We start from the raw sequence: 57,671 nt of genomic DNA, 5'->3' as shown, positions 1-57,671 counted from the left end.
CCTGATCGAATTGCTGACTGCACGGCTGGGTCCGGAGCATGTCTTGCAGGCAGCGCCGCTGGCCGATCATCGGCCGGAAGTGAGCAATCGCTGGCAAAGCGTGACGGATCTCAGCAGCACCCGCGCCGCCGCGCTGCCTTCGGCGCCGTCGGCCTTGCCGCCGCGTCCGCTGTGGCTGCTGGAACAACCTATCCCTCTGCGTCTGCGCCAGCACAAACCTTTTTACGGCACGCCCCTGCACATGGTCTCGACGGCCGAACGCATCGAAGCCGGCTGGTGGCAGGAGCAGCAAACCACGCGCGACTATTACGTGGCCTGCGACGAGCGCCATGTGCATTACTGGATCTTCAAGGAATGGCGGCGCGACGCGCATCAGGAACATGCGCACACTGAGCCGCACTGGTTCCTGCACGGCTTGTTCGCTTAAGGCATCCGGGACTCAGCATGCAGCGATCATCCGACTCTCCATGGCAATCGTCCTTGCCGTTCTTTGGCGCCGGCGCCGACGGCATGGCGCCAGGCTCGCCGTATGCCCTGCCCGACTATGCCGAGCTGTATTGCCGCACCAATTTCAGCTTCCTGCAAGGCGCTTCGCACGCAAAAGAACTGGTCCGGCAAGCCATCGTTCTCGGCTACAAGGCGCTGGCGATCACCGATGAATGCACGCTGGCCGGCGTGGTGCGCGCCTATGCCGAACTCAAGCAGATCAAAGACCAGGCCATCAAAGACGAACGGCCGCCGCCTGATTTTGCGCTGATCATCGGCAGTTGCTTTCGCCTGAGCTGCGGCACGCCTGACATCACACCGGATCAGCGGGAAGAAACAGCCGCTCACCCTCTGGCCGCCATGACCCTGGTCGCGCTGGCAAAAAACCGTGAAGGTTACGGCAATCTGTCGGAACTGATCACGCGTGGCCGCACGCAGGCGCCCAAGGGCAGCTACCTGCTGCGGCCGGAAGATTTCAGCGATCCGCCGCCTTCCTTGTCGCATCTGCGCGGCTTGCCCGATTGCCAGTTGATTCTGGTGCCGGACTACCCGGCCGATGCCGCCATGCTGGATGCGCAGCTGCGCTGGTTCAAGGCACTGTTCGGCGCACGCGGCTGGCTCGGGCTGACCCGCCTCAAGCGCCCCTTCGACGAGCTGCATCGCGGTTTGCTCGAAGAAGCCGCTGTGCGTCATGGTTTGCCGCTCACGGCGGTAGGCGACGTCCAGATGCATGTGCGCACGCGCAAGCATCTGCAGGACGTGCTGACCGCAATCCGGCTGGGCAAGCCGGTGCATGAGTGCGGCTACGAACTGGCGCCCAATGCAGAACGCTATCTGCGCAAACGGATGACGCTGGCGCAGCTGTTTCCCGCGCCGTCGCCAGTACTCGCCGAATCGCTCAGAATTGCCGCCGGCTGCAGTTTCGACCTCGGCACGCTGCATTATGAATATCCGGATGAACTGGTGCCGCTGGGCATGACGCCGGCCGGCTATCTGCGCCAGGAAGCCCTGGCCGGCGCGCAAAAACGTTACCGCAACGGTGTGCCCGGTGAGGTGCTGCAGCAAATCGAAGCTGAACTGGAACTGATCGCCCACAAGCAATACGAAGCCTATTTTCTGACGGTCTACGATCTGGTGCGTTTTGCCCGATCCAAGGGGATTTTGTGCCAGGGGCGCGGCTCGGCCGCCAACTCGGCGGTCTGCTATTGCCTGCACATCACTGAAGTCGATCCCGTGCACAGCCAGTTGCTGTTTGCCCGCTTCATCAGCCGCGAACGTAATGAACCACCGGATATCGATGTCGATTTCGAACATCAGCGGCGCGAAGAAGTGATCCAGCACATCTATCGCAAATACGGCCGGCGCCGGGCCGCGCTGGCGGCAGCGGTACACAGCTACCGGCCGCGCGGCGCGCTGCGCGAAGTCGGCAAGGCACTGGGGGTGGATCCGGCGATTGTGGACACCGTCGCCAAGTCGCAGCACTGGTTCGACAGCCGCGAGGAATTGCTGGCGCGCTTCGTCGAATCCGGGCTGGATACCGAACTGACCGAAGTCCGTCTATGGGCGCATCTGACCGGCGAACTGGTGACGTTTCCGCGCCATCTGTCGCAGCACACCGGCGGCTTCGTCATCGCCCGGGGGCAATTGTCGCGCCTGGTGCCGATCCAGAACGCGGCGATGGAAGAGCGCTCGGTGATTGAATGGGACAAGGACGATCTGGAGTCGCTCAATCTGCTCAAGGTCGATGTGCTCGCGCTGGGCATGCTGACCGCGCTGCGCCGCACCTTCGAACTGGTCAGTCTGCGACGCGGCTTGCCGGCAGTGATGGCGATGCAGGACATTCCGCGCGACGACAAGAAGACCTTCGAGATGATCTGTGAGGCCGACACCATAGGCGTGTTCCAGATCGAAAGCCGCGCGCAGATGAGCATGCTGCCGCGCATGCAGCCACGCGAACTTTACGATCTGGTGATTCAGGTGGCCATCGTGCGGCCGGGGCCGATACAGGGCGGCATGGTGCATCCGTATCTGGAAAGGCGTGAGATGCAGCGCAATGGCGTTGGGATTGACTACCCCGACGACGGCAAGTCCAGCGGCAGAATCAAAAAAGCGCTGGAGCGCACGCTGGGCGTGCCGATCTTCCAGGAACAAGTGATGCAGGTGGCGATAGTCGCAGCCGACTACACGCCCGGAGAAGCAGACAATCTACGCCGTTCAATGGCGGCGTGGAAACGCAAAGGCGGTCTGGGCGAACATGAAAAACGTATCGTCCAAGGCATGACGAACAACGGTTATTCAGCGGAATTCGCCAACAAAATATGCAAGCAGATCCAAGGTTTCGGCGAATACGGCTTCCCTGAAAGCCATGCCGCCAGCTTCGCCCTGCTCACCTATTTCAGCAGCTGGCTCAAATGCCATGAGCCCGAAGCCTTCCTGTGCGGCCTGCTCAACAGCCAGCCCATGGGTTTCTATTCACCCTCGCAACTGATCCAGGATGCGCGCCGGCATGCCGTCAAGGTGCTGCCGGTGGATGTCATGTACAGCAACTGGGAATCCACGCTGGAAACGCTACCGCATACCCCGGAAGCCAGCGACGACAAGGCGCGTCCGGCGGTGCGGCTGGGCATGAGCCTGCTGCGCGGCATGAGCGCGGAGCAGGCGCTGCGAATCGAAACGGCGCGCGCCGAGCATCATTTCAGCGATGTGGCCGAGATGGCGCAGCGCGCTCAGCTGGACCGCCACGCGCTGGAAGCGCTGGCGGCCGGCAATGCCCTGCTGGCGCTGGCCGGCAACCGGCATCAGGCCTTGTGGCATGCGGTCGGCGCCGTACCCGACAAGGATTTGCTGCGTCCGGCGCCGCGTACCGACGATGCGGTGGACTTCAAGCCGCCATCGGAAGGCGCGGAAATCCTGAGCGACTATCGCGCCATGAATCTGACGCTGAACCGCCATCCGCTGGCCCTGTTGCGGCCGCGCCTGCAAAAGATGCGCTTTTTGACCGTGGAGCAGATGAATACGCTGCTGGACAAGCAATTCGCCAGTTGCTGCGGCATCGTCACCGTGCGCCAGCGCCCCGGCACCGCCAAGGGCGTGATTTTCATGACGATAGAAGATGAAACCGGCTCGGCCAACGTCATCATCAAGCCGGCCTTGCTGGAGCGGCAACGCAACGAAGTATTGAACGCCCGCCTGCTGGGCGTCTACGGCATCTGGCAAAACGTGAGCAAGGTACGCCATCTGGTGGCGGGACGGCTGGTCGACCGCACCGATCTGCTGGGAGAGCTGCAACCGCGCAGCCGGGATTTCTTTTGAAGTTGATGGAGGAGCCGACTTAAACCGCCCGCACCGCGCGCGCGGGCGACAGGCAATAAGAATCGCGGCCTTCCGCCTTGGCGCGATACAAGGCCATATCGGCCAGATGAATCAGCGAATCCCAGCTCTGCACCTCGTTCGGCTGCAATACCACCAGACCAACGCTGATGGTCACCGCCTGAGCATGATCGAAAACCTGGGCGCGCACCGCATCGACCAGCCGCTCGCCGATGCGACTGGCTTCCTGCTGATCCAGCCCGGGAAACACGATGCAGAACTCCTCGCCGCCATATCGGCCCAGCACATCCTGCTCGCGGCAATTCTGACGCAGTGTGGCCGCCACCGTGGCCAGCACCCGGTCGCCGACCAGATGGCCGAAGCTGTCGTTGATCTTCTTGAAATGGTCCACATCGATGAAGGCCAGCGTCAAGGTATGGTGCTGATCGATGGCCGCCTGCAGCGCGCGCTCGCCGACGTTGACCAGCTCGCGCCGGTTGAGCGTGCCGGTCAGCACATCTTCGGTGGCCAGCCGGTGCTTGTCGGCCACCAGACGTTCGAAATACAGCAGCAGCAAGCCCGCCGTGAGCAACAGGCTGCCGCCCAGCGGAATCAGATAAATCAGCCAGACGCCGAAAGAAGTGATCGTGGCCGGTTCGAACTGCACCGGATTGATCGTTATCAGGACGATACGCAGCGCGTAAGAAGCAAACAGGATAAAGCCGGCAAAGCAGGCCATCAGCATGCCAAAGGTGCGACTCGCATAAGGTTTGGCCTGCGGCCCCGATACCCCACGCATCATTTCCACCAGATACAGCAGGAACATCAGCTCCAGGCTGGGTACTGTGACGTATGAGCGCTTGGTAAAACTGGCGCCGCTGAACAGGAGATAAGCGAATAATGCTGAGTAGAACAGAACCAGGAACAACGCCCAGAAACTGACGCGCCGCATGTAGAACGCGCGCAGGCCGCACCAGACGGCCACGCTTCCGGCATACAGAGAGGAATAGCCGAGCAGCCAGGCAAGATTGCGTGAAAGGCTGGGCGGCGAGTAGGCGTTGAGCACCACCAGCACCAGTCCGAAACCGACCAGCACCCCGGACAAAGCCCAATAGCGTGTATATTTTTCAGCCGGCGTGGTGAAGAACACCCCCGCCATGATGACGCTGCTGCAAAGCTGAACTATTGCCAGTGCGACACCGGCTGTGATTGCATCCATCCGAACAAACCTACGCACTTGCGAGCAAAAAAAGAAGCGATAGTTTAACCGATTGGTATGACAACTTTTGCAATTCGATCTGCTCGCCGGCAACGCACAAAGACACTCCCGGCTTCAGGCACGACGCCAAAACCATCCTCCGGCAAATGCTGACACTTTCTTTACAAGTGCAAATATGGGAGGGATCCGGCAACTAAGCGGCTGCCAAAGCGGTCTTCCTTACTCGACTTACAAGAAAGAGGCTTATGACAACAACATTTAAAACAGCAATCAAGCTTTCCTCCCTGGCGCTCGCCACCGCCGCTTCGCTGGGCATGGCTCAACTGGCCCACGCACAGCAACCGGGTGATCGCGACCATGGCCCGCAACATGGCGGACCGCAAGCCGAACAGCGTCGTGAAGGTCCGGGCGCGCAAGGTGGTCCCGGCGGGCCGGGTGGCCCAGGCGGCGACCGTCATTATGATTTCCGCGACAGCGACCGTCAGAAGCTGCGCCAGCATTACAGCAAGGACATCAAGCGCGTCGATCGCGGCCATCGCCCCGATTTCCGCCCGGGTCAACCGCTGCCGCCGGACTATCGCGGCCGCATCAAGCCGGTGCCGCAAAGCGTGCGCCGCGGTCTGCCGCCGCCACCTAGCGGCTACCAGATGGGTTACTACGGCGGCTACACCGTGGTGTATGACCCGGTGACGTTCACCGTGCTGCAAGTGCTGGATATCCTGCGCTGACCGCAGCAGAACCAAGGCGGCATTGATGTCGCCGCCTTCAGGGCGTGCATTGAATGCCCTGCCAGTTGCAAGCATCGGCACGCAATAGCAAGCAGTAACTGAAAACGGCATGCAGATCGCTCTGCATGCCGTTTTTGGTTTGTCACAACGACTGGCTGCGGCCAGACACTGCCGAATTCATTCCCGCTTCAGCAATTGCGTATGCTGCCAGCGCCCCTTGCGGCAAAGGTCGTCGGTCACATCCAGCACCAGCTTCTCGACCGCTGCGGCGGCAATCGTCAGCGGAATGTTCTTGGACGCGCACAAGGCCAGTGTACGGGTGATGCGTTCACCTCCGATGGCATGCGCCACCATGTCGCCGCGTTCGATATCGGACAGCAGCGGCGCCACCGGCAAAATGGTCGCGCCGATATCGGCCAGGATGGCCGACTTCAGAATCGCCACCGAATTGATCTCGATCACATTTTCCAGCGTCATGCCCTGCGCCCGCACGATGTTCTCGATGCGGGGCCGCACGCCGTGTTGCAGCCCGGGCAGAATCAGCGGCGCCTCGATCGCCTTGGCCAGCGACACCGGCTTGCGCCCGCTCACGCCGAAGCGCGACTTGGCGCAGGTGATGTACATCATCTCTTCCTCTATCATCGGCGTGCTGGCGAACGGCGATAGCTGGCCGTCGTCGAACAGCACCGCCAGATTGATGCGGCCCGACTTGAGCTGGGTGATCAGATTACCGGTCAGCTCCTCCGTCAATTGCAGAGTGATTTCAGGATAGGTCGAGCGCACCGCCGTCAGCAGCGGCAAGGCCAGCGCATTCGACACGCTTTGCGGAATGCCCAGCGCCACCGTGCCCGACGGCTTGTCGGTTGACTGCGCCACCGCCGATTTGGCGTCCTGCACTTGTTTCAGAATCGCCTGCGCATGTTCGTAAAAGGTCTTGCCTGCATCGGTGGCAATCACGCCCTGGGCCGAGCGATGCAGCAGTTGCGCATCCATCTCTTCTTCCAGCTGATGAATCTGCTGGGTCAGCGCCGGCTGCGCGATATGCAGCACGCGCGCCGCGCGCGACAGAGAACCGTGATCGACGATGGCGACGAAATATCGCAGCTGACGCAATTCCATGAATAAAGGATTCCAGACTTGTTAATTGTTTTGACAGGCTGAGGCGCCTGCGCTTGGCATTGTTGTGTCGCCTGCGTGAAAGGCCGGTGTGAGCTTCACAAGCCGGGCCGGCTATTGAACATGCGCGTGCGGGCATTTTCAATATGCCCGCGCATGGCGCGCCGCGCGCCTTCGGCGTCCTGCGCCCTGATCAGGTTGAAAATCTGGCGGTGCTCGTCCATGGCGTCCTGGCTGCGCTTCCAGGGTTCGATATGCACCAGATGGCGCAGCATGTTGACGGCGTGGCTGACGTCGTATTCCAGTGTCTTGAGTACCTGCACGAAACGCAGATTGGCGGTCGCCATCGCAATCGCCTCATGGAAGCCGTAATCCAGATGGTGGCCGATGCCGCCCACCGCATTGACTTCTTCGAAGCCGCTCAGCAGCTTGTCCATGTGTTCCAGATCCTTGTTGTTCCGGCGCAAGGCGGCCATGTAGGCGCACTCCGGCTCGATGACCAGACGCAGCTCCAGACCATTCATGATGTGGCCGATGCGCCCCGCCGGATCGGCATCTTGCGGCGTTGCGGCAAGCCCCGGCTTTTCCTTCACATAGGTACCGGAACCACGGATCGAATCGACCAGCTGATCCTCGCGCAAGCGATCCAGCGCCTGCCGCACCACTGGCCGTGAGACGTCGAACAAGGTCGCCAGATCATTCTCGGACGGCAGCTTGCTGCCGACTGCGATGCGGCCTTCAACGATGGCGTGAAACAGGTTTTCATAGACACGTTCGGCAAAGCGCTCAGGCCGCACCGGACCGAGGCCGGCAGCGGTCAGCGCGAGAATTTCAGACGAGCCGGGTGCGGATTTCAAGCTGAACACTTTGGCGCCGCCGGCGGCGTCAAGCGCCTTGCTCGTGAGGTCGGCACCATGATCAAGCGACGCCGGAGTTGCATTTTTTGTCGCCTGAGGCTGGGTCGATTTGCGCATGCAAGGTCTCCGCTGCTGGTGTGGATGGCGTCCTGCCGCAACTGATGCGCAGGCGCTGTCTGAATTTTTTGATGTGAATATCTGCTCGGTTGCCGGCGCGATTTTCAGCTTTCTGAAGGCCGCTTTCCATCGAAATTCGCTGCATTGCAATACGCGACATGCCGGGCAACTTTCCGACGCTGCGCCTGCACTAGCCGCATGGTAACGGAATTGTGCGCACTACGGCCAGCTCCAGAAAGACAACTCGCAAACAACTTCAGATGAATTAGTAAATTTTATTGACATCTTTTAATGCCTCCCTTAGATTGAAAAAAAGCGTCGCGTCCGGGCTTGCCTTCCGCAAGCCGGACGCCGACACATAACAACGACAGGAGACCACAGCGATCCGCCCTTGGCGGTCTTGCGCCTTCTGCCGTCCATCGCAGAAACGGGACGCACATGAAACGCTTCAAGTTCTTCTCTACCCTGACCCGCCTGTTCGGCAAAGCCGAGCCCCGTTCGGTCATCGTCGATCTGCGCCAGTCCTTGCTGGCGAAATCGGAAGCCGGACGGCTGAGCGTCGCCCGGCGCACCGCTCACACAACGCCGAAACAGGGTCTGACCGACCTGTTTCAAGCAGCATCAGGTCTGGTTCCGAATCCATTGAAGTCCGGCAGCATAGGCGACTTCAAACATCCCTCCTCTGCACATTCCGGCCACAGCCCCGGATTTATCGATACTCACGAAAGGATTTCCCGCTCATGAAACAGCACTTCATCAATAACCGCTGGACCGCGCCGGCCTCCGGCGAAAGCATCCCGGTGGTCGATCCCTCCGACGGCAAGACTTTCGATGAAATCGCACGCGGCAACGCGCAGGACATCGAACTGGCGGTCAAGGCTGCGCGCGCATCCTTTGAAGGCGCATGGGGCAAGCTGAGTGCAGCCGAACGCGGCCGCCTGATGATGAAGCTCTCGCTCAAGCTGCTGGAACATCAGGAAGAACTGGCGCAGCTGGAAGGCCGCGACTGCGGCAAGCCGATGAAGCAGGCGCGCGCCGACGCCGCTGCCATCGCCCGCTATTTCGAGTTCTACGCCGGCGCCGCCGACAAGCTGCATGGCGAAACCATTCCCTACCAAAGCGGCTATACCGTGCTCACGCTGCGCGAGCCGCATGGCGTGACCGCGCACATCGTGCCGTGGAATTATCCGATGCAGATCTTCGGCCGCTGTGTCGGCGGCGCACTGGCGGCCGGTAATACCTGCGTGGTCAAACCGGCGGAAGACGCCTGCCTGTCGATCCTGCGCGTGGCGGAACTGGCAGCCGAAGTCGGCTTCCCGGAAGGCGCCATCAACATCGTCACCGGCTACGGCCATGAGGCCGGCGACATTCTGGTCAAGCATCCCGACATTGATCACGTGTCTTTCACCGGCTCGCCCAATATCGGCAAAGTGGTGGTGCGCGCCGCCGCCGAGCATCACACGCCGGTGACGCTGGAGCTGGGCGGCAAGTCACCGCAAGTGGTATTCGACGATGCCGATTTCGACGCCATGCTGCCGGTGATCGTCAACGCCATCATTCAGAACGCCGGCCAGACCTGTTCCGCTGGCAGCCGCCTGCTGGTCCAGCGCAGCGCCTATGAAAAAGTGCTGGAGCGCGCCGGTGAAGCCTTTTCAAAACTGCGCGTCGGTTCTTCGCAGATGGATCTGGATTGCGGCCCGCTGATCCGCAAGACGCAGCAGGAACGCGTCGCCGGTTTCCTGAGCGATGCACGCTCGGACAATATCGCCATCGTGGCGCAAGGCGTGATCGATCCCAGGGCCCCGGCCAGCGGCTATTACCAGGCGCCGACCCTGCTGCGCGACGTGCCCTTCCAGCATCGGCTGGCGCAGGAAGAAGTATTCGGCCCGGTGCTCTCGGCCATGGCCTTCGAGGATGAAGCCGAAGCCATCCGCCTTGCCAACGGCACCGATTTCGGCCTGGTAGCCAGCGTCTGGACGCGCGATGGCGGACGCCAGATGCGCATGGCGCGCGCCTTCCGCAGCGGCCAGGTGTTCATCAACAATTACGGTGCAGGCGGCGGTGTGGAATTGCCGTTCGGCGGCGTCAAGGCCAGCGGCCATGGTCGCGAAAAAGGCTTCGAGGCGCTGTACGGTTTCACGGTACTGAAGACCATCGCCATCAAGCACGACTGACAAAAACAAAGACGCGGCCGGTTCGCAAATGCAAGCGCACCGTGCCGGCAGAAACTTATTTATTCACAAGGAGACATCATGCGTTTGAAAGATAAAGTGGCCATCGTTACCGGCGGCGGTTCAGGCTTCGGCGAAGGCATTGCCAAGACTTATGCACGTGAAGGCGCGCGCGTCATGGTGGCCGACATCAGCGAAACCGGCGGCCTGCGCGTGGTGGAAGAAATCAAGAAGGCCGGCGGCCAGGCGGAGTTCGTCAAGACCGACGTCTCCAAACGCGCCGACATGGATGCCATGCTGGCGGCCACGCTGAAGGCCTTCGGCGGCTGCGACATCGTGGTCAACAATGCCGGCACCACGCACCGCAACCGCCCCATGCTGGAAGTCACGGAAGAAGAGTTCGATCGCGTGTATGCGATCAACGTCAAGAGCATCTTCCTCAGCGCGCAAACGTTCGTGCCGCATTTCCGCCAGGTCGGCGGCGGCTGTTTCATCAATATCGCCTCCACCGCCGGTATCCGTCCGCGTCCCGGCCTGACCTGGTACAACGGCAGCAAGGGCGCCGTCATCGTCACCAGCAAGTCGATGGCCGGCGAACTGGGTCCGGACAATATCCGCGTCAATTGCGTCAACCCGGTGATTTCCGCCACCGGTCTGCTGACCGAATTCATGGGCGTGCCCGACACCCCTGAAAATCGCAAGAAGTTCGTCGCCACGATTCCGATGGGGCGTTTTTCGGAAGCCGAGGACATTGCCAACGCCTGCCTGTATCTGGGTTCGGACGAAGCGAAGTTCGTCACCGGCGTATGTATTGAAGTCGACGGCGGACGTTGCGTTTGATGAAATGTGCAATATTTTGCCCAAATAATTGAATTTAATTTTATTTGTGCTAAATTTTGCACATGAATACCTTAGCCATCGCCCAACTCATCACGACCAGGCGCCGCCAGCTCGGCCTCACACAGGCCGAGCTGGCAAACCGCGCGCAAATCGGCCGACGCACCTTGATCGAACTGGAAGGGGGCTCCGGCGCCAATGACATCGGCTACCGCAAACTGGAGCGCATCCTCAATGCAGTCGGATTGTCGATCACGATCACCGACACGCCCAAACGCCCGACCGAGTCGGAGTTGAGCGCCCTCTTTGCCGAAGACGAGGATGATGATGAAGCCTGAAGCGCCGAAACGGCTCAAACATCTTCATGTGCATACCAGCCAGGGACCGGCCGGACAACTTACGCGCGAATCCCAGTTCGTATTCGGCTACCGCACGGAAGACCCGGCTTGCGAGATCAGCCTGACGATGCCGCTGCGCGCGCAAACCTACGCGTCAAATCTCCTGCCCGGCGTGTTGCGCCAGAATCTTCCCGAAGGTTATTTGCTGGACTGGCTCCATGCGCACTTCGGCAAGACCATGAAGATGGACGATTTCAATCTGCTGGCACTGGTCGGCGCCGATACGATCGGCCGCGTCAGCGTCAATATCGATGACAATCCTTCTGTGCCTATCAAGGCCGAAGATCTCTCGGCGCTGCTGGCCTGGAAAGGCAGCGAAAGCCTGTTCGATCACCTTACGCAAAAGTACGCCGCCACCTCGGGAATTTCAGGCGTGCAACCCAAGGTGCTGGTTTCCGCCTACGGCGGGAAGGACACGGTCGAAAAAGGTCACATGAAGGACCGCAACCTCATCATCAAGGCCAGCGGCGCAGACTATGACGGCCTGGCTGAAAATGAATACCACTGCATGAGCATGGCCAGGCTGGCAGGCATTGAGGTTCCGCTGTTCTGGCTGTCCGACAACCGGGAAGTATTCGTCATCGAACGCTTCGATATCGACGCCGCAAACGACCGCTATCTGGGGTTCGAAGACATGACAGCCCTCACCGGTAGGCAGAACCGTGAAAAATACGATTCCAGCTACGAAAATATCGCCAAGGCCATCGACATTTTCACCAGCGCAATCCACAAGACACCATCGCTGACCAGTTTCTTTCAGGCCCTGACGCTCTCAGTCGCGGTACGCAACGGCGACGCGCACTTGAAGAACTTCGGCCTGCTGTACTGCACGCCTCAGACGCACGACGTGCGACTTTCACCACTTTACGACGTGGTATGCACCACCGCCTACCTGCCCAGGGACACGCTGGCATTGAAGATGAACAAGGCCAAGTCATGGCCGACCCGCGCAGAGCTGATTGAATTCGGCAAGGCGCATTGCCAGCTGGACCGACCGCAGGAAATCATCGACCGCGTCATTGATGTCGTCAGGTCCTACTCAGCGAATATTGAACCCGGCCCCATCTGGACACTCATGTATCCGGAAATAGTGAAAGGAGCCTCCAGCATTGGCGTTCCAAGCTGACGCAGCAATGCATTGACAATAAAGCCGCCGCTACTACAATGCAGGCACCGCCGGGCCGCCGCCACATGACAACCATCAAAAGCAAGGCTCGAGCAGGTGCACAACATAAAAATCCATAACGAGATATACAGGAGTGAGACATGAGCTACAACGCAGGCGCCACCGCCTCGCCCGGCAGCAGTCAGGCCACCTTTGAAGACGCCACCTATACCAAAGTCACCTGGCGGCTGCTGCCGCTGCTGTTCCTGTGCTACGTGGCCTCTTATCTGGATCGCGTCAACGTCGGCTTCGCCAAGCTGCAGATGCTCTCCGACCTGAAGTTCAGCGAAACCATCTACGGCCTCGGGGCCGGCATCTTTTTCATCGGCTATTTCATCTTTGAAATTCCGAGCAACATGATTCTGCACAAGGTGGGCGCGCGCATGTGGATCGCCCGCATCATGATCACCTGGGGCATCATCTCCGGCGGCATGGCTTACGTCACCACGCCGGAAATGTTCTACCTCATGCGCTTCCTGCTGGGTGTGGCCGAAGCAGGCTTCTTCCCCGGCGTGATCCTTTACCTGACCTACTGGTATCCGGCCGAGCGCCGCGGCAAGATCACTGCATTGTTCATGACCGGCATCGCGCTCTCTGGCGTGATCGGCGGCCCCTTGTCGGGCTGGATCATGCATGCCATGCCTGGCATCTGGGGCCATACCGGCTGGCAATGGATGTTCATTCTGGAAGCGATTCCTTCGCTGATCCTGGGCGTGCTGGTGATCGCCTACATGAAGGACCGCATCCGCGACGCCACCTGGCTGAGTGAAGATGAAAAGAAGCTGCTGGAATCCAAGATCAGCGCGGAAGAAAGCCAGAAAGAGCATCAGTCGCTATCGGCCATGTTCTCCAACGGCCGTGTCTGGCTGGGTGCGCTGATCTACTTCTGCTTCGTGATGGGCCTGTATGGCGTGAGTTTCTGGCTGCCGACCATCATCAAGACCACCGGAGTGACTGACCCGCTCAACGTCGGCCTGCTGACCGCGATCCCCTACGCCTTCGCCGCCGTGACGATGGTGCTGGTCGGCCGCAGCGCTGACGCCCGCCGCGAGCGCCGCTGGCACGTTGCCATCCCAGCCTTCTTCGGCTGCGTGGGCCTGCTGGCGTCGACCGTGTACGACCACAACACCACCATGGCGATGGCATCGCTGACGCTGGCCAGCATGGGCATTCTGACCACGCTGCCGCTGTTCTGGAGCTTGCCGACGGCCTTCCTGTCGGGCACCGCCGCCGCCGCCGGTATCGCGCTGATCAACTCGCTGGGCAACCTGGCCGGTTTCGTCAGCCCCTTCCTGGTGGGCTGGCTGAAGGACACCACCCAAAGCACCAATGCCGGCATGTATGTGCTGGCGGTGTCGCTGGTGATCGGCGGTCTGCTGACGCTGACTTTACCGGCCAGACTGGTGAACAAATAAGTAAGCAAATACGCACCAGCTCGGCGACGGAGTACCGATGCGTCTGTCGCAGCCTCTGCACCTCCGCGCCGACACAAAAACGCCAGACCGCAACCCGGTCTGGCGTTTTTGTTTGTGGCTTGCACGACGAATTTACTGTCCCGCTGACTTAACGCAAGCCGCTGCGATCCGGCGCCAGCATTTCCTGCAAGGCCGCCGCCACAGCCTGTGCGTGGGTCATCTCGGGATGCGCTGCTTTCTGCAAGGCGATCAGACGGTCTGCTTCGTCGCGCACGCCGTGGCACATTTCAGTCAGTCGCCGCGTCAGTTCCAGATAGCCTGAGGGATCCTGCAAGGCAGGCCTGCGCCAGGCAAAATGTTGCAGCCACATGCGATCAAGCAGATAGACGATGGCGGCGGCAGCGGCCATGAACAGCAGGTATTCAAGCATGAGGGTCAGCGCTTGTCGCGTTTTGAGAAACGAGGATATTGGGAGCTGCGCGGCTTTCAGGCTATCGCAAAAGCGCGAAAGATGAAGACGAAAAAAAAGCGCCGTCACGGGCGCTTTTGCTTTGATGCCATCAATCCCTCAGCCGGGCACGAACAATCCAGACGGCAAGCGACGCCGAAAATCAGGACAACTATCAGGCATAGATGCCTGCAGGCTCAATCAGCCCTTGCCCGTGCGCCTCGACCGAGTTGACTGCAGAGGACACCCGATACCACTTGAGGTCGCTGTGGCTGACGATGGCATTGCGCGAGGCGATCGTATAAGCCTGTTCAGGCTTCAGATCGGGATTCATCCAGTCGCGCGCATTTTGCGCCGACAGCACCACCGGTGCGCGGTTTTCGCTAGACACGGTGCCGCCGGTGCCGTTGTCCGTCAGCAGCATGAAGCCGTTGCCTTCCTGGCCGGCATGGTGCGGATGATAATTGCAGACCGCCGCCAGATACAGCGGCAGACCGCTCTTGCCGGTGACGTACCAGGGTTGGCGTTCGCCCTCTTCCTCGGTCCATTCGAACCAGCCTTTGACGGGCACGATGACGCGGCCGTGTTCCAGCAGATCGCGATAGCGCGGATGTTCCACATCACGGCATTTGAGCCGGGTCGAACCGGCCAGGCCGCGTTCCTTGGCCCAGTCCGACTGGCACTCCCAGCGCACCAGATCGGCGGTCGGCTTGCCGTCGATCACCCGGAACACCAGACGCTCAAGACGCGGCGCGGCATTGAAGGACGGCCAGTCGGCCTGGGCCGCAATCAGGCGCAGGCTGCGGCTATGCCATCCCAGCAGGCCGGCATACATCAAAACGTCGTCAGGTTGGGATATCCGGCTGCACATGCGTAAATCTCCGATGGGGTGATGCCGTCCGGGATATCAAAAGGCGCGAAAGACGATATGGACGGTCAGAACTGAGTGGATAGTGACGCCACTGTAAAACCTTGCCCGGCGGCAGCCTATCGGGAAATTCCTGAGATCGGCCCGGTCCGATCTGCCGATCTCTGTCAAAATGGCAGATTGATGCCGAACAGCCTGGACTTCACCTGATGCAGGACACCAACTCAAGCACTTTGCCCCTGGCGGCGCTCAGCAGCGCACAGTTGCAATTCGCCAATCGCTTTGCCGATCTGCCGCCGGCGTTTTACACGCGCCTGCAACCGACGCCGCTGCCGGCGCCTTATCTGGTGGGCTTCAGCGCCGATGCCGCACGCAGCATCGGTTTGAAAACGCCTGCCGCAGACGACCAGCACTTTCTCGATCTGTTCACCGGCAACCTCATTGCGTCCGGTTCGCAACCGCTGGCGGCCGTCTATTCGGGCCATCAGTTCGGACAATGGGCCGGCCAGCTCGGCGACGGCCGCGCGATTTCCATCGGCGACCTGGCAGCGGCAGACGGCAAGGGACGTATCGAGCTGCAATTGAAAGGCTCGGGCAAAACGCCCTATTCGCGCATGGGCGACGGCCGCGCCGTGCTGCGTTCGTCGATACGCGAATTCCTATGTTCGGAAGCCATGGCCGCGCTCGGCATTCCGACCACCCGCGCCTTGTGCGTGACCGGTTCGGATCAGCGCGTGTTACGCGAAACAGCAGAGACCGCTGCGGTGGTGACGCGCATGGCGCCCAGCTTCATCCGCTTCGGCTCCTTCGAGCACTGGTATTACAACCAGCGCCACGACGATCTGAAGATTCTGGCCGATGCCGTGCTGGCGCAGCTTTATCCGGAATTGCTGGACAGCGCCAATCCCTATGCCGCGCTGCTCAAAGAGGTCACGCGCCGCACCGCGCATCTGATGGCGCACTGGCAAGCGGTTGGCTTCATGCATGGCGTGATGAATACCGACAACATGTCCATCCTCGGCCTGACGCTGGATTACGGCCCCTTCGGCTTCATGGAGGCCTTTGACGCCAATCACATCTGCAATCACACCGACCAGCAAGGTCGCTACTCGTATCAGATGCAGCCCAAGATCGGCCAGTGGAACTGTTTCGCGCTGGGTCAGGCGATGCTGCCGCTGATCGGCAGCGTGGAAGAGACCGAGGCCGCGCTGGGCGAGTATCAGGCGCAATTCGAACTCAGGCATGCGCAGCTGATGCAGGCCAAGCTGGGGCTGCGCAGCACGCAGGCCGAGGACGGCACGCTGCTGGACGCTATGTTCGCAATCCTGCAAAACAGCCATGTCGATTTCACCAGTTTCTTCCGTCAGCTAGGCAATCTGCGCATCGACGATACGGCTTCCGATGAAGCGCTGCGCGACCTGATCATCGACCGCCAGGCCTTCGACGCCTGGGCGCTGCAATACCGCGCCCGCCTGCGTCTGGAAAACAGCGAAGACGCGACGCGCAAACTTGCAATGGATGCAGTCAACCCCAAGTACGTGCTACGCAATTATCTGGCCCAGGTCGCCATCGACAAGGCGCAAAACAAGGATTTCTCGGAAGTGGAACGTCTGCTGCAGATCTTGCAGCAGCCTTTCGATGAACAGCCGGAGTTTGATCGCTATGCCGACCTGCCGCCGGACTGGGCCAGCCATCTTGAGGTCAGTTGCTCGTCCTGATCAAGCCGGATGCAATCCGCAGGCTTGCAGTATGCTTCAGCATGTTTTTGTTTTACCCGGCTTTCCATGCGGAAAGCCAGTTTGAGTAACCGGATTACCAAGCGGAGTACAACCATGTCGACACCCAAAGTTCAGAAAACCGATGCCGAATGGCGTGAGCAACTCGATTCAACCGAATACCAGGTCACCCGTCACGCCGCCACCGAACGCGCCTTCACCGGCCGTTACTGGGACCATCATGAACACGGTACTTACACTTGCGTCTGCTGCAATACGCCGCTGTTCACGTCGGACGCCAAGTTCGATTCGGGCTGCGGCTGGCCCAGCTATTTCGAACCCATCGATCCGGCCAATGTGAGCGAAAAGAAAGACACCAGCCACGGCATGATTCGCATCGAAATCATTTGCAATGTCTGCGATGCTCACCTCGGCCATGTATTTCCCGATGGCCCGCCGCCGACCGGCCTGCGCTACTGCATCAACTCTGCTTCGCTGCGCTTCGATCCGGCCTGAGGCGAATGCCGCCGGGCCGCGCGCGAGATGCTGTAGCATTGCGCCTTGGCGGAAATTCCCTCGTGTTTTTAAACCGGCCGGTACGGATGGCGACATTCCCGGCCTTTTGAAGAAAAGAAATATAAGCAATGAAGTTTCTGTTCGACCTGTTCCCGGTCATCCTCTTTTTCGGCGTATTCAAACTGGCCGAGTCGCATCCGACCGAGTCGCTGCAACTGGCCAGCGATCTGCTGTCGAACTTCATGTCGAGCGGCCCGATCACCGCACAGCAAGCGCCTATCCTGCTGTCGACAGCGGTCGCGATCGTCGCCTCGATTGCGCAGATCGTTTATCTGCTGGCGCGGCGCCGCAAGGTGGACGGCATGCTGTGGGTTTCGCTGGCCATCATCGTGGTCTTCGGCGGCGCCACCATTTATTTCCGCGATGAAAACTTCATCAAGTGGAAGCCGACCATTCTGTACTGGTGCTTCGGTCTGGCGCTGCTGTTCAGCCAGCTGTTCATGAAGAAAAACCTGATCCGCGTGATGATGGAAAAACAGATCAGTGTGCCCGATTTCATCTGGCCGCGTCTGAATGTGGCGTGGATCATTTTCTTCGCCTTCATGGGCTGCCTGAACCTGTACATCGCCTTCAATTACCAGATGGATACGTGGGTCAACTTCAAGCTGTTCGGCAGCATGGGGCTGATGTTTGTCTTCATCATCGGGCAGACCCTGTTCCTCAGCAAATACATGAAAGACGCTGAATGAGCACCGCCGATGCGCGCCCCGCGCTGATCCGCGAGCGCCTGCTTGCAACTTTCTCACCGGAGCAATGTCAGGTAGAGGACGAATCTGCTCTGCATGCCGGTCATGCAGGCGCAGCTTCAGGCGGCGGGCACTACAGGATACGAATTGTTTCAACTGTGTTTGAAGGTAAAAATCGCTTGAATCGCCATCGGCTGGTGTATGATTGCCTGTCCGATCTGATGCATCAAGAGATACACGCGCTGGCAATCGCAGCGCTGACGCCATCAGAGGCGAGCCACTGACACCAACAATAATAGATTGACGCCTTATCCTCTCCCGGTTTTCCATTCCCCCTTTTTACAAATTCAGGCCTCTCTACGCCCCTTTTAATCCCTCTTTTTAGGATTCGAATAATGACATTCAAAAAACCTGCACGTCTGCTGGTGCTGCTGTTCGCAGTTGCTGCTATTCCCGCTTTTGCTCAAAACCTGGCTGTCGTGAACGGCAAGAACATTCCTTCCTCGCGCGCTGACCTGATGGTCAAGCAAATGACCTCCCAAGGTCAGCAAGACACGCCTCAGCTGCGTGGCGCGATCAAGGAAGAACTGATCAACCGCGAAATCCTGATGCAAGAAGCCGACAAGCAAGGTCTGAGCAACAGCTCCGACGTCAAGGCTCAGCTGGAACTGGCACGCCAGTCCATCGTGATCCGCGCCCTGATCGGCGACTACCTGAAGAAGAATCCGGTATCGGATGCAGACATCAAGGCTGAGTACGACAAGTTCAAGGCGCAGGCCGGCGACAAGGAATACCATGCACGCCACATCCTGGTGGACAAGGAAGAAGATGCCAAGGCGATCATCGCCAAGCTGAAGGCTGGCACCAAGTTTGAAGATCTGGCCAAGCAATCGAAGGACACCGGTTCGGCTGCCAACGGCGGCGATCTGGACTGGGCAACGCCAGCCTCCTTCGTCAAACCGTTCTCGGACGCGATGGTTGCGCTGAAGAAGGGTGACATCACCGAAACTCCGGTCAAGACCCAGTTCGGCTACCACGTGATCAAGCTGGAAGACGTGCGCGCCGCCAAGGTTCCGACCCTGGAAGAAGTGAAGCCGCAAATCGCTGAAGCGCTGCAACAGAAGAAGCTGCAAGCGTATCAGGAAGAACTGCGCAAGAAGGCCAAGGTGCAGTAATACTGCCCTGATGCCGCATCAGCGCTGATCGCTCAGGCGGCAGCGCACAGTTCAGATACCCGGCCGGGATTTCCCCCGCCGGGTATTTTTTTTCGGACGTCCGTTGGCATCCCAAGGCCATGCCTGCGCGTAGTTGTCGGCGTATGACACAGTCACCATCAGCGGCGTCGGCAATGTCGGCGATGGCAAGCGCTATGCACTAGTTGGGGTGGCCGAGTACGCTCTCTCCAAGCGCACTCAGCTGTACACCACGATCGACTACAACAAGGCCAAGGACGCCGGCGCGTATGAGCTGCCGGGCCAGGCTGCGGGCAAGGACAATGTCACCAGCGTAGGCGTCGGCATCCGCCATATTTTCTGATCGGGCTTAAATAAAGATAAAGCAGTTGCGGCCGCTCGGCGGCAACTGCCTGAAGCTCCGCTTGCTTCAGAATGCCGGAAAACAAAAAGCGCAGTTCCTTCCCGGAACTGCGCTTTTTTGTTTGGCCCTGCACATCAGGCGGGCGGCAGCAAGCGATGATCACTGCCGCAGATCGGATGAAGGATCAGCCCACCCACTTGCGCGCGTTGCGGAACATGCGCATCCATGGCGAATCCTCGCCCCAGCCGTCCGGATGCCAGGATTGCGTCACGGTGCGGAACACGCGTTCGGCATGCGGCATCAGCACAGTGAAGCGGCCATCCGGTGTCGTCACCGAGGTGATGCCTTGCGGCGAGCCGTTCGGGTTGTACGGATAGGCTTCGGTCTGCGCTCCCTTGTTGTCGACATAGCGCATCGCGACGATGGCCTTGTTGATGTCGCCGGTCAGCGAGAAGTCGGCAAAGCCTTCGCCGTGGGCGGTGGCGATCGGCGCCTGGGTGCCGGCCATGCCTTGCATGAAGATGGAAGGAGAATCGCCGACTTCCACCATGGTGAAACGCGCTTCGAATTGCTCCGACTTGTTGCGCGTGAACTTCGGCCAGGCTTCTGCGCCGGGGATCATCGATTTCAGATTGCTCATCATCTGGCAACCGTTGCAGATGCCCAGCGAGAACGTATCGTCGCGCTGGAAGAAGCGCGAGAACTGCTCCGCCAGCTGGGCATTGAACAGAATCGTCTTGGCCCAGCCTTCGCCCGCGCCCAGCACGTCGCCGTAGGAGAAGCCACCGACCGCGATGAAGCCCTTGAAGTCATCCAGATTGGCGCGATTTGCGATCAGATCGCTCATGTGCACGTCGACAGCGGTGAAGCCGGCCTTGTGCATGACATAAGCGGTTTCGATGTGCGAATTGACACCCTGCTCACGCAGAATCGCGACCTTGGGACGCGCCACCGCACCGACCGAAATATAAGGCGCAGCGATGTCTTCCTGCGGGTCGAACGTCAGCTTCGGCGTGATGCCGGGATCGGCGGCATCCAGGATGCGTTCGTATTCGGCATCCGCGCAGGCCGGGTTGTCGCGCAGGCGCGCGATGCGCCAGCTGGTTTCGCTCCACAGACGCTGCAGCGTGCTGCGCGGCTGGGTGTAGATGGTCTTGGCGTCGCGCAGGAATTCCACCACGTCGCGCTCGTTGAGCTTGCCGATGATGTGGCTGCAGGCGCCGAGATTGAATGTCCGCAGCACATTCATGACTTCGGATTTCTGCTCGGCGCGCACCTGGATCACAGCGCCCAGCTCTTCGCTGAACAATGCGCGCAGCGTCAGTTCGTTGCGGCGTTCCGCGACTTGCGAAGTCCAGTTCTTGGAATCGCCCCAGTCCGCCGCGTGCTCGCTCTCCATGGTCAGGATGTCGAGATTGACCGAGATGCCGGTACGGCCGGCGAAGGCCATTTCGGTCAGCGTCGCATACAGGCCGCCGTCGGAACGGTCGTGGTAAGCCAGCAGCTTGCCTTCGGTATTGAGTTGCTGGATCGCCTTGAAGAAGCCCTTGAGGTCTTCCGCGCTGTCGACGTCCGGCACTTCATTACCGATCTGCTGCATGACCTGCGTCAGCGCCGAAGCGCCCATGCGGTTCTTGCCGCGGCCGAGATCGATCAGGATCAGCGAGGTATCGCCCAGATCCTTGCGCAGCTGCGGCGTCAGCACGCGACGCACATCAGTGACCGGCGCGAACGAGGACACGATCAGCGACACCGGCGAAATCACGGCCTTGGCGCTACCGTCGTCCTGCCAGGTGCTGCGCATCGATAGCGAATCCTTGCCGACCGGAATGCTCACGCCCAGAGCCGGGCACAGTTCCATGCCGACGGCCTTGACAGTGTCGAACAGCGCGGCGTCCTGGCCAGGCTGGCCACAGGCCGCCATCCAGTTGGCCGACAGCTTGATGTCGGAGATATCTGCAATCGGCGCTGCCGCAATATTGGTGATGGCTTCGCCGACCGCCATGCGCCCCGAGGCTGCGGCATCGATCACCGCCAGCGGAGTGCGCTCACCCATCGCCATGGCTTCACCCAGATAGCCTTCCAGCCCCATTGCGGTGACTGCGCAATCGGCCACCGGCACCTGCCATGGGCCGACCATCTGGTCGCGCACGGTCATGGCGCCGACGCTGCGGTCGCCGATGGTGATCAGGAAAGATTTGTCGGCCACGGTGGGCAGACGCAACACGCGCTCGGCGACGTCGACCAGATGCATGCCGGTCAGATCGACCGGCGGCAGCTCCTGCTGTACGTGCTTGACGTCGCGATGCATCTTGGGCGGCTTGCCCAGCAGTACGTCCATCGGCATGTCGACCGGATTGTTGCTGTGTTCGGGATCGATCACCTTCAGCTGGCGCTCTTCCGTTGCGGTGCCGACCACGGCGAACGGGCTGCGCTCGCGTTCGCACAGGTAGCGGAACAGGTCCAGATGCTCGGGCGAAATCGCCAGCACATAGCGCTCCTGCGATTCATTGCTCCAGATTTCCTTGGGCGCCAGACCGCTTTCTTCCAGCGGCACCTTGCGCAGATCGAAGATCGCGCCGCGCTTGGCGTCGTTGGTGATTTCCGGGAAGGCGTTCGACAGACCGCCGGCGCCGACGTCGTGGATCGACAGAATAGGATTGTCGTCGCCCAGCGCCCAGCAGGCGTTGATGACTTCCTGCGCGCGTCTTTCCATTTCAGGATTGCCGCGTTGCACCGAGTCGAAATCCAGATCGGCGGTATTCACGCCGGTCGCCATCGACGAAGCGGCACTGCCGCCCATGCCGATGCGCATGCCGGGGCCGCCGAGTTGAATCAGCAGGCTGCCGGGCGGCAGATCGTTCTTGCGGGTGTGCTTGGCAGAGATGCTGCCCATGCCGCCGGCAATCATGATCGGCTTGTGATAGCCCTGCACGTTGCCGCCCACGTTCTGTTCGTAGGTACGGAAATAGCCGCCCAGATTGGGACGGCCGAATTCGTTGTTGAACGCGGCGCCGCCGAGCGGGCCGTCGATCATGATCTGCAGCGGTGAAGCGATGCGATCCGGTTTGCCGTAGATGCCGCCGTCGGCGCGCGCATCTCGCTGGGCCAGCGGTTGCGCGACGTCGCGCGCATTTTCCCAGGGCTGTACGGCATGCGTGACCATCAGGTTGGATACCGTGAAGCCGGTCAGGCCGGCCTTGGGTTTGGAACCGCGGCCGGTTGCGCCTTCGTCGCGAATCTCGCCGCCGGCGCCGGTCGAGGCGCCGGCAAAGGGCGAAATGGCCGTCGGGTGATTGTGGGTTTCCACCTTCATCAGGATGTGGGTCAGCTCGTCCGAGGCTTCGTACACATTGCCCTTGGTGGCGCCGCGCTGATAAAAGCGCGAAATGGTCGCGCCTTCGATCACCGAGGAATTGTCGCTATAGGCGACCACGGTGCCCTTGGGCTGCAGCTGGTGTGTATTCTTGATCATGCCGAACAGCGACTTGTCCTGCGCCACGCCGTCGATGGTCCAGTCGGCGTTGAAAATCTTGTGGCGGCAGTGTTCGCTGTTGGCCTGCGCGAACATCATCAGTTCGACGTCGGTCGGATTGCGCTGCGCGCGGGTGAAAGCCTCGACCAGATAATCGATCTCGTCGTCCGACATGGCCAGACCGAGTTCGGTGTTGGCGCGTTCCAGCGCAGCCTTGCCGCCGCCCAGCACATCGATGGATTCCAGCGCACGTGCCTGCAGTTCGGAGAACAGACCGGCGGCCGCAGTGGCGTCGCGCAGCACGGTGTCCGTCATGCGGTCGTGCAGCAGCTCCATGACGGGCAGCAGGCTGGCTTCGTTGAGCTTCTTGGCGCCGCCCAGCAAACCGCTCTTGACCTGCACCCGATAAGCAATCCCGCGTTCGATGCGGTGGATGTTGCTCATGCCGCAGTTGCGCGCGATGTCGGTAGCCTTGCTGGCCCATGGCGAAATGGTGCCGAAACGCGGAATGACGACGAATTCTTCGCCCTCTTCGCTGCTGTTGAAAGGCTCGCCATAGGTCAGCAAACCATTCAGGCGGGCGATATCATCTTGCGCCAGCTCGCCGGCAGCATCGATGAAATGCACGAAGCGACCAGTGACGCCGGTAATGGCGGCATCGACAGCTTGCAGTTTGGACAGGAGACCTTGGGTACGAAAAACAGAAAGGGCATTGGAGCCCGGCAGAATCAGCATGGCGAGAGTCGAGACAGTTGGCGAGGCAGTTGGCTTTGAATCGGGAAATTCCGGAAATCTGACGCGGCGCCGGTCAACCTGACAGCAGGCGGGTCTGCGCATCCTCCTGATCAATCCGGCCGATTGCTGCGGTGCATGCCGAGATGCAATCCACTGCTGTGCGACCGGGCCTGAACAGGAGGACGTGACCGCCGGCGGAGCCGTGCACGCGTTTGCAAGCAAAGCCGAATTATACAGTGACAGGCAGCTTTCAGCCCACCAAAAGCGAGCCGCAAAGCGCCGCCTGCCAGTCGCGTGCTGCGCCTGCGCAAAGCCAGCTGCCTGACGGCGGCTCATTTAAATTGCCCCTCAGCATCTTTTTGCGAAGCGCGGTTGCCGCCCATTGCATCCAGTCCAAAAGAAAAAGCCCGGAGCTTGCGGGCTCCGGGCTTTTCAAGGCCGCCTTGGCGACGACCGCACATTCCGGCTTCTGCGCCAGATCACACTTGGGCCATCATGCTTATTTGACAATCATGCTATTGGTCACGCTGCTCACGCCCGGCACCTTGCGCGCGACGGCCACGGCCTTGTTGACCGCTGCCTGCGAAGAAACGAAACCGCTCAGCTGGACGTCGCCCTTGAAGGTCTTGACCTTGATTTCAGTGGTTTTGAGATCTGGCTCATTGAAGATCGCGGCCTTGACGCGGGTGGTGATGACCGTGTCGTCCAGCATTTCGCCGGTGCTCGACTGCTTGGAGTTAGAAGCACAGCCGGCCAGCGCCAGCATCAGAACCGACATGAATACGATGGCGAAGCGACGGGTAATGCTGATCATGCTGGTGTTGATCATGGTAAATCTCCTTTGGATGACATTGAACAGGATGCAGAATGGGCACATGCCCGATGAGCGCGGTTCAGAGGGAGCCTGAGCAAATCAAGTTCCGGCGCGGTCATCCGTTTTGGCCTCTCCATCGTTGAAACAAGGAAATTTGCAAAAAACTTGAACGACGGTCAGAAATAGTTCTTCAAACTGCCAGGGAAATTATCGATACCCTCGGGAGTGCCATACCTGGCGAAGAAGCAAGGACGAATATCGGAATCAGTCGAGCTTACTTCGCTTTTAATACAGCTTTACTGGCCGTTCTTACAGGAAAAACCGCTATTTCGATGTATCATTCCGCCCGCATCAGAAAAACAGCATTTGCCGGTTGCCATGAGGCGGGTCAGCCTCTCGCTCATTCCGCTTATCCATCGCGCGCAGGTTGCCAGCATCGGGGCCACCCGGGCGCCCGACGGGTCGCATGCCTCAGCAGACAACCGAAACCAAGACAGACAGCGTGACAAATAACAATACACATCGACAGATTGCAGTCATCGGCGGGGGGCTATCGGGGATCTGCACGGCCTATTTTCTGGCCGCCAAGGGCTTCGAGGTCGCCGTGCTGGAGCGCCGCGCCAATGTCGCGGAAGAGGCGACCTTCGGCAATTCCGGCCTGCTGGCGCCGGGCAGTGCCATGCCGCTGACCCTGCCCGGTCGCTTTGCCACTTTCCGCTGCCGCTTTCAGGATGAACCACGCGTGCTGCTGCGCTCAGGCATAGACATGGCCCGCAACCGGTGGATGCGCGGCACACGCAAGGCTCAGCAGCAAGAATTCGCCGCCAACAAACTGCGCCTGACCCGTCTCTCGGCCTACGGCCAGATGCTGACGCGCCATCTGCAGGAACATCACGCGCTGGAGCACGAAAACAGCGATGGCGTGATCCATCTGTTCCGCCACGCAGCCGACGCCGCGCGCATTCCGCAATTGCTGGAAGCCGCGCAGCAATCCGAACTGAAGCACAAAGCTGTCGACGCCGAAGCCATTCGCCTGCTGGAGCCGGCGTTTGCCTCCGGCGCAGCGCTGGCAGGAGCGATTCACTACCCGCAGGATCAGGCCGGCAATTGCGTGCTGTTCGCCAAGCAGATGCGGCTGGCGGCGCAAGAGCTGGGCGTGGTATTTCATTTCGGTTGCACCGTCAAATCGCTGCAGCCCGAATTCGGCGGCCGTGTGGCGCTGGAAGTCGAGGCGCCGCAATTCGAATCCAGCCGCCTGATGGTGGATGGCGTGGTGGTGGCAGCCGGCTTGCAAAGCGCCAATCTGCTGCGCCCGCTGGGTACGGTCTTGCCGCTGCATGCACTGGAAAGTTATTCCGCGCTGGTGCCGATCAAGAATCCGGACGACGCCCCGAACGCAGCGCTGGTGGATGAAGCCTACAAGGTCGCGATGACGCGTATCGGCAATCGCATCCGTATTTCGGGTTTGCTCGGCTTCGTATCGCCGAGCAAGACGCCGCCGCCCAAGGCGCTGCGCAATCTGCTGAAAATCGCCGGCGATTATTATCCGAACGCCGCCAATTACAATCAGGCGCATTTCTGGAGCAACTCGATGGCGCTGACGCCCAGCGGCATGCCGCTGCTGGGTCCGACTTTGCAAGGCAACGTGTATGTCAACGTCGGTCACGGCGCCAGCGGCTGGGCCGCCAGCGTCGGCTCCTCCGCACTGGTGGCAGAAATGCTGGCCGGCGAAGAACCGGCTTTCGATCCTGAAGGTTTGCTGCTGCAGCATATGCCGGTCGCCAAATAGTCGATCGCGCCGAAATGCTGAAGCTGGTCTTCAGCATTTTTTTTGACCGCCTGCGCCGTTTGCCTGACAGTCGCGGTTCACTTCCCCTCACCCTGTTTGCTTGTTTGTCGGTGATGATTTGCACGCCTGAGTTGCCATCAGCCGGCCATCATTGCTCGGCCACTCAACGGCCGCATGCATCGATATTTTTCATCAAACTCCACATTCCGGACACAGACTTAAACCCGTACAATTTCGTGTCAAATCTAGCTCAAAAGCGGTTTTTCGCAAGTTGCCTTAAAATGAACCGGCACTTCCCTCCCCGGTAAATTCAAACCTTTCTCAGGCATCGACAGCTATGAGCGCGCTCTATTCGGTTGCAGAAATACGGCAGGTGGAAAGCACCGCGCTCGCCGCCCTGCCGCCCTATACCCTGATGCAGCGCGCCGGCGCCGCTTGCGCTGAACAAGCGTTGCAACTGATTCAGAGCTGTGAACAGACACGGCAACGCTTGCCGGTGCTGATTCTTGCGGGCCCCGGCAATAACGGCGGCGATGCACTGGAGGCCGCGCAATTGCTGGCGCAAGCAAGCGTGCCGACCTGGGTGATGCTGCACGCCGACCGCAATAAACAGCCCGAAGATGCCCGGACCGCCTTACAGCGCGCCGAGTCCTCCGGCGTGACTTTCATTGCCGGCGACAGCCTCGCGCATTTACCCGAACAGCGCTGGGGCCTGGTCATGGACGGTCTGTTCGGTATCGGTCTGACGCGGCCGCCGAGCGCCAAAGTACGCGCGCTCATTGAGCATATCAACGGTCTGCGCTGCCCGATTCTCGCCATCGATGTCCCCAGCGGCCTGAATGCCGACAGCGGCAGCATCGTCGGCGGTGCCGATGGCGTGGCGGTGCGCGCCACTCATACCCTGACCTTCATCGGCGACAAGACCGGCCTGCACACCTGCGACGGCAAGGATCACAGTGGCACCGTATTACTGCGCACGCTGGATACCGATGCCGCCGGCATCAAGCCGGCCCAGGCCTTTCTCAACGGTACGGCACAGTTTGCGTCGGCGCTGCGGCCGCGTGCCAGCAATTCGCACAAGGGCAGCTATGGCGACGTCATCGTGGTCGGCGGTGCACGCGGCATGGCCGGCGCCCCGGTGCTGGCGGCGCGTACTGCGGCCTATGGCGGCGCCGGCCGTGTTTATGTGGCCTTCGTCGATGACGGTCCGGCCTACGACAGCGCGCACCCGGAACTGATGTTCCGCGTCGCCGATCGCGTCGAGTTCGCCTCCAGCGCAGCACTGGTAGTCGGCCCCGGCATGGGCACTTCGCGCCATGCACATGACATTCTGGCGCGTGCGCTTGAAAGCGAAAGCAATCTGGTGCTGGATGCCGACGCCCTCAACCTGATCGCGGCCGAGCCGGCGCTACAGCACAAACTGCATCATCGCAGTCCGCCGCATGGTTCCGGTGCGCCACAGAGCGCGATCATCAGCATCATCACGCCGCATCCGCTGGAGGCTGCACGTCTGCTGGATCTCACCACGCAACAGATCCAGGCCGACCGGCCGCATGCGGCGCGTCTGCTGGCGCGGCATTTCAATACCATCGCGGTGCTGAAAGGCGCCGGCACCGTGATCGCTTTTCCCGACGGCGAGATTGTCATCAATCCGAACGGCAATCCAGGCCTGTCGACCGCCGGCACCGGCGATATCTTGTCGGGCCTGTGCGGCGCCTTGCTGGCGCAAGGCTGGTCGACGCGTCATGCGGCCCTGGCCGCGCCCTGGTTGCACGGCGCCGCCGCCGACCAGTTGGTAGAACAGGGACTGGGCCCGGTCGGTTTGACCGCCAGCGAATTCATTCCGGCCATCAGAGCCGTTTTCAATAAAATCATCCGAGACCATGTTCAACGCCCGGCAGCATCGCCCCAGCAACACTGAGAAGAAATCACTCGCTCACCCCATTTTCAGGAAAGCAGCTGCACGTGCTGAACGGTTCGCGCCATGAGCCCCGCGCAGCTGGCGATGAGCGCGGCACACCATCGATCCCAGATCACGCTGGCCGTCGTCTTTCTGATCGGCGGTCTGTGGACTTTGTCGCTGCTGGACACCGCCGGCAAGCTGCTGGCGATGGCCGGTTATCACGTGGTCATGATTGCCTGGATGCGTTACACCATCAACACGCTGTTCATGGCGGTAACGCTGGCGCCGCTGTATCGCCGGCGCAATGGCAAGAGCATCCTGCACTCCAAGCGGCCCGGCCTGCAGATCGCGCGTGCCGTACTGTTGCTGGTGTCGACGCTGCTGTTCTTTTCCGTGATCAAGATCGTGCCGCTGGCGGAAGGCACGGCGATGAATTTCTGCGCGCCGCTGCTGGTGCTGGCGATTTCACCCTGGCTGCTGAAGGAAGCGACGTATGTGTCGCGCTGGGTGGCCGTGCTGGTCGGTTTCACCGGCATGCTGATCGTGATTCGTCCGGGCGGCGATATTCCGCTGCACGGCGTGCTGCTCGGCCTGCTGTCGGCCACCGCCATGGCGCTGATTTCCATCCTCAATCGCAAGGCCAACCAGGCGGACAATCCCATGGTCACACTGTTCTACAGCGGCATCGTAGGCAGCGCGATCAGCACCGTGCTGGTGCCGTTTTTCTGGAGTTCGCACTCACCCTCGCTGACCGAATGGATGATTCTGATCTCCACCGGCATCACCAGTACGGTCGGCCACTTTCTGCAGATCAGCGCCTTCCGCCATGCTGAAGCCTCCGTACTGACGCCCTTCTTCTATGCGCAGATCATCTCCGCCACGACCATGGGCTGGCTGGTGTTCGGCCAGTTTCCGGACGGCTTCACCATGCTGGGCATAGGCATCATCTGCGCCAGCGGCGTGGGCATCGCCTATGTGGAGCATCGCCGCATACATCGCTTTGCCAAAGGCGCCAGGGCTGCGTGAGCCCGATGCTGAGCTGATGTACGACGATAGCAACGCGCAATGAAAAAGACGCCATCGGATGGCGTCTTTTTTATTGACTATGGAAATGCACCCAGATTTAAGCCAGTCGTCCGGCCGCTATCGTGATGGTCTGCTGGCAGCGCGCCGCGATTGATGTGTCATGCGTCACCAGCACCAGCGTCGAGCCGCGCTCCTGATTCAGTTCGAACATCAGGCGGATCACCGCCTCGCCGGTGGCAGCGTCGAGACTGCCGGTCGGCTCGTCGGCGAACAGCAAGGGCGGCTCGGTGACGAAAGCGCGCGCCAGCGCGACACGCTGCTGCTCTCCGCCGGACAGATATTTCGGATAGTGCTTGAGACGGCTGCCGAGTCCGACCCGCTCCAGCATCTTCTGCGCCTTGTCGCGCGCGCCGGCGTCGCCGCGCAACTCCAGCGGCAGCATCACATTTTCGATGGCGCTCAGGTGGCCAAGCAACTGAAAGGACTGAAACACAAATCCCAGCTTGCCCTTGCGCACCGCAGCACGACCATCTTCATCGATCGCGAAGATATCCTCGCCGTCGATCTTGACCGTGCCGTCGCTGGGCGTATCCAGGCCGGCCAGCAAGCCCAGCAAAGTCGATTTGCCGGAACCGGAAGCGCCCACGATGGCCAGCGTGGTGCCGCGCAGCACGGTAAAATCAATGTCATTCAGGATGGTGAGCTGGCCGGATTCGGCCGAGGCGTCAGCGACGCGTTTCGATAAGTGAAGGACTTCAATGGCAGGCACAACGGCAACAGTGGATTCGGGCATGCAGGACAATCGTAAAGGGTTGAAGACGATCACAGGCAGGATCAGCGCAGGGAGGTGGCTGCGGCACTGCATTGCAGGCATCGCGATGATGCTATGCGCAATGAGCGCTTATTCTGCCCCAAAAACCTTGCTCGTGCTCGGCGACAGCCTGTCAGCCGAATATGGGCTGGAACGCGGCCAAGGCTGGAGCATGCTGTTGCAACAGAGGCTCAGGGAAAACAAGATCGATGCCACTGTGGTCAATTCCAGCATCAGCGGCGACACCACCATAGGCGGGAAGAATCGTCTGGCGCCGCTGCTGGCCCGGCACAAGCCTGATGTAGTGATCATTGAACTGGGCAGCAACGATGCCCTGCGCGGCTTGCAGTTGAACGCCACGCGCGACAATCTGAGCGAGATGATCGCCATGTCGCAGAAAGCCAAAGCCCGGGTCTTGCTGGTCGGCATGCAGATCCCGCCCAACTACGGGCCGGATTACACACGGCGCTTCGCTGCGATGTTCAAGGATTTATCGGCACAGACCAAGTCCGGTCTGGTGCCCTTCTTCATGCAAGGTATTGCCGACAAGCTGGAGCTGTTCCAGGCCGACCGGATTCACCCCAACGAACAGGCGCAGCCGATCTTGCTGGATAACGTGTGGCCGCATCTCAAGCCGCTGATCGGCGCGCGCTGAGCGCTGAGCGCACACCGCAGCGCAAGGGCATACAAAAGAAAACCCCGACGGCAAACCGCCGCAAGGCCACACGTAGTGGTCTTGCGGCGGCTGTCTTGAGCTAAGCCTGTCTAGCGAGGATGGAGCTCAGTGGCGCGCGTGCAGTTGCAGAAAGCGCTGCAACAGGCTGGCCGCCTGCGTCGTGTCGCTCACCTGTTCATACAAGGCCATGGCATCGATGCCGCTGCCGCGATAAATCTCGGCGTAGTAACTCAGATGAGCACGCACGAAGTCGGATGAAAATTCAGGATGGAATTGGGTGGAGTAGATGTTCTCGGCATGCTTGAGCATGTGATGCTGATCCATGGGCGAACGCGCCAGCACGATGGCATCCTTGGGCGGCGTCAGCACGACCTGCATGTGCAGCATGTGCGCCGGGAAGCGCATCGGCATCTCTTGCAGCAGACGCTCGCCGCGGCAGCAGTCCAGCATTTCCACATGCATGGTGCCGGCGGCGCGACCGGCCGGGTTGTAGCCTACTTCACCACCGAAGGCGTGGGTCAGCAACTGATGGCCGTAGCAGATGCCGAACATCGGCATGTCTTCGTCCGCAGCCTCGCGCAACCAGTCGGCGGTGCGTTCACTCCAGTCTTCCTTGTCGGTCACCATGGCCGGAGAGCCGGTGATGAACACCGCGCGATACGCTGACGGAGGTTTGAGCGGCTGGCCTTCGCAGACTTTGACGATATCGGTCTGTTCATCTGCCAATCCCGCGGCGCGCTTGATATGGCAGGCGTAAGTGCCATAACTGCTTTTCAGTGTTTCGTTGGGATCGCCGGTTTGGATGATCAGTACAGGAGCGGACATGAAATATTATGTTTGGTTATGCAAACGACAACAAAATGTACGACATAAATACGCGTGCAACTGGCAGGACTGGTGAAACACACGATCTGAAAAACATGAATCCGCGCAAACTGCCCTGCGCTCAGGTCTGCTTGATCCCCGAAGGCCCGATTTCCAGGCCAGATTCAAGCAAACATCATCAGCTGCACAGTCCAACGGCTCATCCCCCGAATCCGATGACAAGCCACTTGTAAATGCTGCGCTGCGTACATGATGAAACAAAAAAGGCCGCTGGAAAAGCGGCCTTTTAATATTTCACTAAATTTTTTACCCAATTATCAACAGATGAGAACTCGTCCGTTGCGCTCAGGCATATTTTTCCGTTGTTCACCTGACAATACTCTGACAAGCGTTTCCTGCGATCAAACTCCGGATGTCATGCGATTACCTGAAGGCAACCCCGTGATCAGACGCCCGCCAGTGAGCGTCCGACCATTCATACATTACTTGGAGGTATCCAGAGCCGGCGCATCGGCTGCGCCCTTGAGCAGCTTGGTCTTGGACTTTTCGCGCAGGAAGGCCAGGTAAGCCAGCGTTTCCTGTTGCGACAGCGCATTGGCGATCTGCTCGCTCTCGGCCTTGCGGCGCGCTGCATCAATGGTCGCCGGCTGGCTGACCTTGGTCACGCGATAGATCTGATAACCCAGGCCCGGCACTTCGACGCCGGCGTAGGCCGGCAGCTTGGCAGTGTCGATCTTCATCACCGACAGGAAAGCCGCCTGATTCCAGCCTTCGGTCTTCACGCGCGAAACCTGCTTCGCATCGCCGAAGCCGCTGCCGTCATCCTTGTCTTTCAAGGCCGCCAGCTTGGCTTCGCCGGCTTTCTTGGCCAAGGCCATTTCTTCTTCCAAGGTCACGCGCTGACGCACCTGATCCTTGACTTCATCAAACGGGCGCTTGCTGACCGGCTTGTACTCGACCACGCGGCCCGCGATCAAGGTATTCGGTGCAACCTGGACTGCTTCGGTATTGTGCTTGGCCTTGATGGCGTCATCGCCGAACAGCGCGCTGAGGAACTTGGCATTGTTGTAAGGTGCAGTCGGCGCTGCCGCAGGATTCGGCACGCGGGTCAGACCGGACACAGTTTCAATCTTCAGCTTCAGCTTGTCAGCCACCGGCTGCAGGCTGTCGCCCTGTTCGTAGACCATGTTGCTGAACTGATCCGACAGCTCGGAATACTTCTTCGACGCCAGTTGCTTCTTGATTTCGCCGGCGATTTCATCCTTGACCGAATCCAGCGGCTTGACGGCTGCCGGCTTGATGCCGGTCACCTGAATGATGTGGTAGCCGAAATCAGACTCCACCGGATTGCTGATCTCGCCTTGCTTCAGGCTGAAAGCCGCATCTTCGAAAGGCTTGACCATCGCGTCCTTGCCGAAGTAACCGAGGTCGCCGCCGTTTTCAGCGGAACCCGGATCCTGCGAGTTGGCCTTGGCCAGCTTGGCGAAATCGCCCGGGGTCTTGCGCAGTTGCGCGACCAAGCCGTCGGCCTTGGTCTTGGCGGCGGCCTTGTCGGCCGCCGATGCGCCCGATTTCACTGCAATCAGGATATGGCTGGCACGGCGCTGTTCGGCGCTGGCATACAACTTCTGGTTCTGCTCGTAATAGGACTTGATGTCGTCGTCGCTGACGCTGGTCTGCGCCGCCACCGCAGCAGCGTTCAGCACCACGTATTCGGCCTTGACCTGCTCCGGCACTTCAAACAGTTTGCCGTTCTTGTCGTAGTAAGCCTTCAGCATGTCGTCGGTGACCTTGACCTGCGACGCGTAGGAAGCGGCCTTGAAGCTCAGTTCCTGCACGGTGCGCTCCTGATCGTTCAGATCGGACAGACGGCCGGAAATGGTCTTCGGTGCAAACGCTGTAGTCTGAATCGCCGCGTTCAGCTGCTGCAGCGCCATTTCGCGGCGCAGACCCGCTTCGTAGCTCTTGGGCGTCATGCCTTGGGCAGCCAGCAGCACACGATACTGTTCGTTATCGAACTTGCCGTCTGGCTTGGTCAGACCGGGGATTTGCAAAATGCTTTGCTGCAATGCCTGATCAGGCACCACCAGCTTATTGGCCGTGACTTCGGCTGCCAACGCGCGTTGTGCAATCAGATTGTCCAGCACGGCGCGCTTGGCTTCCGGCGTATCGAACAATTTGGCATCGAACTGGCTGCCGTATGCCTGGCGCATGCGGTCGAGCTGCTGACGCTGGGCCGCGTCCCATTCTTCCTTGGTGATGGTCTGGCCTGCCACCTTGGCGACGGCGTTGCCGCTATCGGTCAGGCTGCTGTAGCCTTCCAGTCCGAAAAACGCGAACGACGGAAAAATGAACAGCAGCAGCAAGAACTGCATCAGACGCTGGTGGGTACGAATGAATTCAAACATGAATAGCCAATCAAAAAATCGATCCGGTCAATAAATATGCGTACGCGTGCGTCCTGCCGGAAGCGCCGCCCACAGCGGCGCAGATAATAAAAAAGGCGAACTCTCGTTCGCCTGTTCCGGCGGAGCATTCAAGGGATAAAGATGAAAGCTCGGGCGCACCACGTATCAGGTCATGCACGCGCGACATTATACACAGACGCCCCGCGCCGGGCGAATCTGCGAGCCCGTTGGCAGCAGCTGAGCGGGCGACCCATCCAGTGCACGCATGCGACGCGCTTGTACTTGTGGGAATCCGCAGATATCGCCGCAAGGAATCAGCCTGAAATAGCCGCAGCGCCGGCCCGATGAAAAATCTGAAGGCTTGAAGACTTGAAAGGTTCGCGCGCAAGCGCTCAGCACCTTTCCCTAGGGCTCACTCCCCCATCTGCGCCAGCGCAATGCTGCGCAACTGGAAACGGCCGTCGTTGTTGAACAGCCAGCTTTCCGATAATTCGACCCTGCCCTGCTTGAGCAAGGTCGCCGGCGGTTTGGGAAACGGCGCGGTATTGCGCAGACTGCTCATGGCGCTGGTCTCGGCGGCCTTGTCGCGATTGCTGCGCAGGATTTCGCTGCGCACCAGATTGCCGTCGCCATCGACCACGAACTTGATCACGATCACCGACCTCAGCAAGGCTTGCGGCCGTTCCACATACACGCTGGTGAAATTGACCTGGGCGATGCGCTTGGCCAGATCCTGTTTGTAGCCGTCTACCGTGGTCGCGGTCGAGGTGCCATCCGAGGTGGTCTTTTTTTGTTCGATGATTTCCTTGGCCATGGCATCGCGATCGGCCTGCGTGCTCGGCGGCGGACCGCCGCAGGCACTCAGCAATGCGGCCAGCACAAGGCCGCACACTCCGCTTCTCACAATGAAGGCGAAGCTGGGCGGTGAAGCACGCCGGCTGAAAATCAAGGACATGCGCTCTCGCATTGAGTGGAATAGGCCCCTAGCATATTGCGTCCGGCCACCGCAGGCAACGCTTGCCATGCGGACAATATCCGGCCTGATGCAAGCAGCCATGATTATGCTGCAGCAAGCCGCACCACAAATTCGCTGACGAAGACTGGCGCCATCGCCCTAAGCTCTTCGTTTTCCCATCCCGGAAAGCGCACCAAACCGATTCCGCAGTACCGCGCTGCACGCCTTATCCGACGCGACTTTTTCTGCTGCAGCGCAACGCAAAAATGCCTCTTTCCTCGCTGTAAGTTTGTGTAAGTTTCAAGCAAGTCCTGCGTAAGTTTTGAGTCGCACACTGCGCGCATGGACAAATGGGCCGACAGGCCAGCGTACGGGATATGCACGCAGTTTTCGGGGTGCTTGTTGGTAGTCTTGCGTGTAGTTCGTATCCTGCATCGGCGTGCTTTTGCGGTGACCGGAAGATCACGGCCTCGCCCGCGCTCCGTTTGACCATCCTGTTTGGCCATCAATTAAATAGATAAATAAATCAAGGAGACAAGCATGACGACAGCAACAGTCCATCCGACTGCGCGCGCCATCACACCTGAAGAACGGAAAGTCATTTTCGCCTCTTCGCTCGGGACCGTTTTTGAATGGTACGACTTCTATCTGTACGGCTCGCTCGCAGCGATCATTGCCAAGCAATTCTTTGCCGGCACCGATCCCAACACCGCCTTCATCTTTGCCTTGCTGGCGTTCGCGGCAGGCTTCATCGTGCGTCCGTTCGGCGCGCTGGTATTCGGCCGCCTGGGCGATCTGGTCGGACGTAAATATACCTTCCTGGTCACCATCCTGATCATGGGCGCATCGACCTTCATCGTCGGCATTCTGCCCAACTACAACTCGATCGGGATTGCCGCACCGATCATTCTGATCATCTTGCGCATCCTGCAAGGTCTGGCATTGGGCGGCGAGTACGGCGGCGCAGCGACTTACGTTGCAGAGCACGCGCCTGAAGGCCGTCGCGGCGCCTTCACGGCGTGGATCCAGACTACTGCGACGCTGGGTCTGTTCCTGTCGCTGCTGGTGATTCTGGGTGTGCGCACTTCGGTGGGCGAGGCTGCATTTTCCGAATGGGGCTGGCGCATTCCTTTCCTGGTGTCCATCCTGCTGCTGGCCATCTCGGTCTGGATTCGCCTGTCGATGAATGAGTCGCCGGCCTTTCTCAAGATGAAGTCGGAAGGCAAGACCTCCAAGGCGCCGCTGACCGAAGCCTTCGGCCAATGGAAGAATCTGAAGCTGGTGATCCTGGCGCTGATCGGTCTGACCGCCGGCCAGGCTGTGGTGTGGTACACGGGCCAGTTCTACGCCCTGTTCTTCCTGACGCAATCGCTGAAGGTGGATGGCGCTACCGCCAACATCCTGATCGCGCTGGCGCTGCTGCTGGCCACGCCGTTCTTCATCTTCTTCGGCTCGCTGTCGGATCGCATCGGCCGCAAGCCTATCATCCTCGGCGGTTGCCTGATCGCAGCGCTGACCTACTTCCCGATCTTCAGCGGTCTGACGCACTATGCCAATCCGGCGCTGGAAGCCGCACTGCAAAAGGCCCCGGTGGTGGTGACTGCCGATCCTGCCGCCTGCCAGTTCCAGTTCAATCCGACCGGCACCAAGAAATTCACCTCTTCGTGCGATATCGCCAAGGCCAAGCTGTCGGCCGCCTCGGTGAACTATGAAAACGTGGCGGGTGCACCGGGCTCGGTCGCCACCATCAAGATCGGCGACAAGATCATCACCTCCTACGATGCCAACGGTCTGTCGAAAGACGAGGCGGCAGCCAAGGACAAGGCGCTGTCCAAGGAACTGGCTGACGACATCAAGGCGGCCGGTTATCCGACCAAGGCCGATCCTGATCAGATCAACAAGCCTATGGTGCTGTTGCTGCTGTTCATTCTGGTGCTGTACGTGACCATGGTGTACGGCCCGATTGCCGCCGCGCTGGTGGAAATGTTCCCGACCCGCATCCGCTATACCTCGATGTCCATGCCTTACCACATCGGCAACGGCTGGTTCGGCGGTCTGCTGCCAACCACTTCGTTCGCGCTGGTGGCATTCAAGGGCGACATCTACTACGGTCTGTGGTATCCGATCGTGATCGCGCTGGCGACTGTCGTGATCGGTCTGTTCTTCGTCAAGGAAACCGTGCACAACGACATCTATGCGGCAGACTGAACTGACAACAGCATCAAGCAATAAAATGCGATGGCAGAAGGATGCCGCTGACGCGGCAGCATAAGAAATAATCCTTCAATACTTGAGCCGATCAGGACCGGATAACCTGATCGGCTTTTTTTATGTTCAGCGACATCCGGGCAGACTCCTCAGGTCTTCTCGCTCTTGCGCAAGATCAGCTCCAGCAAGCCCTGCGCTGCAATCGAGAGACTTCTTTCCTTGGGCGTGACCACCAGCAGCGGCCGCACCAGCTCGGCCGCATCAAGCGGGATTGCCACCAGATTCGGCAGGCGGAACTGGAACAAGGTCAGCTCCGGCACCACGCTCACGCCGAGGCCGCTTTCGATCAGCCCCGCCACCGTCGCCAGATGTTCCACTTCAAAACCGGTATGGAGCATGCCGCCGGGATAGAGCAAGGCATCCAGATGCTGACGCACGCTGGTTGAACGCGCCAGATGAATCAGCTCGCAGCCGGCCAGCTGCGGCAGCCTGATCACACGCTTGCGCGCCAGTTTGTGATCGCTGCGGCATACCAGATAAAACGGATCGGAGCACAGCGGCTGGGTATCGAACTCCAGCAGATTCGGCCCCGGCGCCGTCAAGGCTATATCCGCCTTGCCCTGACGCAGATAGTCCAGGCAATGGTCGGAAATGGCGTCGAACAATTCCAGCGTCACTCCCGGATACAGAGTGCGATATTCAGCCAGGACCGGCGGCAGCCAGCCCGCCGCCAGCGAGGGCAAAGCGGCAATCGTCACGCGTCCTTTGCGGCGCGCCACGTAGTCGCTCATGTTGGAAAATGCGGATTCGATATCGGCCACCAATTGCCGCGCCACCTCGACGAACAGCTCGCCCTCCGGCGTCAGCGTGACGTTGCGCGTATCGCGCTCGAACAGCCGGGCGCCAGCCGCCGCCTCCAGTTTCTGGATCATCGCGCTGAAGGCCGACTGCGAGACATGGCAGCGTTCGGCGGCGTGGCCGAAATGACGGCAATCGGCCAGATGCAAAAATGCCTGCAGCAGCCGAGCCGAAATATTGCCATGCACCATTCGAATTCTCCTTCTTCTTGTTGTACCGTAAGTCGCACGCCGGATTTTTCTGACGCATGCGCACAGAGCATTATCCTGAAATTCCGTTTAATTGATCCAAAAAATCGACTTTACAACAAAATCGACGCACTCCTACACTCGCACTGCCTGAATGCCGGATAGGCCACTACGCCGTTCCCTTCAGCCCTCGAATAAAAATATTGAATTAAAAATTCCGGAGACACGCATGCTAGCCCTGCTCGGCTTTATCACGATCGTCGTTTTGTTCACGGCCATTCTCACCAAGAAAATGTCACCGCTGGTGGCGCTGATCGCCATTCCCATCATTGCCGCCCTGATCGGCGGCTTCGGCTTGCAGACCTCCAAATTCATCGTCGCCGGCGTCACCGCGATTGCGCCGGTGGCCGGCATGTTCGTGTTTGCGATCCTGTTCTTCGGCATCGTCACCGACGCCGGCATGCTGGATCCCATCATCAGCCGCATCCTGCGCACGGTCGGCAGCCGGCCGACGCGCATCGTGCCGGGCACTGCGCTACTGGCGCTGCTGATCCACCTCGATGGTTCCGGCGCCGTCACCTTTCTGATCACCATCCCGGCCATGCTGCCGCTGTACAACCGGCTCGGCATCGACAAGCGCATCCTCGCCTGCGTCGCCTCGATGGCGGCCGGCGTCAACTTCCTGCCGTGGACCGGCCCCATGATCCGCGCCTCGGCCGCGCTGCATATTCCGGTCAGCGACATCTTCACGCCGCTGATCCCGATACAGCTGGTCGGTCTCGCCTTCGTCTTCATCGCGTCTTATCTGCTGGGCCTGAAGGAAGAACGCCGGCTCGGTCTCGGCAAAGGCTCCAACGTCGGTTTCGTGCAGGAGCATGCGCTGACCGAAGAGCAATTGAAGATCCGCCGCCCGCGCAATTTCTGGGCCAACATCGTGCTGACCGTGTTCGTGCTGGGCGTGATGATCAGCGGCAAGGTCGATCCGGTGGTGATGTTCATGATCGGCGTGGTGCTGGCGCTGATGATCAATTATCCCGACGTCGCCATGCAGCGTGCCCGCGTCGATGCACATGCCAAGGCGGCGCTGCTGATGGCCAGCATCCTGTTCGCCGCCGGCGTGTTCACCGGCATCATGACCAAGTCCGGCATGCTCAGCGCCATGGCCAAGACCGCCGTGGGCTTCATCCCTCCGGAAATGGCCAGCCACATTCCGGTGGTGCTGGGCGTGCTGTCGATGCCGCTGAGCCTGCTGTTCGACCCCGATTCGTTTTACTTCGGCGTCTTGCCGGTGATCGCCGAAGTCAGCCATATGCTGGGCGTGCCGTCGATTCAGGTGGCGCAGGCTGCGCTGCTGGGCCAGATGACCACCGGCTTCCCGGTCAGCCCGCTGACGCCGGCCACTTTCCTGGTCTGCGGCCTGGCCGGCATCGAACTGGCGGATCATCAGAAATACACCATCCCCTTCCTGTTCGGCGCCTCGCTGGTGATGACCATCGCCTGCGTGCTGCTGGGTCTGTTTCCGCTGTTCTGAGCCCTCCGCGCTTGGCCGCAGCATCAACGTTTTAGTCTGGATGTGAGCATGAAGAAAATACGCATAGGCGGCGGCGCCGGTTACTCCGGCGACCGCATAGAACCGGCGGTCGAGCTGGCCGAAAAAGGCGATATCGATTATCTGATTTTCGAATGCCTGGCCGAACGCACCATCGCCATCGGCCAGCAGACGCGGCTGGCCGATCCGCAAGCCGGCTACGATCCGCTGCTGGCCGATCGCATGCACGCTGTACTGAAAATCTGCGCCGACAAAGGCATACGCATCGTCACCAACATGGGCGCCGCCAACCCCGTCGCCGGCGCTGCCAGGATCAGTGCGATTGCGCGCGAACTCGGCCTGACGGGCCTGAAGATCGCCGCCATCACGGGCGACGACGTGCTGCAGATTCTGCAAGACGGCGCATTCAATATTGAAGACAACGGCGCCCCGGTCAGCTCGCTGGGCGACTCGCTGATCTCGGCCAATGCCTATCTCGGCGCTGAACCCATCGTCGCTGCGCTGGCGGCCGGCGCCGATGTCGTCATCACCGGCCGCGTGGCCGACCCCTCGCTGGTGCTGGCGCCGCTGATGCATGAGTTCAGCTGGGCCGCCGACGACTGGGAAAAACTCGGCCAGGGCACACTGGCCGGCCACCTGCTGGAATGCGCCGGGCAGATCACCGGCGGCTACTTCGCCGACCCCGGCGTCAAGGACGTGGCGGGACTGGCGCGCCTCGGCTTCCCCATCGGCGAGATCGGGGCGGACGGCAGCATTGTCATCACCAAGGTCGAGGGCTCAGGCGGCCAGGTCACTGCTGCCACCTGCAAGGAACAATTGCTGTATGAAATTCACGATCCGCGCAGCTATTTCACGCCGGACGTGGTGGCCGATTTCTCGCAAGTCAGCATCATCGAGACCGGGCCGGATCGCGTCGCCGTCAGCGGCGGCTCGGGGCGCGCCCGCACCGGCACGCTGAAAGCCTCGCTCGGTTATCGCGACAGCTTCATCGGCGAAGGCCAGATTTCCTACGCCGGCCCCGGCGCCCAGGCGCGCGCGCAACTGGCGCTGGACATCGTGCGCGAACGCCTGCAACTGACCGGTGTACAAAGCAGCGAACTGCGTTTCGACCTGATCGGCGTCAATTCGATTTGCGGCGAACGCATGTCGGCGGCAGCCGCATCCAGACCATCTGCGGAACCGTATGAAGTGCGCGCCCGCGTCACCGGCCGCACCGCCAGCAAAAAAGAAGCGGTGCGCATCGGCAACGAAGTCGAAACGCTCTACACCTGCGGCCCGGCCGGCGGCGGCGGCGCCAGCAAATCGACGCGCGAAGTGATCGCCATGCTGTCGGCGCTGGTGCCGCGCGAACTGGTGCACGCATCCATCCATTACGAAGAGGTCTGACATGCTGTTACGCGAGATCGCGCATGCCCGCGCCGGCGACAAGGGCGACATTTCCAACATCTCGGTGATTGCCAGAAGGCAGGAAGACTACCCTTTACTGCTGAAGCTGCTCACGCCCGAACGCATCAAAAAGCATTTCGCCGGCGTGGTCGGCGGCGAGGTCGTTCGCTATGAGCTGGCGCAACTCGGCGCACTCAACTTCGTGATGCGCCAGGCCCTGGGCGGCGGCGTCACCCGCTCGCTGGCGCTGGACGCGCATGGCAAGTGTCTGAGTGGAGTGATGCTGGATATGGAGCTGAATGAAGAGTAGTTCCGACTCCAGTACACCGCATAAGGTGACACATTAAAAGTTGCTCACCGGCGAAGCCTGCAAGTACTGGGTACAAGACTTATGCAAGAGCTGGCCAGGCGCCTCATGGCAGACGACTGGCCATCTTCTTTACAGGAAGTTGTGGTGCAAAGGTTTCGGATCCATGCCTGGCTGAATCTTCTGGATACCCTTGGCATGGTTGTCCAGCGCCACGCTGACGTAATGCTGGATCGGCAGTGTGCCCATCATCGTCGGCGCATCGAACGAAGGGGAAGCCAGGTAATTCATGGCGCGCCAATAGCGTTCGGACTTCCAGATGTCCTTGAAGCGCTCTTCAGTAAAGTTGCCGATGTGCAGCTTCGAGTAACGCGCATTGAAGAACATGCCCGATGGCGCAACCAGACCGCTGCCACTGATCTGAAGAAGGAATTGCGGACCATAGAAGCGACTATAAGAGGCCTGGTCGCCATCGCGGATCTTGGACCACTTGACGATGACTTTGGTCTTGTCGTTGCTCATCGATTCGGCCTGCTCCAGCAAACCATACAGCGCTTCATATTGGCTGTAGTCGATGCCCAGCGTACCTTGTTCGTCGTCGGAGCAATGTTTGATCACGGCATAGTCGACACCGAGGTCCAGCCCCAGCTGCGCGAACGGGATGATTTCATCCTTCAAGTCCGGCATCAAGACCATCTGGATACCGAGCGTCACCGACAAGCCGAGACGGCGCTTGAGGTCAACCGCGTACTTGATGTTCTTGATGGCGCGATCGAAGACTTCGGTGTGCTCAGGCCCTTTGTACATGATGCGCGCATAGCTTTCCGGGCGGCCCGCCGCTACCGTAAAGCGTATCCAGGTCATGTGCGGCAAGATCTGGTCGACTTTCTCCGGCCCCCATTCCCAGGCGTTGGTGGCGTTGCCGACATCAATGCCGAGCGACGCCGCATGCTGGATAAATGGTACATAAGCCTTGGACAAGGTACTTTCGCCATCGGACACCAGCGACACGCTGCGTATGCCAATTTCAGCGAAATCGTCCAGCAGATTGAGCGCATGGTTGACCTTGATGCCGCTGCGTGCCTGCGACTCCTGCATCATTGCGTAGCAGAACGAACACATGGCGCCGCAGCCGCGCGTGAGCGACATATCGACACTGACCGGCGCGATGCGCTCGCCCGCTTCCCATGCCTGCACGCGGTCGTAGTGATAAGACAGCTTGTGCGAGTCGAGGATCAGCGCCCCGTCTTTGGTTTGTACGGCGTTGCTCATGACTTCACCTCGATGCCGCGCAGATTTCTCAACGAATTCTTGTCGCCCAGTGATTCACCCCAAACGGTAATGCCCTGGTCAACGGCTTGTTTTAAAAAATCCTCAAAATCCATCAGCAGTGTGCCCCGATCGGATGGGCCCAATGGCATCGCCAGACGCACGATCACCTGGCCGTCGTGCCGGGCGGAGACAACCGTCAACTGTTCTTTGAACACAGGATGCTGCGCTTGTACCGAACGATCGATACCGGAGATGCGCTCGGCATCCGAGAGGGCTGCCCAGTCGCCCGAGGGTGCGGGAGAAATGGCGGTGGCGTGGTGGAAATGCATGGCTGTACCTGTTTCTATCAGTGAAAACTCAGTTAAAACGGTCCCGAAAAATCGCGGTTGGGCACATCGTGCGGCCCGTTTCTTTGCATCGCGCTGCGTAATTTTTCCTGCACATCGGCGGACAAAGTCTTGCCCAGCGACTTCAAAACGGCATCTGCGATGGTCTGTGGCGTCGGATAGTAATGCTCCGTCATCGACGGCGCCGACGGTGTCGGAAAGTCGGGTGAGCAGACGCGCATCGGCGCCGCTTTCAAGATACTGAACGCCTGTTCCGTGACTTCGCTGATCAGCTCGCCGGCAATGCTGCCGGTCTTGTAGGCGGTATCCGCGACAACCAGACGACCGGTCTTGCGCACTGAGGCAAGTACGGCGTCCACATCGAGCGGACGGATGGAGCGCATGTCCACCACTTCAGCGCTCACACCGGCAATCGCGAGCAAGGCGCGCGCCGCGATCAATGCTTCGAAGCTCATGTACGAGAAGGCCGCTATGGTGACGTCGGCACCGTCATGGATGATTTTCGCCTTGTCCAGCGGCACACGGTAGTACTCCTGCGGCACCTCATCTTTTACGTGATGCAGCCAGCGATGTTCGATGAAGATGACGGGACTGTTGTCCTCGATCGAGGCAATCATCATGCCCTTGGCATCATAGGCAGTAGTCGGCATTACCACGCGGATGCCGGGGATCTGCGCGAACATCGCCTGCAAACTCTGCGAGTGCTGTGGCCCCTGCCCCCAGCCGCGGCCGACGATCATGCGCACCACCAGCGGGACGCTGGCTTTGCCATTGAACATGTAGTGCCACTTGGCGGCGTTGTTGACGAGCTGGTCCATCGACAACAGGGCGAAATCGACGCGTTGATGAATCATGACCGGGCGCATGCCGGCGATGGCGGCGCCGATACAGGCTCCGGTCAAGCCATTTTCCGCCAGCGGCATATCGAAAATGCGTTGCGGACCATACTTCTCGCGCAGTCCTGCGGTCGAAGTAAAAATTGCTTTTGGATCAGGCACGCCCTCGCCGATGACGATCACGCGTTCATCGCGCGCCATGGTCTGATCCAGCGCCTCACGGATCGCTTCGACGTAACTCAGTTGGCGGCCATGGGTCTCAGGCGTAGACATGGGACCTCGCATCTTCCAGCGTCGGCTTGCGCGCCGCCAAGGCGGTCGCGAAAGCCTGTTCGATTTCGCGCGCGATGACCACCTCCATCTCGGCGAAGTCGGCGGCGCTGGCGCCATGGTCGCGCAGCAAAACAGCCTTATAGCGTTCGATAGGGCAATCCTGCTTGCCTGCGGCGATTTCATCGGCCGAGCGATAGTTCAAATGGTCGTCAAAGTCGGGACCACAATGCTCACGCCAGCGATAGGCATTGAACTCAAGAAACCATGGCCCCTGCCCCTGGCGCAGATCGGCGACCGCCTTGCGTGTCATCTCGAGAACGTTTTGCACATCGTTGCCGTCGCCTTGCGCAGCCGCCATGCCGTGCGCTGCAGCGACGCGATAAATCGGTCGCTCGGGCTGGCGTTCATTGCGACGCGTGTAGACGGAAAAGTCATTGTTTTCGCACACGAACAAAATCGGCAGGCGATGCAAGGCGGCAAAATTCAATGACTCATGTACCACGCCTTCTTCAAAGCAGCCGTCGCCCAGGAACAGCACCGTGATGGTGTCTTTCTTTTGCAGCGACGTCGCCCACGCAGACCCGACCGCCAGCGGTACGGTGCCGCCCACAATCGGTGTCGACCCCATAAAGCCCACATCCATGTCGATCAGATGCATCGATCCACCACGGCCGCCGCAGCAACCGGTTTCACGACCGTAAAGTTCCGCGATCATGGCGGTCAGGTTACCGCCCTTGGCCAGATAATGGCCGTGCGCACGGTGATTGCCGTACATCTTGTCGCTCGGTTCAAGGGCGGCAACCACGCCGGTTGCGATGGCTTCCTGTCCAATGCACAGGTGCATAGGACAGCGCATCTCCTGCTCTGCATAACGATTGGCCAGCGTTTCTTCTATGCGCCGGATTCTCAGCATCGCTTGCAGCAACTCTTTTGGATTACTTTGTTTCATTTCTTGTTGTCTGCCTATTTGAGCAAGGTGGAGACGTATTTCTTCAAACCCACGGAGTCGATCGGCTCGCGGTTGCAAACAATCTGCACATCCATCGCTGCAGCCACGCTGCCGACGAAATTGGCGACATCGCAATCAAGTCCGCCCGCCAGACACAGGGCTGACAGCGACAGAAACGCGTCACCCGCGCCGATACGGTCGATCACGCGCGACGACAGCGCCGGCACGCGGGTAAAGTTGTTGTCCTTGACGTCGAACAGCACCACGCCCTTGGTCCCGCGTGTGACGGCAAAGTATTTGGCGCCGAGCTTGGCAGCGACGCCGGAGCAGACATCTTCCAGTGTGCCGTGACGATCGTGGGCTGCCAGGCGCATTTCCGGTTCGTTGAGCGAAACGAAATCGGCACGCGAATAACGATCGATCACATGGAAGCCGCGATTGCCGCTGTTGATCTGGGTGTTAACCGCCAGATAGGGGGCCTTTTCGGACAAGACCTTGACCATCTTGTCATTGATGAAGCCGTTTCCGAAATCTGCCACGATCACGACGTCGTATTCGGACAGATGGGCATTGAGCCAATCCAGCACCATTTCGCCGCCGTCGACGAAAGACGGGGACTCCTGGAAGAAATAGACTTCAAAAAACTTGGCAAGGTCGCCGTCGACAAAGCGGCGTTTGGTCACCGTCGGCGCACCCGCAAAATAAGTAAAGACCGGCTCGACATTGCTCTTGAGTTTGCCGCGGATAAATTCTTCGTGGCTGTCATATTCGCCAAGCGCACTCAGCAAGGTCACGTTCTTGACGAACTGCGACACGTGATTGGCGACCGCCAGCGAACCGCCGGCAAATTGCTCTTCGCTCTTGTGCTGCACGGCTAGCACATTGCCCTTGCCGGTCTGGCCGAGCGGCGAAACGTAATGATATTGGTCGATGATGGCGTCGCCCACCACCAGCACTTTCAGATCTGCCAGCGAGTCGATCAGCGCATGGATTTTCTTGTCGCTCCACTGGCGGCTGAAGCCTTCCAGGAAAGCGCGTGTTTCAGGAGGGAACACACCGAAATGTTCGTTCAGCAGGCTGCTGGAACTGAAGGTGATTTCATCGGTGTAGAAGATTTCACCGCCGTGCCGCTCAACCGCTTCTTTCTCGCGTGCGATATTGCCGGTGACGTCGCCGGCATGATCCCGATATTCACTGCCTTTGACATACACAGCCGGCTGCAGGCGATCCAGCAGATCGACCGCCGTCAAGGCGTAATTGATGGCGACATGGCTGACGCATTCCAGCGCGGCCAGGTTTTCAGCACGCATATGCTCGCCGAAAACCGGACGTCCCGGCCCTTTGTTGACAAACTCATCGGCCGTCACAGTCACGATCAGCACATCGCCTTCCTTGGCGGCACGTTGCAAATAGCGAATATGGCCGGTGTGCATCAGATCGAAAGTGCCATGGCACAGGACGACACGTTTTCCTTCGGCACGCAGGCCTTGTGTCACCAAGGCTAATTCATTGACAGAAAGCACTTTAGAAACGGCCATCGTCCTAGCCTCTTAATTTTTCGTTGAAACGATCTGCAATGTTATGCAGTACAAATTGATGTCCGATTTCGACAAAGCCGTAGTCGTGCGAGTCGAGCCAGAAATTGAGATCACCCATTGCACGCAGCGGGTTGGCGCGTGCGAACCCGCTCAAGGTGACAACGTGCGCCCCCTTGTCCTTGCCGACATTCACCGCATTGCGGATGTTCATGGAGTTGCCCGAGCTGCTGATGGCAATCAGCATGTCTTCAGGCTCGAGCATCTGCCCAAGCATGCGGGCGAAAGCATTTTCGTAGCCGAGGTCGTTTGCCATACAGGTAAGCAAAGAACTCTCGTGCAGCGTGGTGGCGCGTAGCTGGGCCACATTGAAAAAGTCGGTCACTGCATGTGCCGCGACAGCTGCGCTGCCGCCGTTGCCGACGATGTAGACGTTACGCCTGTTGTCGCGGATGGCGGAAAGTTTTCCGCACAGCGCGTCAATGCCATTTTCAAGAGCGATGCTGCGGCCTTCACCATCGTTCAATTCCGAACGCGCAATAACATCGCCAAACATCCGGACACGGGAAAGTAGCGTCAAAGCCATCTTATTTTCCTTCGTTGCCGAGATATTGAAACCACACCTTGGTCGCCTTATCGATACTCGCAGGATCCCATACCGGGGCATCTTTCCAGTCGTTGACGCTGGCCATCATTGTGGCCACGCCTTCTTCAAAGCTGACCTTGGCGCGCCATCCGAGCAGGCGCTCGATCTTGCCGGTATCGGCAAATGTGCAGTCGGGTTCACCCGGACGCTTGGGAATGTACTCAACAGCGCCGCCGAGCAATTCGACCAGGCGATTGACGCTGTAGTGATTGCCGCTGCCCACATTCATCGCTTCACCGCTGATGTCTGACGATGCTGCGCTCAAAAATGCGCGTGCTACATCGGTGACATAAGTAAAGTCGCGCGTCTGCTTGCCGTCGCCGACCACCGTCAGCGGGCGACCCTTGAGGATCTGTGCGAGAAACACGCCGAACACGGCGCCATATGCCCCGCTGGTGCGCGAACGCGTGCCGTAGACATTGAACAGGCGCAGCGACACCGTCGGCAGCTTGTAGACCTGTGCCCATTGCAACACCAACTCTTCCCCCATGTACTTGGTCAGCGCATAGGGATATTGCGGACGGATAGGCGCGCTTTCTGCGGTTGGATAGATATCTGGAATGCCGTAACTCGACGATGATGCCGCATAGACCAGACGCTTGACCTGATTGGAGCGCGCGCATTCGAGCACATTGAAGGTGCCCGTGACGTTGGTGCTGTAGTACTCGCCCGGCATGTCAATCGACGGCACGATATCCGCCAGGCCTGCCAGATGGAATACCCAATCGACACCCTTGAATGCAGGCGCAAGCGCAGCAGCGTCGCGGATATCGGCCTGCACGAAAGAAAAACGCGGATTGCCGGCCAAAGCTTCCAGATTCTTCAAGCGACCGGACGCCAGGTTATCGAGAGCAAGGACCTCATGACCTTCTGCAATCAGCAATGCACTGAGGTGACTACCAATAAATCCGGCGCCGCCGGTAACTAAACATTTCATATCGATGTAATCAGGCTCTGTTCAGATCAAAAATTGGGAAACGAACTCAGATGAAATTAACGTGTTCGACCAGACCTTCCTTGAGCTTGAACAAGTAACGGTTGACCTCATCCATGCGGCAATTGACACGGCATTGCTTGATATCGAGTTCGGAACGGATGTAGCGGAAATTCTCTTCGCGCTTCTTGCCTTCCCAAATCGCCTGGAACGACTCTTCATTGATATTGCCGTACATGAATTTTTTATCCAGCAGATAGGCGCTGCAACCGTAGACCTCACCGTCGGCCATCACATAGGCCCAGAAAAATGGCGTTGCATTGCATTTGGTGTAGCGGCTTTCCACTTGCGTCGACTTGATCATGGTGTTCTCACGGAACACCACCTGGAACTTGTCGTTGCTCAGCGCGCGCAGTTTTTCCGCCTGCTTGAGCGACTGGTTGTAGTTGATGTCCTGATATACGCGGGTTTCGCTGAACATGTGCTGCGAATACGGCTTGACGACCAGATAATCGAGGCCGATTTCATCGCGGCAAATCAGTGCCAGCCTTTCCATTTCGTGCGCGTTCTCGGGCAGCAGCAAGGACTGCGCGCCGATCACGCATTTCAGATCATGGGCTTTCTTGTGGGCAACTGCACGTTGCAGATTTCCGATCACGCGAGCGAAATCCTTTTCCTTGGTGCGGTGCACCTTGGCATAGGTCTCGGCAGTACCGGCATTGAGCGAGACCTTGATCCACGAAGTCAACGGCAACGAGCGCGCAATGAAGTCGTCGTTCAGCACGGTGGCGTTGGTCGTAAAGGACACATCGATGCCGGCATCCTTGGTCGCCTTCACCATCTCGTTGATCTTCTTGTGCAGCAAAGGCTCGCCTTCGCCGGCGTACATGATGCTTTTGACACCCAGGCGGCCCATCTCGGCCAGACGCTCCGAAAACAGGTCGACGTTGAGCATGTTGCTCTTGTAGCCAATATAGTCAACCGCGCAGAACGTGCAGCGATGATTGCAGGCGCCGACCGGAGATACCTCAACGTAAATGGGGTAAACCGACTTGGCCTTATCCCAGCGGTCGCCTGCGTCCAGGAATTGTGCTACCCGTTGCGGGTGATAGACAAGTTTGTGGCTATCAATTGCGTACTTATCCATGTTGTCCTTCTACCATTTATCTGCGTATCAGCGGCCCGTTCGATGCAAACAAGCCTAATGATATGTATACGGTTCAGAATCAGAAAACTGGAATCTTTCAAGCGCAGCGCGCCGATTTCCGATTCAGCTGAGCCGTTTGTGCGCTACATGTTGTTCATCAGCGTGTCGGCAGCCAGTATCACCGGTTTATATATCTGCTGAAAATTATCGGATTGCTTGGCCTGCTCCGTCACTCCCGAGAATTTCGCGTAAAACAAATTCTTGACCGCGTTGCGAAAGGTATCTGAGTCCTTGATTCGCTTGCGCAGCGTGTAGTCCGACAGATGTCGCAACAGCAGGAGCGCCATTTCAAAGGTGGCCCTTCCGGTATGGACATAAATTTCGTCTGAAGAAAGCTGGGAAGCCACTTTACGGAAACAACCGCAATATTCGTCGAGGAAATGAAATTTCTCCGGATGCATGGCAGCCATTTCGATCAGCACGTTCCAGTCGTGTCCGCGAAACTCTCCCAGCCCATCAACCGAGACCTTTTTATTTAACGAAAGATCGTAGGGAATGGCGTTTACACCGTGCTTCGGCAAAAATTCCTTGCGGAAAATGGTCGTACATAAAAAGGCGTAGTGATCGAATCCAAGCAAGGCACGGAAATCGTCGGCACCTTCCGCAAATCTGGCCCGCCATCCTGGATGCTGCAGTTCGGTAATCTGTTCTCCGTCCTGGATCGTGTATTTCCCGAAACCGACATAAGAATCGCGCTCGAGCATTTCTCCGAACAAACGCCCCATTTGTTCCGGGTAGAAGAAATCATCGCTGGACATGAACATGACGTAAGGCGTTTCGACGTATGGGTACATCGTCATGGATGAGGCAATCGCTCCGATGCTGGCCTTGTTTTCAAATACCCGGATACGCGGATTGCCTGCATGTCTGGCAAGGATGGCCGCCGTATCGTCGGTAGACGCATCATTGCAGATCAGCAATTGCCATACGGGCGAGCCTTCGGCGAAAAGCACATTGGAAATGAGGTTTTCGAGATAAATGCCGTGATTCTTGGTCGGGATGAGCGCAGTCAGCATGGATAGTGTTCAGATCAATATCAGAGAAGTTCTTGAGGCAAATCGAAACCCAGGGTTCTGAGCATCTCTTTTCGTTTGGCTTTTACTTCAGGATCGTCGATCGGCCATTTACGGTAAATGGAGAGGAAGTCCAGCGCCAGCGAGCCGTTCGATTTGGCGTCGTTGTTACGGCTCTCGCCGGCGTTGATGTGCACCACAGGTCCCGACATATCGAGAAAATTGAATTCGTATTGCTGCACCAGCGAAACCAGATAGTCCCAATCCTCATGGCTGTTCAGATTGGCATCGAAATGATGCCGCTTGGCAATTGAAGAAGACATCACAATTGTATTGTTCGGGATGAAGTTGCTGATCAGCAAGCTGGCAATGTCGGTAGCGCTGGTGTCGATCTCCGTCGACGACAGCGTTTGCATTCCCTCGGCCGAGCGCAACTCGCGCAGCTGCGTGTAGCTGACGTAATTGATGGCGTCGCCCATGAAGCGATTGCTATCGGCAATGTTTTGCAGGAAATCGCTCTGAAAGCTGTCGTCGTCGTCCAGAAATAGAACGTAGCGTCCTTTGGCGTGATGGACGCAGGCATTGCGCGTCTCCGCCGGCCCTTTTGTATGCGGCAGGACCAGAAAGATATCGTGCTCACGCAGGTAGGTGGCTGCAGCGGCCTTGGTCTCAACACTGCCTTCATCCGTCACCAGGACGATTTCAAAATCGGTGCAGGTCTGGGCCAGCAACGAGTTCAACGCACGCGCAAGAAGCTGCGGCCTGCGGTGTGTCGTCACAACGATAGAAAACAAGGGTGCTACTTTCATGTTCAGCTGGAATCCATGTATCGGCGGTCATCCCCCCCGGTGCCATCGTCGACGGTGAAAATGCATGATGTCTGCCAGGTTTGTACTCAGTTCTACAGCAAACCGGCCCATATATATTGAAAGAGAGGTTCGGCCGCGTTGCCGCCGGCAAGAAATACGCCGACACTAAGCTATGTTGCCGCAATCTTAATTCGGTCGAAGGTGCTGCAAAGTGGCGGTAACAGGTCAAATCCGGTACCTGATCTTCTTTTGCCTGAATTTTAGTCACCAATTACCCGAAAATTTCGCAAAACCGAACAAGATATCTGCGCCTGGCCTCTGAGATTTGACAAAGGCATGCCGTAAAAAAAGCGCCCCATCCCGATTGCATGCTCATTGGCAGTCTGCACTGCCATATCCCATGAATGACATCGCGTCGCAGGCATCGTCCGGCCGGCCCCTCTGCTCGCCGATACGGGACCGGCAACTCGATTCCCGCTGTCCAAAACCTGCAAGATTTGGTATCGTCGCGCGATTGATGAATTTCAGGCCTATTTTGTTATGACTAAGACAACCCGCCTCGGCACCCCGCTCTCTCCTTCCGCCACCAAAGTGATGCTGCTCGGCTCCGGCGAGCTCGGCAAGGAAGTGATCATCGCTCTGCAGCGTCTGGGGGTGGAAGTGATTGCGGTGGATCGCTATGAAAATGCCCCCGGCCATCAGGTCGCGCATCGTTCGTATGTCATCAACATGACCGACGGCGCGGCGCTGGCTGCACTGATCGAAAAAGAGCAGCCGCATCTGGTGGTGCCCGAGATCGAGGCGATTGCCACCGAGACGCTGGTCGAGCTGGAAAAGGCAGGCAAGGTCAATGTGATTCCAACCGCACGCGCCGCCTGGCTGACCATGAACCGCGAAGGCATCCGCCGTCTGGCCGGCGAAACGCTGAGCCTGGCGACTTCGCCTTACCGCTTCGCCGACAGCCTCGACGAACTGAAGGCCGCGATCCAGCAGATCGGTTATCCCTGCGTGATCAAGCCGGTAATGTCTTCGTCCGGCAAAGGCCAGTCCAAGATCGACGGCCCGGATGAAATCGAAGGCGCGTGGAATTATGCCGCCGCCGGCGGCCGTGTCGATGCCGGTCGGGTGATCGTCGAAGGCTTCATCGATTTCGATTATGAAATCACGCTGCTGACCGTGCGCTCGCTGAACGAAAACGGCGACACCATCACCAGCTTCTGCGACCCCATCGGTCACGTGCAGGTCAAGGGCGATTACGTCGAATCCTGGCAGCCGCATCCCATGCCGTCAGGCGCGCTGGACAAGGCGCGCGACATCGCACGCAAGGTCACTGAAAACCTCGGCGGTCTGGGCCTGTTCGGGGTTGAACTGTTCGTCAAGGGCGACATGGTCTGGTTCTCCGAAGTCAGCCCGCGTCCGCACGACACCGGCATGGTGACCATGGTCAGCCAGGTTCAGAGCGAGTTCGAACTGCACGCCAAGGCCATCCTCGGTCTGCCGGTCAACACCGCGCTGAGAACGCCGGGTGCATCCGCCGTGATCTATGGCCAGCATGATGCGCGCGCCATCGCCTTCGACGGCGTGGCCGAAGCGCTGCGTATCCCGGGCGTGGATATTCGTCTGTTCGGCAAGCCTGAGTCCTTCCAGCGCCGCCGCATGGGCGTGGCGCTGGCAGCGGCTGAAGACATCGAATCGGCACGCATCCGCGCCAAGCAGGCGGCGGCAAAAGTGAAGCCGGTGATTCCGGGCTGATTCCGGACTGATTCCCGCCGCTCCAGGCAGGGATTCACCGACGCACTGAAGAAAGGCCGCCCGCGCGGCCTTTTTTGCGTCCTCTGCTTTTGCACTATCGACGACAGACGACGATGGCGCCGGAATGCCTCACGACCAGCCATTCGCAGCGCTCGGTATAATCGTCGCTTCATTGCCTTTGTTTCATCAGTTTTCATTCAGATCTTATCCGCCCTTCGTTCCCCCATCCGTTCAACGTCAAAAGATTAAAACGATCATGAAATTCGATGTCGCCATCATCGGCAGCGGCCTGGCAGGTCTGTCGGTTGCTCTTCACCTCGCACACACACAGAAGGTCGTCATCGTCTCCAAGGGCGAACTGCTGGACGGCGCCAGCAACTGGGCGCAAGGCGGCATCGCGGCGGTGCTGGATTCGGGCGACAGCCATGATCAGCACATCTCCGACACCCTGATCGCCGGCGCCGGTCTGTGCGATGAAGCTGCGACCCGCTTCATCGTCGAACACGGCCGCGAAGCGATTGAATGGCTGATCGAACAAGGCGTGCCTTTCACGCGCGACGATCAGGCCGAACTCGGCTATCACCTGACGCGTGAAGGCGGCCACAGCCAGCGCCGCATCATCCACGCCGCCGATGCCACCGGACATGCGGTGCAGGTGACGCTCGAACAGCAGGTGCGCGCGCATCCCAACATCACGCTGCTGGAACATCACTGCGCCATCGACGTCATCAGCAGCAAGAAGCTGGACGCCGGCAGCGAACCGCGCTGCCTCGGCGTATATGTGCAAGACATCAAGGCAGACAAGGTGCTCACCATCGCTGCGCAGCACACCGTGCTGGCCACCGGCGGCGCCGGCAAGGTGTATCTCTACACCTCCAATCCGGACTCGGCGACCGGCGACGGCATCGCCATGGCCTGGCGCGCCGGCTGCCGCGTTGCCAATATGGAATTCATCCAGTTCCACCCGACCTGCATGTATCACCCTTACGCCAAGTCATTTCTGATCAGCGAAGCGCTGCGCGGCGAAGGTGCGCTGCTGAAGCTGCCGCAATCGGCCGGCGCCGCCGCCGGCAAGCGCTTCATGCCGGAACATGACGAGCGCGCCGAACTGGCGCCGCGCGACATCGTGGCGCGCAGCATCGATTTTGAAATGAAGAAGCGCGGACTGGATCACGTCGATCTCGACATCAGCCATCAGCCGCCGGAATTCATCAAGGAACATTTCCCGACCATTCAGGCACGCTGCCTGGAATTCGGCATCGACATCACCAGGCAGCCGATCCCGGTGGTGCCTGCCGCGCACTACACCTGCGGCGGCGTGGTGACCGACATGGCCGGCCGCACCGACCTGCCCGGCCTGTATGCGGTCGGGGAAACCGCATACACCGGCCTGCACGGCGCCAATCGTCTGGCCAGCAATTCGCTGCTGGAATGCCTGGTACTGGGCCGCGCCGCAGCGCGCGATATCGAGCAGCAGGCGATACAGGAGCAAGCCGATCTGCCCGACTGGGATGAAAGCCGCGTCAGCGACGCCGACGAAGAAGTGGTGATCGCGCATAACTGGGATGAATTGCGGCGCTTCATGTGGAATTACGTCAGCATCGTGCGCACCGACAAGCGCCTGCAGCGCGCCCAGCATCGCATCCGCCTGCTGAAGGAAGAAATCGATGAGTACTATGCCAACTTCCGCATCACGCGCGATCTGCTGGAGCTGCGCAATCTGGTCGATGTGGCTTCGCTGATCGTCAACAGTGCGCTGGAGCGCAAGGAAAGCCGCGGCCTGCATTTCAGCCGCGATTATCCGCAGACCCTGCCGCGCGCCACGCCTACCGTTCTGGCCGGGCAATAGCCGGGCGCAGCGGCAGCCTTCACCGGCCGCAGTTCTGAACCGATGGGCAAGGCGGCCGGTCGAACCTGTTTCAGCGATGCTGCGCCCCTTGCAGCGCAGCATCGAATCCGCTTGCAGGCCGGCGCTTACGGCGGTTAGGATTTTTGCAGACCGTTTACGGCATGCGCAGGCATGTGCAATTTTCAATGTGCAGACAGAGGCCATCATGAGCATCACTCGTATCAACAGTTTCCATGCCCGTGAACGACGCAGCGCAGAACTCAAGGACTTTCTGATGGATATCCTGCCCGATATCCGCGCCTCGGCAGGCTGCCTGTCCTGCGAACTGCTGCAAGACCACGCCGACCCGACCCGCATCGTGATCCTGGAAGTCTGGGATAGCGTCGAAGCGCACCGTGCATCGCTGCGCCAGGTACCGCCGGAAAGCATACGTCACGCCAAGGAGTTTCTGGCCGAGCCGCCGGTCGGCGCGTATTACTCCTGAGCCTGCGAAAACGCTTGCGCCGCAGGTCGCTCAAGCCTGAATGCTTGCCCGCAGCCGTACAGTTTTCCTTGCCGGCCCACTCCCCAAACCCTCTCCCGCTCCGAATCAGGCCGCCGGCCATTGCGCTGCAACAGCCGCACTGGTTTAATATGCGTCGTCCGTCCGCAAGTCATGCCGGCCGGAAAAATCACAAGAAAATTAACGACATGAGCGCCGCCTGTGGCGAGCGCTCGCTCAACTCAGGGCGCCTGCCGTGCATCCGTTTTCATTCGTCATTCCCGTCCGCCAAGCTTGCCTTTCACTGCTGGCGCTGACCGTCATCGTTCCGGCGCTGGCATCAGCGCAAAGCCTCATTGCGGCTGATGCCTCAACGGCGAACGCTCCAGCCACGCGGCTGCTGATACAACAACCGCTGGCAGCGGGTTCCATCACTGCGGCTACCGGCAGCGCCGTCACGACGACTGTGCCGGCCTCGACTTCGGCGATACCACATCGGCCGCGCATAGGCCTGGTGCTGTCGGGCGGCGGCGCGCGCGGTTATGCGCATCTGGGCGTGCTGCAATATCTGGAAAAACTGCATGTGCCGGTCGATTACATCGCCGCCACCAGCATGGGCGCGCTGATCGGCGGCCTGTATGCCACCGGCATCTCGGCCGAGGATCTCGAGCGTCGGCTGTCGCAGACCAATCTGAGCGATATCGCCTTTGACCGCAACGAACGTTCGCGCCTGCCGCAATCACAGCGCGAAGACGATTTTCAATATCCGATCTCGATTGCCGCCGGCTACGACGAGGGCAAACTCAAGCTGGCTTCCGGTCTGGTACAGGGCAATAACCTGCTGGCGCTGCTGCAGAACTGGACCACGCAACTGCCGGCCAACATCGACTTCGGCAAGTTGCCGATTCCGTTCCGTGCGATTGCCACCGATCTCAGCAAGGGCACGGAAGTGGTGCTCGACAAGGGCTCTCTGCCGCGCGCCATGCGCGCCAGCATGGCCGTGCCGGGCCTGTTTGCCCCCTTCAGAATCGGCGACACCGTGCTGGTCGACGGCGGTCTAGTCAGCAATCTGCCGGTGCAGGATGCACGCGAGATGGGCGCCGACATCATCATCGCAGTCAACATCGCCACCCCGCTGCAGGATGCATCGGCACTGCAATCGCCGACCGCCGTGGCACAGCAGATGGTGGGCATCCTGATCCAGCAGAACGTGAAGGCGCAGAAGGCGCTGCTGAACGGCAAGGATGTCTTGATCGAACCGGATCTGAGCGGCATGTCCTTCACCGACTTTGCGCGCGGCAAGGATGGCGTCAATGCCGGCTGGGAAGCGGCGCAGCAGCAGAATGCGCGACTGACCCAGCTGTCGCTCGCGCCGGAGCAATGGCAGGCCTATCTGGCCGCCCGCAATGGCGGGGGCAGCAGCGGCAGCAATATCGCGCTGGCGCAGAACACGCGCATCGACGCCATCGAGATCAAGACCAGCGGCCGCATTCCGCCGTCCTTTGTGCGCAGCCGCTTGCAGGTAAAGGAAGGCGAGGTCTACGACGGCCATGCCATCAATCAGCAGTTGTCGCAGCTTTCCACCAACGGCGACTTCAACACCGTGACGCAGGAGATGGTGCGGCGGGATGGGCGCAATGTGCTGGTGGTGGATGCCGAAGAAAAATCCTGGGGCCCGCAATATCTGTTGTTCGGCCTCGGTGTTTCCAACAACTTCAACGGCCGCGGCGGCTTCAATCTGCAGATCGGCCACCGCTATCCCTGGATCAATCAGAGCGGACTCGAATGGCGCAACGATCTGGTGCTGGGCAACCAGCGCGCCAGTCTGCAAAGCGAATTGCGGCAGCCGGTGTTCGGCAATTCCGGCATGTATGTGGCGCCCTATGTTGAAATCAGCCGGCGCTATTTCGACTTTTATCCCGACGGCAGCGACGCCAAGGCCACGCCGCTGACGCAATATCGCATCGACTCCGCCATCGGCGGCGTCGATCTGGGTCTGCCGCTGGCGCGCCTGGGCGAATTGCGGCTGGGCGTGAATTATCAGCACATCAAATACACTCCGGCTTACAACCTCACCAGCGGCTCGGTCTCGCTCTACGATGCGGCGCAGACCACGCAACCGGTGGCGCGGCTGCGGCTGACGCTGGACCAGCTCGACGATCCGCTGTTCCCGCGCAAGGGTTACTACGTCTACGCCGAAGCCAATCG

At 59.6% G+C, this 57,671-nt stretch carries 49 protein-coding genes and 1 pseudogene (2 of these 50 running past the window's edge); 27 read left to right on the top strand and 23 right to left on the bottom strand.

Annotated features, from left to right (window positions below; genetic code table 11):
- Both PQR62_RS13320 and PQR62_RS13315 read left to right on the top strand, forming a co-directional pair.
- Positions 1 to 427: the end of a Y-family DNA polymerase gene (locus PQR62_RS13320; protein ID WP_408158424.1), read on the top strand. Its footprint begins 1,073 nt before the window's first position; only the last 427 of its 1,500 coding nucleotides appear in the window; its start codon lies beyond the left edge, outside the window; the stop codon is at positions 425 to 427.
- Between the two features lie 83 nt (positions 428 to 510).
- Complete coding sequence (locus tag PQR62_RS13315; RefSeq protein WP_408158555.1) at positions 511 to 3,798, top strand: error-prone DNA polymerase; 3,288 nt, start codon at positions 511 to 513, stop codon at positions 3,796 to 3,798.
- Between the two features lie 19 nt (positions 3,799 to 3,817).
- On the opposite strand, the gene PQR62_RS13310 is transcribed toward PQR62_RS13315, so the two are convergent.
- Entirely contained in the window at positions 3,818 to 5,014 is a 1,197-nt protein-coding gene (locus PQR62_RS13310) for a GGDEF domain-containing protein (RefSeq protein ID WP_408158423.1), read from the bottom strand.
- A gap of 245 nt (positions 5,015 to 5,259) precedes the next feature.
- Between PQR62_RS13310 and PQR62_RS13305 the strand changes: the two genes are divergently transcribed.
- A complete protein-coding gene (locus PQR62_RS13305; RefSeq protein ID WP_408158422.1) occupies positions 5,260 to 5,742 on the top strand; it encodes a hypothetical protein in 483 nt (160 codons plus the stop codon).
- Between the two features lie 177 nt (positions 5,743 to 5,919).
- Here the strand turns inward: PQR62_RS13305 and PQR62_RS13300 are convergent, their stop codons facing one another.
- The 3 genes from PQR62_RS13300 to PQR62_RS13290 form a co-directional block, all read right to left on the bottom strand.
- Entirely contained in the window at positions 5,920 to 6,861 is a 942-nt protein-coding gene (locus PQR62_RS13300; protein WP_408158421.1) for a LysR substrate-binding domain-containing protein, read from the bottom strand.
- Positions 6,862 to 6,956: 95 nt separating this feature from the next.
- Positions 6,957 to 7,724, bottom strand: a complete 768-nt coding sequence (locus PQR62_RS13295) for a FadR/GntR family transcriptional regulator (protein ID WP_408158554.1) — start codon at positions 7,722 to 7,724, stop codon at positions 6,957 to 6,959.
- A gap of 52 nt (positions 7,725 to 7,776) precedes the next feature.
- The gene (locus tag PQR62_RS13290) at positions 7,777 to 7,992 is read right to left on the bottom strand and encodes a hypothetical protein (protein ID WP_408158420.1); all 216 of its coding nucleotides are present in this window, start codon (positions 7,990 to 7,992) and stop codon (positions 7,777 to 7,779) included.
- 278 nt (positions 7,993 to 8,270) lie between these two features.
- Here PQR62_RS13290 and PQR62_RS13285 point away from each other — a divergent pair, with 278 nt between their 5' ends.
- From PQR62_RS13285 to PQR62_RS13260, 6 genes are all read left to right on the top strand, one after another.
- On the top strand, positions 8,271 to 8,576 hold the full coding sequence (locus PQR62_RS13285) for a hypothetical protein (RefSeq protein WP_408158419.1): 306 nt from the start codon (positions 8,271 to 8,273) through the stop codon (positions 8,574 to 8,576).
- Positions 8,573 to 10,006, top strand: a complete 1,434-nt coding sequence (locus tag PQR62_RS13280; protein WP_408158418.1) for an aldehyde dehydrogenase family protein — start codon at positions 8,573 to 8,575, stop codon at positions 10,004 to 10,006. Before PQR62_RS13285 ends, PQR62_RS13280 begins: the two co-directional genes overlap by 4 nt.
- Positions 10,007 to 10,084: 78 nt before the next feature.
- Positions 10,085 to 10,843 carry an SDR family oxidoreductase gene (locus PQR62_RS13275; protein WP_408158417.1) on the top strand — a complete coding sequence of 253 codons (759 nt, stop codon included), beginning with the start codon at positions 10,085 to 10,087 and terminating at the stop codon, positions 10,841 to 10,843.
- Between the two features lie 62 nt (positions 10,844 to 10,905).
- A complete protein-coding gene (locus PQR62_RS13270) occupies positions 10,906 to 11,178 on the top strand; it encodes a helix-turn-helix domain-containing protein (RefSeq protein WP_408158416.1) in 273 nt (90 codons plus the stop codon).
- Entirely contained in the window at positions 11,162 to 12,364 is a 1,203-nt protein-coding gene (locus PQR62_RS13265; RefSeq protein WP_408158415.1) for a type II toxin-antitoxin system HipA family toxin, read from the top strand. The genes PQR62_RS13270 and PQR62_RS13265 overlap by 17 nt, the downstream gene beginning before the upstream one ends.
- A gap of 140 nt (positions 12,365 to 12,504) precedes the next feature.
- Complete coding sequence (locus PQR62_RS13260; RefSeq protein WP_408158414.1) at positions 12,505 to 13,818, top strand: MFS transporter; 1,314 nt, start codon at positions 12,505 to 12,507, stop codon at positions 13,816 to 13,818.
- Positions 13,819 to 13,966: 148 nt separating this feature from the next.
- On the opposite strand, the gene PQR62_RS13255 is transcribed toward PQR62_RS13260, so the two are convergent.
- Both PQR62_RS13255 and PQR62_RS13250 read right to left on the bottom strand, forming a co-directional pair.
- The gene (locus PQR62_RS13255) at positions 13,967 to 14,248 is read right to left on the bottom strand and encodes a hypothetical protein (protein WP_408158413.1); all 282 of its coding nucleotides are present in this window, start codon (positions 14,246 to 14,248) and stop codon (positions 13,967 to 13,969) included.
- 193 nt (positions 14,249 to 14,441) lie between these two features.
- Positions 14,442 to 15,137, bottom strand: a complete 696-nt coding sequence (locus PQR62_RS13250) for an SOS response-associated peptidase (protein ID WP_408158412.1) — start codon at positions 15,135 to 15,137, stop codon at positions 14,442 to 14,444.
- Positions 15,138 to 15,343: 206 nt separating this feature from the next.
- Here PQR62_RS13250 and PQR62_RS13245 point away from each other — a divergent pair, with 206 nt between their 5' ends.
- The 6 genes and pseudogenes from PQR62_RS13245 to PQR62_RS13220 form a co-directional block, all read left to right on the top strand.
- Positions 15,344 to 16,852: a protein adenylyltransferase SelO gene (locus PQR62_RS13245; RefSeq protein WP_408158411.1), complete on the top strand. Its 1,509-nt coding sequence runs from the start codon at positions 15,344 to 15,346 to the stop codon at positions 16,850 to 16,852.
- 114 nt (positions 16,853 to 16,966) lie between these two features.
- Positions 16,967 to 17,365: a peptide-methionine (R)-S-oxide reductase MsrB gene (msrB, locus tag PQR62_RS13240; RefSeq protein ID WP_408158410.1), complete on the top strand. Its 399-nt coding sequence runs from the start codon at positions 16,967 to 16,969 to the stop codon at positions 17,363 to 17,365.
- 128 nt (positions 17,366 to 17,493) lie between these two features.
- Positions 17,494 to 18,114 (top strand): septation protein A, encoded by a 621-nt coding sequence (locus PQR62_RS13235; protein WP_408158409.1) that lies wholly within the window; start codon positions 17,494 to 17,496, stop codon positions 18,112 to 18,114.
- Positions 18,111 to 18,395: a BolA family protein gene (locus PQR62_RS13230; protein ID WP_408158408.1), complete on the top strand. Its 285-nt coding sequence runs from the start codon at positions 18,111 to 18,113 to the stop codon at positions 18,393 to 18,395. Before PQR62_RS13235 ends, PQR62_RS13230 begins: the two co-directional genes overlap by 4 nt.
- Before the next feature lie 111 nt (positions 18,396 to 18,506).
- On the top strand, positions 18,507 to 19,286 hold the full coding sequence (locus tag PQR62_RS13225) for a peptidylprolyl isomerase (protein ID WP_408158407.1): 780 nt from the start codon (positions 18,507 to 18,509) through the stop codon (positions 19,284 to 19,286).
- Positions 19,287 to 19,455: 169 nt separating this feature from the next.
- A pseudogene (locus tag PQR62_RS13220) lies at positions 19,456 to 19,647 on the top strand (porin); the annotation flags it as partial.
- Between the two features lie 184 nt (positions 19,648 to 19,831).
- On the opposite strand, the gene purL reads toward PQR62_RS13220, so the two are convergent.
- Both purL and PQR62_RS13210 read right to left on the bottom strand, forming a co-directional pair.
- Positions 19,832 to 23,857: a phosphoribosylformylglycinamidine synthase gene (gene purL / locus PQR62_RS13215; protein ID WP_408158406.1), complete on the bottom strand. Its 4,026-nt coding sequence runs from the start codon at positions 23,855 to 23,857 to the stop codon at positions 19,832 to 19,834.
- Positions 23,858 to 24,356: 499 nt separating this feature from the next.
- Positions 24,357 to 24,686 carry a BON domain-containing protein gene (locus tag PQR62_RS13210; RefSeq protein ID WP_408158405.1) on the bottom strand — a complete coding sequence of 110 codons (330 nt, stop codon included), beginning with the start codon at positions 24,684 to 24,686 and terminating at the stop codon, positions 24,357 to 24,359.
- A 487-nt stretch (positions 24,687 to 25,173) separates the two neighbouring features.
- On the opposite strand from PQR62_RS13210, the gene PQR62_RS13205 reads away from it, so the two are divergent.
- The 3 genes from PQR62_RS13205 (at position 25,174) to PQR62_RS13195 (ending at position 29,389) form a co-directional block, all read left to right on the top strand.
- Positions 25,174 to 26,460 carry an FAD-dependent oxidoreductase gene (locus tag PQR62_RS13205; RefSeq protein WP_408158404.1) on the top strand — a complete coding sequence of 429 codons (1,287 nt, stop codon included), beginning with the start codon at positions 25,174 to 25,176 and terminating at the stop codon, positions 26,458 to 26,460.
- Between the two features lie 337 nt (positions 26,461 to 26,797).
- Positions 26,798 to 28,381 carry an NAD(P)H-hydrate dehydratase gene (locus PQR62_RS13200; RefSeq protein ID WP_408158403.1) on the top strand — a complete coding sequence of 528 codons (1,584 nt, stop codon included), beginning with the start codon at positions 26,798 to 26,800 and terminating at the stop codon, positions 28,379 to 28,381.
- Between the two features lie 63 nt (positions 28,382 to 28,444).
- Complete coding sequence (locus PQR62_RS13195) at positions 28,445 to 29,389, top strand: DMT family transporter (RefSeq protein WP_408158402.1); 945 nt, start codon at positions 28,445 to 28,447, stop codon at positions 29,387 to 29,389.
- A gap of 97 nt (positions 29,390 to 29,486) precedes the next feature.
- On the opposite strand, the gene PQR62_RS13190 is transcribed toward PQR62_RS13195, so the two are convergent.
- Entirely contained in the window at positions 29,487 to 30,182 is a 696-nt protein-coding gene (locus PQR62_RS13190) for an ABC transporter ATP-binding protein (RefSeq protein ID WP_408158401.1), read from the bottom strand.
- A gap of 100 nt (positions 30,183 to 30,282) precedes the next feature.
- Between PQR62_RS13190 and PQR62_RS13185 the strand changes: the two genes are divergently transcribed.
- On the top strand, positions 30,283 to 30,855 hold the full coding sequence (locus PQR62_RS13185; protein ID WP_408158400.1) for an arylesterase: 573 nt from the start codon (positions 30,283 to 30,285) through the stop codon (positions 30,853 to 30,855).
- Between the two features lie 126 nt (positions 30,856 to 30,981).
- On the opposite strand, the gene PQR62_RS13180 is transcribed toward PQR62_RS13185, so the two are convergent.
- The 3 genes from PQR62_RS13180 to PQR62_RS13170 all read right to left on the bottom strand — a co-directional run bounded on the left by PQR62_RS13180 (position 30,982) and on the right by PQR62_RS13170 (position 35,064).
- Positions 30,982 to 31,701 carry a glutamine amidotransferase gene (locus tag PQR62_RS13180; RefSeq protein ID WP_408158399.1) on the bottom strand — a complete coding sequence of 240 codons (720 nt, stop codon included), beginning with the start codon at positions 31,699 to 31,701 and terminating at the stop codon, positions 30,982 to 30,984.
- A 482-nt stretch (positions 31,702 to 32,183) separates the two neighbouring features.
- On the bottom strand, positions 32,184 to 34,109 hold the full coding sequence (locus PQR62_RS13175) for a SurA N-terminal domain-containing protein (protein ID WP_408158398.1): 1,926 nt from the start codon (positions 34,107 to 34,109) through the stop codon (positions 32,184 to 32,186).
- A 412-nt stretch (positions 34,110 to 34,521) separates the two neighbouring features.
- Entirely contained in the window at positions 34,522 to 35,064 is a 543-nt protein-coding gene (locus PQR62_RS13170) for an energy transducer TonB family protein (protein WP_408158397.1), read from the bottom strand.
- 540 nt (positions 35,065 to 35,604) lie between these two features.
- Between PQR62_RS13170 and PQR62_RS13165 the strand changes: the two genes are divergently transcribed.
- Positions 35,605 to 37,272: an MFS transporter gene (locus PQR62_RS13165; protein WP_408158396.1), complete on the top strand. Its 1,668-nt coding sequence runs from the start codon at positions 35,605 to 35,607 to the stop codon at positions 37,270 to 37,272.
- Between the two features lie 149 nt (positions 37,273 to 37,421).
- On the opposite strand, the gene PQR62_RS13160 is transcribed toward PQR62_RS13165, so the two are convergent.
- Positions 37,422 to 38,318 carry a LysR family transcriptional regulator gene (locus PQR62_RS13160; RefSeq protein WP_408158553.1) on the bottom strand — a complete coding sequence of 299 codons (897 nt, stop codon included), beginning with the start codon at positions 38,316 to 38,318 and terminating at the stop codon, positions 37,422 to 37,424.
- A gap of 229 nt (positions 38,319 to 38,547) precedes the next feature.
- Between PQR62_RS13160 and PQR62_RS13155 the strand changes: the two genes are divergently transcribed.
- Genes PQR62_RS13155 through PQR62_RS13145 form a run of 3 tightly spaced genes read left to right on the top strand, consistent with a single transcriptional unit; the run spans position 38,548 to position 41,563 of the window.
- Positions 38,548 to 39,849 carry a CitMHS family transporter gene (locus tag PQR62_RS13155; protein WP_408158395.1) on the top strand — a complete coding sequence of 434 codons (1,302 nt, stop codon included), beginning with the start codon at positions 38,548 to 38,550 and terminating at the stop codon, positions 39,847 to 39,849.
- A 48-nt stretch (positions 39,850 to 39,897) separates the two neighbouring features.
- Positions 39,898 to 41,253, top strand: a complete 1,356-nt coding sequence (locus tag PQR62_RS13150) for an acyclic terpene utilization AtuA family protein (protein WP_408158394.1) — start codon at positions 39,898 to 39,900, stop codon at positions 41,251 to 41,253.
- Position 41,254: 1 nt separating this feature from the next.
- Complete coding sequence (locus tag PQR62_RS13145) at positions 41,255 to 41,563, top strand: AtuA-related protein (RefSeq protein ID WP_408158393.1); 309 nt, start codon at positions 41,255 to 41,257, stop codon at positions 41,561 to 41,563.
- Positions 41,564 to 41,692: 129 nt separating this feature from the next.
- On the opposite strand, the gene PQR62_RS13140 is transcribed toward PQR62_RS13145, so the two are convergent.
- The 10 genes from PQR62_RS13140 to PQR62_RS13095 all read right to left on the bottom strand — a co-directional run bounded on the left by PQR62_RS13140 (position 41,693) and on the right by PQR62_RS13095 (position 51,381).
- On the bottom strand, positions 41,693 to 42,832 hold the full coding sequence (locus PQR62_RS13140; protein ID WP_408158392.1) for a radical SAM/SPASM domain-containing protein: 1,140 nt from the start codon (positions 42,830 to 42,832) through the stop codon (positions 41,693 to 41,695).
- Positions 42,829 to 43,161 (bottom strand): hypothetical protein, encoded by a 333-nt coding sequence (locus PQR62_RS13135; protein ID WP_408158391.1) that lies wholly within the window; start codon positions 43,159 to 43,161, stop codon positions 42,829 to 42,831. Before PQR62_RS13135 ends, PQR62_RS13140 begins: the two co-directional genes overlap by 4 nt.
- 32 nt (positions 43,162 to 43,193) lie before the next feature.
- Positions 43,194 to 44,288: an alpha-ketoacid dehydrogenase subunit beta gene (locus tag PQR62_RS13130; RefSeq protein WP_408158390.1), complete on the bottom strand. Its 1,095-nt coding sequence runs from the start codon at positions 44,286 to 44,288 to the stop codon at positions 43,194 to 43,196.
- Positions 44,275 to 45,237: a thiamine pyrophosphate-dependent dehydrogenase E1 component subunit alpha gene (locus PQR62_RS13125; RefSeq protein ID WP_408158389.1), complete on the bottom strand. Its 963-nt coding sequence runs from the start codon at positions 45,235 to 45,237 to the stop codon at positions 44,275 to 44,277. The genes PQR62_RS13130 and PQR62_RS13125 overlap by 14 nt, the downstream gene beginning before the upstream one ends.
- A 14-nt stretch (positions 45,238 to 45,251) precedes the next feature.
- Positions 45,252 to 46,733, bottom strand: coding sequence for a PfkB family carbohydrate kinase (locus PQR62_RS13120; RefSeq protein WP_408158552.1), 1,482 nt, complete (start codon positions 46,731 to 46,733; stop codon positions 45,252 to 45,254).
- Between the two features lie 46 nt (positions 46,734 to 46,779).
- On the bottom strand, positions 46,780 to 47,358 hold the full coding sequence (locus tag PQR62_RS13115) for an SIS domain-containing protein (protein ID WP_408158388.1): 579 nt from the start codon (positions 47,356 to 47,358) through the stop codon (positions 46,780 to 46,782).
- A 1-nt stretch (position 47,359) separates the two neighbouring features.
- Positions 47,360 to 48,355: an SDR family oxidoreductase gene (locus PQR62_RS13110; protein WP_408158387.1), complete on the bottom strand. Its 996-nt coding sequence runs from the start codon at positions 48,353 to 48,355 to the stop codon at positions 47,360 to 47,362.
- 46 nt (positions 48,356 to 48,401) lie between these two features.
- The gene (locus PQR62_RS13105; RefSeq protein WP_408158386.1) at positions 48,402 to 49,499 is read right to left on the bottom strand and encodes a radical SAM protein; all 1,098 of its coding nucleotides are present in this window, start codon (positions 49,497 to 49,499) and stop codon (positions 48,402 to 48,404) included.
- 143 nt (positions 49,500 to 49,642) lie between these two features.
- Positions 49,643 to 50,575, bottom strand: a complete 933-nt coding sequence (locus PQR62_RS13100) for a glycosyltransferase family 2 protein (protein WP_408158385.1) — start codon at positions 50,573 to 50,575, stop codon at positions 49,643 to 49,645.
- 20 nt (positions 50,576 to 50,595) lie between these two features.
- Positions 50,596 to 51,381: a glycosyltransferase family 2 protein gene (locus PQR62_RS13095; protein ID WP_408158384.1), complete on the bottom strand. Its 786-nt coding sequence runs from the start codon at positions 51,379 to 51,381 to the stop codon at positions 50,596 to 50,598.
- Positions 51,382 to 51,921: 540 nt separating this feature from the next.
- Between PQR62_RS13095 and purT the strand changes: the two genes are divergently transcribed.
- The 4 genes from purT to PQR62_RS13075 form a co-directional block, all read left to right on the top strand.
- Positions 51,922 to 53,133: a formate-dependent phosphoribosylglycinamide formyltransferase gene (gene purT, locus PQR62_RS13090; protein ID WP_408158383.1), complete on the top strand. Its 1,212-nt coding sequence runs from the start codon at positions 51,922 to 51,924 to the stop codon at positions 53,131 to 53,133.
- A 256-nt stretch (positions 53,134 to 53,389) separates the two neighbouring features.
- A complete protein-coding gene (nadB, locus tag PQR62_RS13085; protein WP_408158382.1) occupies positions 53,390 to 54,982 on the top strand; it encodes an L-aspartate oxidase in 1,593 nt (530 codons plus the stop codon).
- 205 nt (positions 54,983 to 55,187) lie between these two features.
- Positions 55,188 to 55,466, top strand: coding sequence for a putative quinol monooxygenase (locus tag PQR62_RS13080; RefSeq protein WP_408158381.1), 279 nt, complete (start codon positions 55,188 to 55,190; stop codon positions 55,464 to 55,466).
- Positions 55,467 to 55,860: 394 nt separating this feature from the next.
- On the top strand, positions 55,861 to 57,671 hold the 5' portion of the coding sequence (locus PQR62_RS13075; RefSeq protein ID WP_408158551.1) for a patatin-like phospholipase family protein. It continues 457 nt past the right edge of the window; the window shows 1,811 of its 2,268 coding nt (coding positions 1-1,811); the start codon lies at positions 55,861 to 55,863; the stop codon falls past the right edge of the window.

Source organism: Herbaspirillum lusitanum (assembly GCF_046025995.1).
GTDB lineage: Bacteria > Pseudomonadota > Gammaproteobacteria > Burkholderiales > Burkholderiaceae_D > Herbaspirillum > Herbaspirillum lusitanum_A.
The sequence above is the reverse complement of the archived record's forward strand: the minus strand, read 5'-3'. Positions and strand labels throughout refer to the sequence as shown.

Coding starts and splice junctions, on each gene's coding strand:
- PQR62_RS13315 (WP_408158555.1), top strand. CDS start 511: ATGGCGCCAGGCTCGCCGTATGCCCTGCCCGACTATGCCGAGCTGTAT.
- PQR62_RS13310 (WP_408158423.1), bottom strand. CDS start 5,014: ATGGATGCAATCACAGCCGGTGTCGCACTGGCAATAGTTCAGCTTTGC.
- PQR62_RS13305 (WP_408158422.1), top strand. CDS start 5,260: ATGACAACAACATTTAAAACAGCAATCAAGCTTTCCTCCCTGGCGCTC.
- PQR62_RS13300 (WP_408158421.1), bottom strand. CDS start 6,861: ATGGAATTGCGTCAGCTGCGATATTTCGTCGCCATCGTCGATCACGGT.
- PQR62_RS13290 (WP_408158420.1), bottom strand. CDS start 7,992: ATGTCGCGTATTGCAATGCAGCGAATTTCGATGGAAAGCGGCCTTCAG.
- PQR62_RS13285 (WP_408158419.1), top strand. CDS start 8,271: ATGAAACGCTTCAAGTTCTTCTCTACCCTGACCCGCCTGTTCGGCAAA.
- PQR62_RS13280 (WP_408158418.1), top strand. CDS start 8,573: ATGAAACAGCACTTCATCAATAACCGCTGGACCGCGCCGGCCTCCGGC.
- PQR62_RS13275 (WP_408158417.1), top strand. CDS start 10,085: ATGCGTTTGAAAGATAAAGTGGCCATCGTTACCGGCGGCGGTTCAGGC.
- PQR62_RS13270 (WP_408158416.1), top strand. CDS start 10,906: ATGAATACCTTAGCCATCGCCCAACTCATCACGACCAGGCGCCGCCAG.
- PQR62_RS13265 (WP_408158415.1), top strand. CDS start 11,162: ATGATGATGAAGCCTGAAGCGCCGAAACGGCTCAAACATCTTCATGTG.
- PQR62_RS13260 (WP_408158414.1), top strand. CDS start 12,505: ATGAGCTACAACGCAGGCGCCACCGCCTCGCCCGGCAGCAGTCAGGCC.
- PQR62_RS13255 (WP_408158413.1), bottom strand. CDS start 14,248: ATGCTTGAATACCTGCTGTTCATGGCCGCTGCCGCCGCCATCGTCTAT.
- PQR62_RS13250 (WP_408158412.1), bottom strand. CDS start 15,137: ATGTGCAGCCGGATATCCCAACCTGACGACGTTTTGATGTATGCCGGC.
- PQR62_RS13245 (WP_408158411.1), top strand. CDS start 15,344: ATGCAGGACACCAACTCAAGCACTTTGCCCCTGGCGGCGCTCAGCAGC.
- msrB (WP_408158410.1), top strand. CDS start 16,967: ATGTCGACACCCAAAGTTCAGAAAACCGATGCCGAATGGCGTGAGCAA.
- PQR62_RS13235 (WP_408158409.1), top strand. CDS start 17,494: ATGAAGTTTCTGTTCGACCTGTTCCCGGTCATCCTCTTTTTCGGCGTA.
- PQR62_RS13230 (WP_408158408.1), top strand. CDS start 18,111: ATGAGCACCGCCGATGCGCGCCCCGCGCTGATCCGCGAGCGCCTGCTT.
- PQR62_RS13225 (WP_408158407.1), top strand. CDS start 18,507: ATGACATTCAAAAAACCTGCACGTCTGCTGGTGCTGCTGTTCGCAGTT.
- purL (WP_408158406.1), bottom strand. CDS start 23,857: ATGCTGATTCTGCCGGGCTCCAATGCCCTTTCTGTTTTTCGTACCCAA.
- PQR62_RS13210 (WP_408158405.1), bottom strand. CDS start 24,686: ATGATCAACACCAGCATGATCAGCATTACCCGTCGCTTCGCCATCGTA.
- PQR62_RS13200 (WP_408158403.1), top strand. CDS start 26,798: ATGAGCGCGCTCTATTCGGTTGCAGAAATACGGCAGGTGGAAAGCACC.
- PQR62_RS13195 (WP_408158402.1), top strand. CDS start 28,445: ATGAGCCCCGCGCAGCTGGCGATGAGCGCGGCACACCATCGATCCCAG.
- PQR62_RS13190 (WP_408158401.1), bottom strand. CDS start 30,182: ATGCCCGAATCCACTGTTGCCGTTGTGCCTGCCATTGAAGTCCTTCAC.
- PQR62_RS13185 (WP_408158400.1), top strand. CDS start 30,283: ATGAGCGCTTATTCTGCCCCAAAAACCTTGCTCGTGCTCGGCGACAGC.
- PQR62_RS13180 (WP_408158399.1), bottom strand. CDS start 31,701: ATGTCCGCTCCTGTACTGATCATCCAAACCGGCGATCCCAACGAAACA.
- PQR62_RS13175 (WP_408158398.1), bottom strand. CDS start 34,109: ATGTTTGAATTCATTCGTACCCACCAGCGTCTGATGCAGTTCTTGCTG.
- PQR62_RS13170 (WP_408158397.1), bottom strand. CDS start 35,064: ATGTCCTTGATTTTCAGCCGGCGTGCTTCACCGCCCAGCTTCGCCTTC.
- PQR62_RS13165 (WP_408158396.1), top strand. CDS start 35,605: ATGACGACAGCAACAGTCCATCCGACTGCGCGCGCCATCACACCTGAA.
- PQR62_RS13155 (WP_408158395.1), top strand. CDS start 38,548: ATGCTAGCCCTGCTCGGCTTTATCACGATCGTCGTTTTGTTCACGGCC.
- PQR62_RS13150 (WP_408158394.1), top strand. CDS start 39,898: ATGAAGAAAATACGCATAGGCGGCGGCGCCGGTTACTCCGGCGACCGC.
- PQR62_RS13145 (WP_408158393.1), top strand. CDS start 41,255: ATGCTGTTACGCGAGATCGCGCATGCCCGCGCCGGCGACAAGGGCGAC.
- PQR62_RS13140 (WP_408158392.1), bottom strand. CDS start 42,832: ATGAGCAACGCCGTACAAACCAAAGACGGGGCGCTGATCCTCGACTCG.
- PQR62_RS13135 (WP_408158391.1), bottom strand. CDS start 43,161: ATGCATTTCCACCACGCCACCGCCATTTCTCCCGCACCCTCGGGCGAC.
- PQR62_RS13130 (WP_408158390.1), bottom strand. CDS start 44,288: ATGTCTACGCCTGAGACCCATGGCCGCCAACTGAGTTACGTCGAAGCG.
- PQR62_RS13125 (WP_408158389.1), bottom strand. CDS start 45,237: ATGAAACAAAGTAATCCAAAAGAGTTGCTGCAAGCGATGCTGAGAATC.
- PQR62_RS13115 (WP_408158388.1), bottom strand. CDS start 47,358: ATGGCTTTGACGCTACTTTCCCGTGTCCGGATGTTTGGCGATGTTATT.
- PQR62_RS13110 (WP_408158387.1), bottom strand. CDS start 48,355: ATGAAATGTTTAGTTACCGGCGGCGCCGGATTTATTGGTAGTCACCTC.
- PQR62_RS13105 (WP_408158386.1), bottom strand. CDS start 49,499: ATGGATAAGTACGCAATTGATAGCCACAAACTTGTCTATCACCCGCAA.
- PQR62_RS13100 (WP_408158385.1), bottom strand. CDS start 50,575: ATGCTGACTGCGCTCATCCCGACCAAGAATCACGGCATTTATCTCGAA.
- PQR62_RS13095 (WP_408158384.1), bottom strand. CDS start 51,381: ATGAAAGTAGCACCCTTGTTTTCTATCGTTGTGACGACACACCGCAGG.
- purT (WP_408158383.1), top strand. CDS start 51,922: ATGACTAAGACAACCCGCCTCGGCACCCCGCTCTCTCCTTCCGCCACC.
- nadB (WP_408158382.1), top strand. CDS start 53,390: ATGAAATTCGATGTCGCCATCATCGGCAGCGGCCTGGCAGGTCTGTCG.
- PQR62_RS13080 (WP_408158381.1), top strand. CDS start 55,188: ATGAGCATCACTCGTATCAACAGTTTCCATGCCCGTGAACGACGCAGC.